The organism is Cytobacillus massiliigabonensis, assembly GCF_900199725.1.
GTDB lineage: Bacteria > Bacillota > Bacilli > Bacillales > Cytobacillaceae > Cytobacillus > Cytobacillus massiliigabonensis.
The window spans coordinates 498,377-556,047 of the sequence record NZ_LT904903.1 but is presented as its reverse complement, the minus strand read 5'-3'; the positions used below and the strand labels follow the sequence as shown (position 1 = coordinate 556,047).

Below are 57,671 nucleotides of genomic sequence, written 5' to 3'. Positions count from 1 at the left end.
GCATGCTGCCACGGAATTCCGCTTCCTAAAATCACCGAGTAGGCAAAAAAGGCATTTAAACCTAAGCCCGGCGCGAGACTGAGCGGGTATCTGGCAACTAAGCCCATGATAATTGAACCAATCGCTGCGGATAATGCTGTTGCAACAAATACCGCACCATAATCCATTCTCAGTGCATCAGGCAAGTCCGGGACATCTTGCAAAGTTAATGTGATCGGGTTTACAACTAGAATATATGCCATTGCTAGAAATGTTGTAAGTCCTCCCATTATCTCGCGTCGATAATTTGTTCCAAGCTCGTCAAACTGGAAATACTTTCTCACTATTACTCCCCCTATTAAGTCTGTTTATTTTCTTTAAAATTACATTCAATAATATATATATTGCAGAACTTAAATGAATAGCCGTTTAATTCACTAAAAATAGAGAATTTTCCAAAAATATTTTGAAGAATAGCTACCTTTCCTATGCTTCAGCAGCCACCAAAAGGAAACAATAAAAAAAACGCTACGGATTTAATGTACCGAAGCGTTGACAAACAAGATTCATGTAAATTGTACAGAATCTGCTTAATTTAAGAAGATCTGCAAAACTTACACTTACCTCGTAGTCAAGCCATTTACGGTAGCTTGGTAGAAACTTTTGGGCCATATTCCCCAGATTATACGACGTAAAACGACAATATTTAATTCTCCTTTATTCTATCAGCAATATATAAGTTCGTCAATAAAAAAAGCGAACATTTTCATGTCCGCTTTAATAATTGTTCGTATTTATGCGGTTATATGCGCTTCCGCTTTTCCTTTTGTCCAGCTACTGCGCCCAACGACTATTGGACTTCCGTTCCCTCCCTATGATAAGTCAACATCGATTCGCTATCGCTCTTCGTGTTTCCTTTATCTCAGTCGGGAGCCGTCCAGTCCATACGTCGTTAAGCAGGGCGCTTCCGCTTTTCTTATTCCCACTCAATTGTTGCTGGTGGCTTGCTCGTAATGTCATAGACTACACGATTAATGTGATTCACTTCATTTACAATCCGTGTTGAAATAATCTCAAGCACATCCCATGGGATTCTTGCCCAGTCAGATGTCATCCCATCAATTGATGTGACTGCACGGATACCGATTGTATAGTCATAAGTTCTAGTATCTCCCATGACACCTACACTTCGGATATCAGGAAGCACAGTAAAGTATTGCCAAACATCTCGGTCAAGACCTGCTTTCTTGATTTCTTCGCGTAAAATATAGTCTGATTCGCGAACGATTTCAAGTTTTTCCTCTGAAATTTCACCTAATACACGAATTCCAAGACCAGGGCCTGGGAATGGCTGTCTCCATACAATTTCGTCTGGAATGCCTAATTCTGTTCCTAGAGCACGTACTTCATCTTTAAACAAAGTGTTTAACGGCTCAATTAACTTGAATTGCATATCTTCAGGAAGCCCGCCAACATTATGATGAGACTTAATTGTCTGCGCAGTTGCCGTCCCACTTTCGATAATATCTGTATAAAGAGTTCCTTGTGCTAAAAATTCAATGCCTTCAAGCTTTGTCGCTTCATCGTCAAACACATATATAAATTCATTTCCAATGATTTTACGTTTCTTTTCCGGATCAGATACCCCTTTAAGCTTGTCCAAGAAACGATCTTGGGCATCCACCTTGATTACATTCATATGGAAACCATCAGCAAATGTCTTCATTACACTATCAGCTTCCCCTTTGCGAAGAAGACCATGATCAACAAAAATACAAGTCAGCTGATCACCGATTGCTTTATGAATAAGAACAGCAACAACGGAAGAATCTACGCCGCCGCTTAATGCACAAAGCACCTTTTTATTTCCAACTGTCTGACGGATTTTTTCCATTTCTACTTCAATAAAGTTTTCCATCGACCAGTCGCCTTTGCAAGCGCAAATGCCAAAAACAAAATTCTTTAATATATCGTTTCCATAAACAGAATGAAGCACCTCTGGATGGAATTGTACCGCATATAAGCCTTTTTCTTCATTACTCATTGCTGCAATTGGACAAGATGGGTTTGTTCCATCAACCGTAAAACCTTGAGGCGCTTCTACTACTAAATCGCCATGGCTCATCCAAACCGTTTGTTCATCAGGCAGATCCGCAAATAGCTTGGATTGATTTTCAAGCTTTAGTAACGCCTTTCCATATTCACGCTGCTTTGCTTTTTCCACCTTGCCGCCAAAGTGCTTTGTCATTAACTGCATGCCGTAGCAAATGCCAAAAATCGGGAGTCCAAGGTCAAATATCTTTTCATCACAATGAAAAGCTCCCTCTTCATATACACTGTTCGGACCGCCGGAAAAGATGATTCCTTTTGGATTTAACTGTTTAATTTCTTCAGCTGTAATCGTATGTGGATGCAGTTCACTATATACACCAAATTCTCTAATTCTGCGTGTAATTAGTTGATTATACTGGCTTCCAAAATCCAATACAATTATCATTTCCTGATTGTTCCATTCTGTTTTCCCCGTCACACGGTTCACCTCATTATATTAATTAAATTCTTTTAAACATATTTTTATTGTTCACTTTTTTGCATAAAAATATCTTAAAAACTAGTTAAATAAACAAAAAACCAGAATTCTCCCTCACATTATGGCGAAGGCAGAATTCTGGTTCCTAAAAAGAAATAGCAAAAAGAATCATCTGCCTTCATAGTCAGATCATTTACGGTGATCTGGTAGAAACTTTCGAACCATATTATCGAGGATATATGAAGGATACATTTAGTTTTTAATTAAACCTATTGTATCAACAGGTCATTTTTCTGGTCAAGCTATTGTCTTTTTAATTAAATTTTCCCATAATTCCTTCGTTTCCTTCCAGCTTCCCTTTTGGAGATTTCCCCGGTAGACTAGCTGTTCATATCGAGCGGTTAACCTGCCCATTTCTCTTGTTGAGAAGAACTGATCGACATAGTCAGCATAATCTCTAAGTGTTTGACCATCTTTTCGATGCAAACCGTATCGGTTTAATTCTCTTAGAAGCAGCAAATAAGCCTTTTGGAAGTTTTCATCTTTTCTTGTCCATTTGAATCTCCAAGTTAAATAATACGGAAGCCACCTGCCACGGATTCGATAAATGACGAAGGCAAGGACAGCTAGAACAAAAATAACCATAGCAGCCCATTTCCAATAAGCCGCAAAGAAGTTTTTTATTGGAACAAACAACGTATCAAAAGAACTTTCAGAAGAAGCCGCTTCTTCCTCGTTATTCTCTTCTAATTCAGGCTTTTCCTTTTCCACTTCTTCTGGCTCCATTGCTGGCTGCTGGTCAAGGCTTTGTGAAGCCGTATCGAAATTATATTGAACACTATTCGTAAAGCCTTGCGTTGGTTCAAACGGCACCCATCCAATTCCCGGAAAGAAGACCTCCACCCAAGAGTGAGCATTGTTATTCGTAATTTCAAACTGCCGGTTTCCTGATTCACTTATTCCTTGGTATTCACCTTCTGTATACCCTTTCACCCATCTTGCTGGAATTCCGATAGACCTTGCCATTACGACCATCGAAGTGGAAAAGTTATCACAATATCCGCGTTTTGTATCAAATAAAAACTGATCCACATAATCTTCATCTTCACTAGGAACAGCCACATCTTGCTGATCATACGTAAACCCTGATCTGCTAAAATAACTTTCTAGCTCCCGCGCCTTCTCAAACCAGGAATCTTTCCCATCTGTAATCTCTTTAGCTAACTCCTGGATCCTTGGTGGCAAATCCTCAGGAAGCTGTGTATATCTGCTGATCAATTCATCATTTCCAGCTATATTCTCATCTGAACTAGCATCCTTTAGTGCCGTTACACTGTACCTGGGAACTGTATAATCGAGTGTATATTGTTTAATTGGAGCAGGACTATCCCCTTCTAAAGAATGAATTTTCTCAGTTACCATTTCTAACTCAAAGGAGTAAAACGGAGCGGCATTAATTTTCCTTAAGCCCAAAGGATAAATAATATGCGAATCATTTGTCATTGCATTTACTGTACTTGATTCCTTAACTATTTCAACACCTTCTCCAATAAGAAAAGACGTTATTGGAATTTTATCAAAATAAAAAGGTTGTCTTACCTCTCTTGAATCAGATGTAATCCATCCTTTCCCTGTATATACATCCTTCGTCTCCACTTTCCAATAATGACGTGACTCAGTCTCCACAGTGAAAACAACTTGATTATCACCTATGAAAGGTCCGCCAAGACTAGAATCATCTAGTCCATACCCGATTCTCTGAACCCCGGTGCCTTCGCCGCTACCTTTCCCATATGACGTTAAATATGGAACAGGATCAGGCCAAATGGGTTCTGCTTTCGGAGCTGCAAGACCAAAACCTACACTTACAACAATCATGGTAACTAGAGGAACCATCCATTTTCGCGAAAGATTTGTCTCCCTTGCCATTCCTTCTTTATCTAGGAGCCTGAAGAAGGTTAGCATCCCTAATACAGCAAACCCTGAAATAACTGTTCGTACAATCGCCAATCCGGCTTCATATGATGTAAAAGTATCTAACACCGTAATATAGACCAACGTCATGAAAAAAAATATAAATAGCTGCTTACGATTTATTAACCAGTATTGAATCAAATATGTCATGAGCCAAAGAAGAATAAAAAACAAAAAGCTTCTGAAAAGATTGCTTAAATTAGACCAATCTCTTGCAATAAGAGACTGAAAGCTCTCAAAAAAATCGGTAAAAAATATGGATACCCATTCAAATTGTAAAAAGGCTTTGTCGATATATAAAAAGTATAAAGCAGCAAAAATAAATATCCATTTTATGAATCCGCCAATTAAAACAGGAGTCCCTGTGAACGAGAGCAAAAGGGAAATGAAAATAAATAAGAGAAATACCCAGATATTCGAAGTATCAGTTAACTGTTCAAGCGGCCTAAGCCATTCCCAAAGCAGTAAAAAGCCAAAAATATACATGATAAGAGTCATAAAGTCCTTCTGTACCTTCCTAGATGTCATTAACGAATCACCTCCGAAAATACAGAGGAAAAATGTCCGTCATGCACCATGACTATACGTAATCCTCTCGCGTTTGCAGCAGCTTTTAAAGAAAGCTCATTCTGCGATAGAAATTCCTTTTCATTCTTCAATAGAAAAATAGTTACAGCTCCATTTTTCGAAGTAAACCTTCCTGCTTTTTCTATCAAACTTCTAGTCAATTGTGCCGTAATAAGCATCATATTATTGCTTTGAAGCAGGAGATTATGTTCCATTTCGAGCACACGATCAAACGCAACAGGACTGCTATCTTTAACCTTAGCTAAATGATAAAATAGCTGCTGCTGCTGATTTTCTCCGCCTCTAACCGGGAAAGCAATACGCTCAGACGCAGATGATAGAAAGCCGATATGGGCCCCTTTTAAGAGGATCGCCTTTATAACTGAGGCTGAAAAGGAAACAATCGCCTCAAAATGACTGTCAGGTGCACAATCCATTAGAATATACACATCATGCGATTGTCTTTGCTCAAATTCCTTTGTCATAATATCATTCCGCTTTGCGGTTGCCTTCCAATTAATCCAAGAAAAGCGATCGCCTGGCTGATATTCTCTAATGCCAATCGCCATCGTTGTATCCCGCTGCACACGTTCTTTCGAGGCAGTCATCCCCTGATCATATTGATTTTCCATAGTTTTATAGATAATTTCCTCATATGAGGGATAAACAAGTATCTTATCTTCTGCTTGAAGTTGTCTTTCCTTTTCAATCAGTCCAAGAAGGTCACCTGTTTTCATACGAATATTCCGAAAAGCATGTTCACCTCTAGGCAGTTTATCCACTTGATATTCCCAAGTGATTTCTTTACGGATCCCTGGGATTAACATTACTTTCGATCGATTGCCCTGCTGCGAAAAGAAGAGAGGGTCGCTAATACAATCTTCCACGACTAGAAAAAACAATGGAAATGCCGATTTTCTCCTCATTGTTATGGTGATCTTTAATGTTTCTCCTGCATTATATTCGCTCTTAAGGAAGGATCTTTCCATCTCAAAATGACCCATCGGATAAAAAGCAAGGACGAGTGCATAAAGAGCAAATGGAAGGAAGCTATAAAATAAAAACCAGCTGACAAACCCGCCCTGAAACATGGCGTAAGAAAAAGTAATCGCTATAAGCAAAAATAAAACAATTAGTTTCCATACTTTTTTAATGACTGAAAAGAACCGTTTCATATTATTTCACTAGCCTTCGCACTGGAACAGGTACTCTAGAAACCACACGATCAACTACTTCCTCCGCGCGAATCCCTTCAAATTTCGCCTCTGATTTTAAAATAATCCGGTGGGCAAAAACAGAAGGAGCTAAATATTGAATGTCATCAGGAAGAACATAATCTCTGCCATACATAAATGCATAGGATTGCGCCGCTTTCATTAAGGCAATGGATCCTCTTGGGCTTACCCCAAGATAAACACTTGCATGTGCCCTCGTCCGACTGGCCAATTCAACGATATAGCGCTTAATCGTATCATCCACATGCACTTCTTTAATTTGTGTCTGCAGCTCTCTTAATTCTTTCAAATCGATAACTGGCTCCAGCTCATCAATAGGTCTTACTTTCTGCACCCGATTTAAAACTTCTATCTCATCAGCCATATCGGGATAGCCCATTTTCATTTTTAATAAAAATCGATCCAGCTGGGCTTCAGGAAGTGGATATGTCCCTTCATACTCAATCGGATTTTGAGTTGCCATAACAAAGAAAGGCTTTTCAAGCTTGTGTGTAACTCCATCAATTGTCACACTGCTTTCTTCCATTCCTTCGAGCAAGGCGGACTGCGTTTTCGGAGATGTACGATTAATTTCATCAGCTAAAATAATATTCCCCATAATAGGTCCTGGTCTAAATTGGAATTCCATTTCCTTTGGATTATAGATGGACACACCTGTAACGTCTGACGGCAGCAAATCGGGTGTAAATTGAATTCTCCTAAAGTTTGCACCAACTGACTTTGCCAGTGCACGCACCATCATTGTTTTCCCGACACCTGGGACATCCTCAAGCAACACATGCCCTTCTGCAAGCAAAGCAATGATACTTAATTCCGCTACACTTCGTTTCCCAATCATTACTTTCTCTATATTTTCCAATATCTTATCTATCATCGGGTGTATATGTTCATGAGTCATAAAGATCCTCCTGTTTTCTGCCCTATTTTTCTACTTTCATCCATCTATTTAATTCGATATTTTTTGCCGAAATCCTGCGGAAATAAAAATTCCCTGAAAGGGAAATCCTTTCAGGGATATTTTATTTGTATACTTTTAATATAGAAACTTCCAAATCGTTTAAATTATCTTCTCTTCAAATTCTTTATTGTTCATTTCCATATTGCTTCTCAAACCAAGGGCTCCTGCAATGATGTAGAGTACACTCGGTACAAACATAAGAAAAATGGATATCGGAAATGATATGACGCCGCATGTAATCATTAAACCGCCATAAAGTTTATTATCCATTCGATTTACCAGACAGCTCATGATTAACGCGCCTATTTGGATAATAAAAAAGACAAAACTAATGATGCCAACCACCCAAGCGGCACCTGGATCATCAGCTACAAACCCTGCAAAGCTAAAAAAGAAACCGACTAATGACAATAGTATGCCTATAATTCCCCCGACTAACCCTAATACAAATTCCGCTGTTCTATTCATATACTCCTCCTGTTACACACAACAATCTACAATAAGATGACTATCTTATAAAAAATAAGCAATTCCCTTTATCCTATTCACTCTCTAACTCTTTATACCACTTATCCTTCCACGCCTGCACCTTTGCATCAATTTCTTCTTGAGCCTTTCTCGCTTCTGTATCTTTTTCCTCTTTTAGCTCTTTAAAGTGATCACTGCGTAATGCACGCATTTCCTCTGCCTTTTCAGATACTTCCGTTCCATCTTCACGACTAATCAGTTTATTATCCTGTAAATAATGAACTGCCTTTTTTATTCTGCTAGCTTCCCGCTCAGATGCTTGATAAAGCGGTCCATAAACATTGAGCAGTCTTTCTTTTTGGTCTACATAATCATGCAGCTCTACCCCTTGTGTCCCAATCAGCTGAAATATACTTGGTTTCCATTTCTTTAAAATAACATCCTCAAACTCTGATTTATCACGAACAGTGGCATAGTTACCGCCACCAGCTTCAGCAACTTGCTTAAGCTGCTTCTGCCCTTCATCATCAACATCAAATCCAATAATATTTACCTTTGCCTCAATATTGCTTTCATTAAGTTTTTTGGCTGCCTCAATTGGGTTTCCATCACATGTTTCAATTCCATCACTTACGATATAAACAATATTTTTATATTCCTCGTTCGGATAACTAGATAGAAGTTCATTTGCTTTCTCAATCGCTCCCGCCAGTGGCGTCCAGCCGCTTGCTTGAAAAGAATCCATGGCTTTATTAAATGCAGCTTCTTCATATAAGCTTAATGGATAGAGAGCATCAATGGACTTACATGACTTTTCTTTGTCAGAATCCTTTCCGGTACCAATATGGCCATAAGCAAAAAGAGAAACATTCACATCCTCTTCCAGCTGATCTGTAAATTGCTTAATCGTCTCCTTGGCTAAATCCATCTTCACTCCACCATTAACACTTGCTTTCATACTTCCACTCGCATCCATTAAGATGACTACATTTGTTTTCTGTTTTTTAGCAATTTCAATTTCAATTTCATCTTCTCCTTCTGGAAGATCAGGCATGACATAGCCATGTTCATAAGTAACTAATTGGTCATAATAGGATTGATATTGACCTGATCCAAGCTGATAAACCAAATAATCATATATTTGATCGCTCGTTAAATCTTTATTTTCTTTAAAGTATTCCTCCAGCTCTTTGTTGACGATTGGCTGAAAGGTCTCATCAATAAAATTTCTATATTGAAAGTAATCCAGCCCATCCAAAACTTCTAATTCAGGATCGATATGCTGTTCTACTAATACACCAGGTTTCTGGGCAATCATAGCCTCTAAATCAGTCGCAGCTGGCGGGGCTTTTTCCTCAGCTTCTTTCGTTTCAGCTATTTCTTCTGAATCTTCCTTTTCAGCCTTTTGAATCGGTTTCTCCACTTCTTCATTCCCAGAGGGCTTTGCTTTGTCTGAGCATCCTGAAAGAAAACATAAACATAGAATCATTATCAGACTGCCTGCTAAAAAATAACTGCGTTTTCTTCGCATTTCCTGTCCTCCTTATTAGTAATCTTATTGTTTATTTTCCGCTCGTAATTGTTCCATCCGTTCAGCCCAATCATTGATTTTCTTATCAATTCGATTGACTTCATCATCAATTTCCTTTAATTTTTGTTCTTTTAATTGATCTGTAAGCTGGTTTAAACTCTTCCCACGCTCCTCAATTTTCCCTATTAACTTCTCTTTTTGTTCCTCTGTAATTAGTCCCTCAGCAAACATGACGTTTGCAGCTCCCATAAACCTTCCTTGCTCCACATTAATTGCCTGTGAAATTTTTAATGCCATTTTGTGTATATCCATATTCATCCATGCAACCGTAAATGTTCCCTTAGGTGTGGACCACTGCTTTCCGATAATATCAATTAGACCCGGCGGTACCCATTTTTGAATAACAGTGCTCTTTAGCTCCTCCGTATTTTTCGCCGAGAAATATGCACCTTGTCCAGCTTCCGCAACAGCTTTTAGTTGATTCTCTTGCTTTTCATCGACATCAAATCCAATAATATTTACTTTACGATTTTCATGCCCTTGTACAAATTGCTTTGCTTCAGTTATAGGATCTCCATCACACGTTTCTGCGCCATCGCTTACTATATAAAGAGTGATCTCCCCTTCGAGCGATTGACTAACTTCATATGCCTTTTTAATTGCACCTGCTAAAGGGGTCCAGCCTTTCGCTTCGACACCATCAACTGCCTGATAGAAACCTTCCTCTTCATATTTTTGCAGCGGATAGACCTCATCTATTGTAGTACACGACAATTCCTTATCCTTATTTTCCTGTGTTCCTGCATGCCCATAAACATAGAGAGAAACCTCGCTAGCCGAACCAATTGTTTTTGCAAAGCTTCGGACAGCGCTTTTAGCGATTTTCATCTTCTGCTCACCATCTACGTTCAGCAGCATACTTGAGCTTGCATCTAACATGATGATTGCTTTTGAGGGAGCTGCCTTCTCTTGAACTATTTCTTCTGAAACTTTCTCAGGTTCAGGCAAATATGGTTCGTCAAATTCAGGCTTAAATGCCAGTAACTCATTTACCACTTGCTGATACGCACTGTTGCCAATGTAATAAATAAGAGATTGATAAAGCTGATTCACATCATCAGTTTCACCTGCTACTGAGCGCAAATGCTCAGTTAACTCACTCTCAATTCCTTCTAACGTATGCAGACTTGGCCAGGACGCTGTTTCTTTTTCATAGGAAAAATCCGCTGTAAGTTTGCCAGGCTGTGAGTTTGCAAAGTCTTCTATCGTTTCTGGGACTTTTACTGTCTCTATTTCTGTTAATATATTGTCTTTTTTTACCTCTTCCTTTTTCTGAGCATTTCCAGATCCCTCTTGTACAGCCTTCTCTGTTTCCGCTTTAGGCTTTTCATTACTTACTTCATTCTTATCCGAACAGCCCGAAAGAAATAGCAATAAAATTGCAATCATTGAAATTGTCCGTTTGAACACTTTTCCACCTCAATTAATGTTTTATAAAATTATATTACAGGATTCCCCAACAACTTTTCTCAAAATATACAAAAACAGGAAATAAGTTATACGGATAAATTCACCACTTCTAGGAAAAAAGATCGATTTACCATTTGTATTTAATAGGTGTAAATAAACAAAACCCTTGAAAGGCATTAAGCTAGTCAAGGGTTTTCATTTTAATATAGTAATATTCACCTAAAATTTAAGATTACCTGCCTTCCATTGTCTAAGAGTATCTTGCAGAAAACATTCATGAGCATCCGCTCACAACCAAGTATGTAAACGTCGGTCTGCCTAATTTCTCTGCGCTGGTTATTACTTCGTACATAAAGGCTTGTTCAATTATTCAGACCGGCCAATGACTTTTCACATAGAAAAAGGCATGACCCCTATTTTCTCTGTTAATTTTCTAGCGTCTGTACTGCCTTGACGCTTTCATTATTGCACAGATACTCCCACTGCAATTCTAGATTCCCTTGAAAAAACTACTTTAAAGGTGATTCAATAAAATAATCTTCTTAATGAGCATTGACTGGCTTCTTGCTGCAACTCGGGAGCATAGTGGCTTAGCTTTTTTATAAAATAACAAGTCTCAGGAAAATGATGTATTAGAAAGCGCAACGTTTCCTTATTTAAAAGCTTGTTTTCTCGATATTTCATTGTCATAGCGTAGATAAATCCGCTCATTTCGAGTGTAGTTTTTCCAACTTCTAAAGCGAAGTCTGTTTGTCTTGCAAAACCCGGCTCTTTAAACCGTAAATACCCTTTAAAATGATGATTTTGTACAATGAATGCCTGATATTTGCCGATATATAAATCTGCTTGTTTGGATACCATAATTTCAATCGGATCTAGTAGATTTTTAAATAAAACCGCATGTCCCAGCTGGTCCTCCAGCCACAAGTCCATTAAATCGATTAGGCTTAGAGGAACTGGCTCTGTTCCTTTTACCAAGAAAGATAAAATTCTTAAATATTCCTGGTTTTCACTTAGTGTTCCATTCAGATAAGTTGGGGACAAATTTAAATTTACTGCATTCTCAATCCGAAGGGCTTGAAGTGTCCCCTCGAAATCAAAATACCCTTTCACAACGGGCCAAGTCCTTCTTGAAAAGTCTATTAATTCAGGGTTGTTATACAAAATTGCAGGTGACAAACGATTCAATTGTTTCAGCAAATCATCAAACAAATGAATATACTGCTCAGCAGTTTGGACATATTCGACCTCACTCACTGATAAATGATCCCGAACAAAATAAGCATGGTCCTGGAGAATCTCTAACCAAAATAAATGTTCTTCCCATATTGAAATCATTTCTCCCTCCCCCTTCCAGCTGTACCTTATAATAAATGTTATTGCTGTGCCTAGAAAAACTGAACTATTAAGTTGGAAAATCATTATTAATATTTATTCACATAAATATGCATGAAAAAGGAAAATATATATGTATATCATTTTTTAAAGGGAGAATATTAGTTGAAAAAGGCAGATAAACTACTGATGATTTTAATGGGTGCTTTACCTTGGCTTACTATTTGGTTTATTGGCAAGGGAACCCTAAAAAGATTTTTGCCGGGTAGTATTTTTATGAGTTTGTATCTTATTGCAGAAGGTAGATTTGCGGAAAAGAAGAAATGGTGGTGGTTCCCCTACTCAGTCAAACCTAATGTTTTAGCAGAATTGCCATTAATATTTGGTCCTTTTTTAGTGGGTTCTCTTTGGATTTTAAAATACACCTATGGAAAATTTAATCTATTTCTTTTGGTAAATATACTTATTGATTCTTTTTTTACGTACTTTGGTTTAAATTGGTTTAAAAAAATAGGGTATGTCTCTTTAGTTCGGTTAAATAAATTTCAATTATCCATTGTATTTTTAATAAAATCGCTTATATTATATGGGTTTCAAATGGTTTACGAAAAGTGCTACCCTTTATCAAAGGATTCGCCTTCGTGAATTTTCACTCCTTTACAAAAAAAGTGAAGGTCATTTCTCCTTCACTTTTTCTAATAAATATTTTTTAATTATCGTTTATTCATACAGCTTCCTTACCTAGGATAATCCTCCTTACTTCTTTTTAAAGGATCTGAATTCCAATTCAGTAATGGCTTCCTGTGCCGCTTCGTGTATTTCTGCATTAGGGTGTTTAAGATATGAGTTTAAGATGGATAAATATTTTTCATTACCTGAAAAACCAAAAAACGATAATACATACAATAGATCTTCTACTTCAAAGGAAGAACAAAAAGGCAATAAAACATCTAGTAATACATCCCCGGCAATATCCTTATAAACAATAGCGTTGTTGACAGTATGGAGTATGCTTTCTTTTAGAGAGGTATTATTTTCAAAAACTACATTTGATAATAAGAGATTTACGCCTTCTATAACCTCACTTTTATCCAAACTATCATCATATTCAAAGAGATCTCCAATTTTTTCAATACTTCTTTCCTTCTCTTCCTCGTTACTTAATAAAAATATATTTGTTATTTCATCTATTATATTCATTTTTTTATTTACTCCTACTAATACTTTGGATTTTTTATAGGGATATGCGTTCGATTTGCTAAATCCTCATTATAATAAGGACTATTTTCATTGGTTATGCCTGGAGGTTGAAACTCTCCTGTAAGTGGGTCCAAATATTTCTTTCCTTGTTGAACCCTGACAATCCAATTATTTTTCGCATTACTTCCATCAGGAGCTGATGCATCAGGTCCATGGATTCTAACCCTCATTGTTTTCCCATCATCGCTCCACTTATACTCAAATCCTTCTGTTACCTTCCCTTCAACAGGAGTTAATTCTCTTCTAGTAGCATTCTTCGGTATCCTAGATAAAACTTCATCAATTGTTGCGCCTTCCAGCTTAGTGAAATCTCCCACTGCACCAGTGCCAAGTTTAGATACATCTTCACCATATTTACCCTTCGTGTCTTCATTCTCCCCATCCGGGTCCTCATCGTTTCCATTAAAATTGTTTTTTAAATCCCCCGTCACTTGATCAATCGATTGATTAATTTCATTCGCCTTTTTATCTTCATTACCCGCTTCAGTGGCAAATGTTTGGACCCCATCATCAACCGCACCGAACAATTCGGCTATCGAGCTTTTTATGCTTTCAAATTTCTTTTTGATCTTTGAACCAGTTTCTTGAAAATCCTCACCGACGGATTCAAACCAGGAGATGATAGAGTCCCACCAATCGCCTCCATCACTAATACTTGCACTAACGGAATGTAATCCCCCGCTTGTAAAATTGAAAAACGGTGTTTTCTCTTGTGCAGATACTTCCGATGAATGGAAGGAAAACAGGATAATAACTAAAAATAATGGGATCAATCTAGATAAATAGTTTTTCCTCATTTCTCTCAATCCTTCTACTAATTATTTCTGAACCTAATAAATGAGCAACTAATGGAAAATGTTTACTTATCTATTTATTATCACCTGTTTATAATCTGGTCAAATTCCCGTATTCATCCGAATTAACATCATACAACAACATTCTTCCTATCAATCTATCGAGTCAGGATTTTTTTATGAAGCAATTTTACTATTAACAGACATAATACCTATGAATAATTATCTAAAAAACACACGATTCCCTAACTGCTTCATCTGCTTCTCTTGAAAAATACTTATTTAGCAGGTCTTAAGTATTGTTCTCTCGACAAAAAACGTAAAGATTATTAATCATCGGTATTAAATAATAAAACTTATTTCTCTACCACTTTATACAGTTACTGCCACCCTCCAAATTTTTCAATATCCTGTATTAGCTCCTGTATGTTTACCACCTTTAGCTTGTTATTGGTTGAATGATAAGTTCACTCTTCACCCTCTCTCCAAAAAAGAAACCTTGAGAGGCAATAAGCCATTCAAGGTTAAAAGTACTAAAATGATAAACTAATTATCGAAAATTTTACTATTTATCCCGCCAAATATCCTCTATCATCATATTTAAATTCTTTGCATATCGATATTTAGCAATTGGATCATCTGCATTTTCATGGTAGAACAATCCCACTACAATATCTTTGCTTGGATTACACACAACAGCACTAACTCTACCTTGTCTCCAAGTCCTAGGCAACATTTGCCCTTTTAAACTAATAAATAGATTTTCGATACTTTGTTTATCACCAAATAAATTCTTCGCTATTGGGGAGTATTCCAACTCACTTATTTCACCTATACTTTCAACTTCATCATTTTCCATATTTGCTACAACCGTATAAATAATATTATTTTGAGTTACTATTTCTATTAACCTTCTTGGAATCATTTTAATCACCTGCCTATTAAAATCCTGGATCGATCCATACATCAGGTTCAATTTCTATTAATCCTTAACTTTTCCAATACTCCGATTTTTTTCATCTAGACTATTTCCGGCTTTCCATACTATTAAATATTGATTGTTTCTTGAATTTCTAGGAGTATCGCTTTATCAATGTCTTGTCTTCGGCTAATAGAATCTTTAATTTTTTGAAATCCGTTCTTTAAACCCAAGTTTACAACAATCGACAAATTCATATCTGCATCATTCTTCTATATTGTTAAGTCATATTCTAACTTTTCCTCATCCCAAACAAGGTCATGATCATCTACATGTACATGCCATTCAGCGCCTTCTATGCCATTTCGAATGTCCGCAAGCAATGATGCCCAATGATCCACCCCATCAAAAATTGCATTTTCACTATTATCTGGTAATTCAGTTGAACCCTCAAAAATCACATCAGGATCTATCAGATTTTTTGGATCATAGATATAAAAGCTTGTCCAATTATGGCCTACTCCACTCTTCAAGTATTCTTCTATTTCCTCATCAACGGAGTACCTTTCCATTAATTGATTAATTGCATCTTGTTCAGCTTGGGTAAGTTTTTGTTTGCGTGTTGCAGTGTAATAAATTGAAGAACTCATCTTGAAACTCCTCTCTACACTAAAAATTTTTTATTAGTTATATAGGTGAATACATTCCTATTAATTCACGTTTAAAATCCTCGTACATTTCAAAGGCAATCTTCATGATTTCTATTAGTTCTTCATAGCTCTGAAAGAATAATGTAGGAATTCCTTCTATATCATTTGATAATAATTGGTATGTCAACACTAAACTAGACAATTTTTTTAAGGTGTCTTTGCTTATAATCAATCGGACTTTCATATCCGAGGGTTCCGTGAATTCTTATGCTATTAAACCAGTGAATATAGTCCTGTAATTCCCTTGATAATTCTTCTAAACTACTAAAATGTCTGCACTTCACAAACTCTGTTTTGATGATTTTAAATGTCGCTTCAGCTACTGCATTATCACTTAAGGACCGTTGTATATTAAAAGTCTTTACAGCATCATCAATCAATTTATTTTTAAATTCATTTCCACGATCCGTATGAAAAAGCTGTATCTTATTAAGATCGACCTTGATAGAAGCTAGCGCACGATAAACGAGTAATGCATCTTTATTGGACCCTGTACTAAAACCGACGATTTCCCGATTAAAGGGATCGACAAAGACACATACGTAGTTCCATTTTTGGTTGACTCTTACGTACGTTAAATCGCTAACGATTGTGGTCATTTCTTGTTCCTGATCAAATGCACGATTCAGTTCATTCGTTTGTTCTGATTCATTACAGGATTTTGCATGTGGTTTAAATTGTGCGATTGTGTATGAAGAAACTAGACCCTGTTCCTGCATGATGCGCCCAATTCTTCGCCTGGAAACAATATGACCGCGCCTTTTTAATTCTACTTTGATTTTACGTGTTCCATAGTTCTGACGGCTTGCGTGAAAAATATCGATTACATCAGAGGTTACGAGATCCTCTGATACTCTTTCTTTTGCTTCATAATAATAAGTACTTCTAGGAATTTGTAGGACTTTGCACATTGCTGATATCGAGTATTTATGTTGATTATTCTTGATTACATTTACTTTCGTCCTAGTATCAGTGCGGCTTGCTTTAAAATGTCATTTTCCATTTCTAGTTGCTTGTTTCTTTTTCGGAGTTCCATCAATTCTTTTTGTTCATCTGTTAAATTGTCTTTCTCTTTAAAAGAACCTGATTTTTGACTCTTGCTCACCCACTTGTCTAAAGAAGAAGGTGTAAGATCATATTCACGAATATTCTCTTTTCTTGGCTTTCCATTTTGGTACAGCTGCACGATCTGTTGCTTAAAATCTTCAGTAAATGTTCGGCGTTCTCTTTTGGCCATGTAGATTCTCCTCAAATGTATTAATCTGTAGTCTACTTGACCTTAAAAATTCTGTCCAACTAAGTGTAGCCTATCCATCTACTTGTTAATTTACCTCTTAGTTCCTTCACTCTATCAATTATATGTGCTTCTGTTATAGAATCAACAGGTCTTGTCGGATACACTTTACCCGTACCCTATGTTGTAATCTTAAAAGCTATAAATAAAAAAGCCAGCCATTTTACCACCCTATTAAACTACTTCTTTTTCGTGCACTATCGGTAATTTATAGGCTGTTTTATGCTTCATCATTCCATAAACAATATTCACAAGCCTTCTCATAATACAAACCAACGCTTGTCCTTTTGTCTTGCCTTCTTTAAGCTTCCGTTGGTAATATGCATAAAAAACTGGATTCCTAGCTAATTTACTTCCTTTTGCTACTTGCACTTGCTGTACTGCCAAATTATAAAATAAACCATGCAGCGCCCGATTTCCCTGTTTGCTTTTTTGTTCCTTACCTTTCCCACCTGATCCAAAGTAAACTGGCGCAATCCCCGCAAATCGTGCTAATTTGTTGGCATTTGGAAAACGTCTAACGTCACCAATCTCCGCAATTAAAGCGGAAGCTGTCACAAGGTCAATGCCTGGCATAGATACGACCGTCTTTAGTAAAAATACAACCCAAAATTTAAATGCTAAGGCAATAAAACAACTCTCTTTCACTTTACCCATTGTTTATCGCCACGAGCTTTGTCATTCTCGTTAGTTTGTTATCCAATCCTTGTCATAACTACCCCTGCTATGTAAAATGTCATTTCACCAAATTCTCACACTTTTCTTCCTAGCCATGTATTAAAATAAAACTCCTTGATGGTACTACCATCATGAGCTCTCGATTCTCAAACGAATCATTTTCTTTTTGTCTCACTCAAATATCAGCTGATTTAGTATAAATTAAAGTAAAAAACCTTGAAAGGCATCTGCGCCAATCAAGGTTCTCATATTTTTCCTTATGAAAGTCCCCAAACACTTAACTCATAAAAATATTCCGTTCGTTCAATACACAAACCAAAATTAAAATCTTCTGCAATTAGGATAAAATCTCCATATCTAACTGAAAACTTTGTTAACTCAATAATTTTATTTAAGTGACTAAAAACTTCATTAACATTAACCAACACTGCTTCTATTTCATTTTCTCTAAAAAACGTAACAGACTATTTAAATTTTTCCAAACTATAATACGGATTAGAGATATTCTCGCCTACTTCATCTATTGTTTCCTGTATTTCATCTAGGATCGATTTATCTATATCCTTATACTGTTCCAGTGATTCTTTTATTTTATTAAAGCAAATTTCTAGACCGAGATTTACTACAATAGAAAGAATAATATCTACTTCATCATAGGAATCTGTATTCCATAATTTAGAGAGAGTTCTATCAATATCATTTCTTATATCACTTCTTAATAACTCGTATGTCATAACTTGCCTGTCTGTTAGTTGACTAAGCATTAATAAAAAACCATTTTTTTCAATTTTATTATTTCTAAATTGATCTAATACATTTTGAAACATTGATATTAGTGTTTCAGTTGGTATTCTATCAGGTAGATTCTTAATTTCATTTATATCCATATTTTATTTCCCTTCTATCGGAATATGAACCTCATTTAAAGATTGATTTTTTGTCCATGTTCCATCTGATTTTAGCTGTTTATTTCCGATTTTTATCTGTGCAGTCCATCTTGAACCTGATGCTGATCCTGGATATTTGCTTGCCGCTACAGGGTCTGGAGAATGCCATCTAATTATAGCCTTTTGTCCATCGGCAAGTGTAAATTCATACTTTGCACCATCAGTAATAGTATCGGTTGGTTTAAATGAATTTGGAATATTCGAAGGAATCATTGATTCCAAATTAGACATACTAACTTCTCCATTTTTCAGTAGATTTTGAGCAATATGTCTGGCCTGATCTCTGGTCTTATTTCCGATATTACCCGTACCCTTAGTGTCTTCATTCTCCCCATCCGGATCCTCATCGTCTCCATTAAAATTATTTTTTAAATCCCCTGTCACTTGATCAATCGATTGATTAATTTCATTCGCCTTTTCATCTTCACTTCTGGATTCAGTGGCAAACGTTTGGACTCCATCATCAACCGCACCGAACAATTCGGCTATCGAGCTTTTTATGCTCTCGAATTTCTTTTTGATCTTTGTACCAGTTTCTTGAAAGTCATCACCGACGGATTCAAACCAGAAGGTGATGGAATCCCACCAATCGTCTCCATCACTAAGGCTTGCAGTAGCGGGATGTATTTCCCGATTGTAAAATTGAAAAGCGGCATTTTCTCTTGTGCAGATACTTCTGATGACTGGAAGGAAAACAGGATAATAACTAAAAATAATGGGATCAATCTAGATAAATAGGTTTTCCTCATTTCTCTCATTCCTTCTACTAATTACTTCTGAGCCTAATAAATGCGCAACTAATGGGAAATGTTTACTTATCTATTTATTATCACCTGTTTACATTATGGTCAAATACCCGTATTCATCCGAATTAACATCATATAACAACATTCTTCCTATCAATCTGTCAAGTCAGGATTCTTTATGAGGCAAATTTACTATTAAAGCACATGATTCCTATGATTAATTATCTAAAAACACACGATTCCCTAACCGCTTCTCCTGCTTCTCTTTAAAAAACCTTTTTGGCAGTTCTAAAGTATTGTTTTCTCGACAAAAATTGATAACATCTATTTGTAATATTCCTGCCAGATGATTAAGCATATTAAGTTTTTATAAGTGAAGTTTTTGAAAAGGTATCATTTTTGACGCCCCTAAAAAAATGGGATAGCATGAAAATGACAATTCTAAATATTTTTGGAGGAAATCATATTGAATACTCAATTTCAGCATCAATGGAATTTAAGTGAGATGGAAGCCATTGAATTACAGCGGAAATTAGCTGAAAAAGTGATTAAAGAAGATAGGCTTGACCCGATTCTTCATGTCGCCGGCATAGATGTTGCTTATAGCAAAAACAATGACACTCTTATTGCAGCAATTGTCATTTTAGAATTAGATTCATTAAAAGTTGTAGAATCTGTTGTCTATGAAGATACAGTTAGGTTCCCATATATCCCAGGTTTATTTTCGTTCCGGGAACTTCCGCCAATCATTAAAGCATTTGAAGAGATTAAGACCGTTCCTCAGTTAATCGTTTGCGATGGACAGGGCATCGCCCACCCTAGAAGGTTTGGATTAGCTTGCCATTTAGGAGTCCTATATGATATACCTACCATTGGGTGTGGAAAAACAAAGTTGGTAGGCAATTTTACAGAACCCGATCCACATAGGGGTGCCCAGTCCCCATTATTCGATAAACGTGAAGTCATAGGAAAGGTGTTAAGAACGCAAAGGAATATTAATCCCATATTTGTTTCCATTGGTCACCGTATATCCATAACAACCGCCTGCGAATTGATCCTCAAATTGTCTCCGAATTTTCGGCTGCCTGAAACGACTCGGCAAGCTGATCAGCTTGTGAAAAAGTCTATGTCGAATCACAACTATTCTAAATAGCGAAAAAAAGATGGACGAAAATCGTCCATCTTAGTCTGTACAGTAGCAGTTACCAGCCCATTCTCTTAACGGAATAGGTATTTTACTAAGTTCATTTACTCCAAAAGACCTTTTTACAATTATTGCTCCAGTTTGTAACGACTTCTATATTCAGGTATTCTGTCACGAACAACACTATAGCTTGGATCTCCCTCACCTATTTCCCATGTCTCTACTATATCACCTGTTTCGTCATAAAATACTGAAAATATATGAACATTTCTAATCACAATACTAAATGATCTTAATTGACCATTCCTATAGAATTCCTTGGCTCTGCCATTAGTCGTATTATGGTCTGTTTCATTTAATTCCTGTAATTCGCCTGTTGGATAGTATACTCTTTCGATACCGGTTTTAAATCCATCTTGTACCTCAAATTCCCAAACAAGTACCCCCTTGTTATAGTCTACTATTACTCCGGTAAAAGGGACTGTTTTATTCTTATCTATATAAAAGATATGTTCACCAGTTTGTAAGTCATCCTCAAGATAGAGATCACTATATGTCACTTTTTTCATCCAATCACATCCTAACTCTTTATATATTTTTATTTATCACTTATAAATGATTAGTTATGACCAACGTTATTGATCCCATCTGTTAAATAACGGCAATGTTCACAACGAATCTTTGTTACAAGATTACCATTTCGATCCGATTTATATAAATCAATATTATGCAAGAATAACTCGGAAATGGTCGAGCGGCCAACAGGAAGCCCTGCCTTTCTTCTTTCTTTAAATACCTGATCCAATGCTCGTATCTCCGAATGGGCAGCCAATCTATTATCAGCAACCTCAGAAAGTTTTATCTCCCCACTCTCGATTTTACTCTCATATTCTTTTACTAATTCCTTAATTATAGGGTCTGCATCATTATCTAACCATTTTATATACTCTTGTCTCATCGTTGCATTATTTTTGAAGTTTTGGCCAAAATAGGTTTTACCTGTTAACGGGTCGTGAATTCCCGATAGACATGGTCCCATTTCTTTTTTAGAAACTCCACTTTCAAATATTTCACGGGCACGATTAGATGTATCTTCAATAAGAGCTTTTTCAATTTCACTCCTATTAGGTTTTTTATTGTTGGGATCGTCTCCATTGAGGTTCTTTAAATCCCCTGTCACCTGATCAATCGATTGATTAATTTCATTCGCCTTTTCATCTTCACTTCCGGCTTCAGTGGCAAACGTATGGACTCCATCATCAACCGCACCGAACAATTCGGCTATCGAGTTTTTTATACTTTCGAATTTCTTTTTGATCTTTGTACCCGTTTCTTGAAAGTCCTCACTAATGGATTCAAACCAGGAGGTAATGGAATCCCACCAATCGCCTCCATCACTAATACTTGCAGTAGCTGGATGTAATCCCCCGCCTGTGATAAGGTGCATTTTCTCTTGTGCAGATACTTCTGATGACTGGAAGGAAAACAGGATAAGAACTAAAAATAAGGGGATCAATCTAGATAAATATTTTTTCCTCATTTCTCTCATTCCTTCAACTAATTATTTTTGAGCCTAATAAATGAGTGCTAATGGAAAATGTTTACTTATCTATTTATTATCACCTGTTTACAATATGGTCAAATACCTGTCTCCATCCGAATTACCATCATATAACTACATTTTACCTATCAATCTATCAAGGCAGGATGTTTTTATGAAGCAAATTTACTATTAACGCATATTATACCTATGATTAATTATCTAAAAACATACAATTCCCTAGCCGCTTTTTCTGCTTCTCTTGAAAAAAGCTTTTTGGTCGTTCTAAAGTATTGTTTTCTCGACAAAAAACGTAATGTTTATAAACACTGGTATTAAATATAAAGCTTGTTTCTCTCTCAATTTATACAGTTATAATAATTTTTCAATTTTAAACTTCCTTTATTGTTATATCCTTAAAAATTGCCTGCGAATTGATCTCAAGCCCTTATCGAATTACAACTATTCTAATAGAATTTGTTAACAATTATTGCTCCAGCTCGTAACGACTTCTATATTCAGGTATTCTGTCACGAACAACATGATAGCTTGGATCTTCCTCACTTATTTCCCATGTCTAAACTATATCTCCTGTTTCGTCATAAATTACTGAATTTAATTGATCACAAAACTATGTGATGTTAATTGACTCCTATAAAACTCCTTGGCTCTGCCATTAGTCGTATTATGGTCTGTCACATTTATCGCCTGTTGGATAGTATACTCTTTCGATACCAGCTTTAAATCCATCTTGTACCTCAAATTCCCAAATAAGTATCCCCTTGTTATAGTCTACTATTACTCCATTAAAAGGGACTGTTTTATTCTTATCTATATAAAAGATGTGTTCACCAGTTTGTAAATCATCCTTAAGATAGAGATCACTATATATCATTTTTTTCATCCAATCACATTCTAACTCTTTATATATTTTTATTTGTTAAGAACTAATAGTTATCTGCTATCCCTCCTAAAGATGCAGCTTTTATACTTGGTACTTTGATCATTTCTAGAATTTGATCCTTCGTCCCATAAACGACTACTCCTAATATTTCTATATCTTCTATTTTTATATCTTTAAAGGTGCTGTATACTTTCTTATGTTCACTGGAAACACTCGTTTTAAGTAATTCGAGAAACCCATCATAATCAAAGTCTAAATCAGCTGTTGAAGTATAAGAACTATTTATGGAAAAACCTAACGCATCATGTTCTCTAATAAATGTTGAAGACCAGTCATGTTCATTTGCTTCTTTTTGAAATGTTTTTATTTCACTATTTGTATACGTATTTATCCAAAACCAAGTCATTTCAGGAAGTTCACTGATAGGTAATTCATTTGGCTTGTATGGCTTATCAAATGAGAGCGCAACCTCATATATTTTATCTCCCTGCATTCTTTGAATTACATCTTCATCACTCTTGTACTTTTTATATTTAACCATTGGATGAAAAAACATCATTTCTCTCCAGCCGTTTTCTTTATAGGAAACTTGCCAATCTTCTCCAGTGATGCCAATGCTTCCACCTGAACCTCTGGAAATCAAAACAGATGGAATAAGACCAAATGGATATTGTTTTTGTTCAATAACTACTGATTTGATTTTCATGTCTTTTGCCACTTTATAATTGCTTATTCCTCCTAAAAACCCTCTCGAATCAACTGTTTCACTAATATACCCATTCGGCGTACTAAGTCTTATAAAGGCATCCCATTGTTTAAATGTTTTTTGGCTATAATAAGCAGAAATAGCAAAGTTTAATATGTTCAAGATAATAAATACAATTAACGAAATGAACCCAATCGTAAATATCGTCTTCATTTTGCCTTTTTTAATCGCCTTTTTTATCTTCCTCTCATCAAAAAAATCATCTGTAAAGTCATTCATGAAGATTCCTCCATTCCTTTTGAAAATCTTTTCTTGCTCGAAATAAATATGTTCTGATGGTTTCTTCCTTCATTCCTAGTAAAAGAGCCATCTCTTTATAACTTAGTTCCATTTCGTATTTTAATAATAGAAGCTGCTTGAAATTTTCCTGTATACGATTTAAAGTAAGTGCTATTTCTTTATTCAATTCAATAGTTAATACATTAGACTCTGTATCATCTTCGTTGGTAAAATTACTCCAGAAGCGATCATCATCTTTTATCGATATCACTTGTTCTTTTCCTTTTTTCTTTAGATTTTTTTTAAACTCATTCATAGCAATAGAAAAAATATACGAAAGAGCTTTATTTGAAGAAACACCACTGCTGTAAGCTATATATTTTGTATAGCTTTCTTGCACAATATCTTCTGCATCTTCATGACTGCATCCGTTCTTTTTCAAATAAAAGTAAATCATTTTTGCTTGTTTTTTATATAACTCCAATAGCAGCTGAGAATCCATAGCTCCTCCTCTCTACTCTCCTCTATAAGTATAGAGTCCTTTTGCCTCAAAAAGTTTACAGTAAAATGAAAATTAAATTTAAAAAATAAAAACCTTGAAAGGCAATAGCCTATCAAGGTTTTTCGTTGAGCTTACTTATTGTTGAGTGTATGTATGGATTAGCTCCGATTTAAATTCTTCATACATAAGCACTGCCTCTTTTACGATCTCTTCTAATTCTTTATAGCTTCGGTAAACAGGTTTTTTTATTCGTTTACACGGATTCATTAAAAACCTTGAATAGACAGTCCGAGGACTCCCCAATCTTACTCCATTATTGCGATAGACACCCCATATAAACTCTGTCATTCCGTATTCCAGAATGATATTAAACCTAATCATATAATCAGTTGAGTTGTCCTCAACGCATAATTTAAAGATTTTCTCTTTTTTATCAAAAGTTGCCTATATCCAAGGCTAGCAAATATCGCCATTACTTTCTCTATATCATAATCTTCTATCCGATCATTTAGATCATTCGGATTGGCTTTAAAACGATCAGATAATTTCTGATACCTATCTATGAAATTAATTTTTTCTAAAGCAGCTTTGATTTCAGACTTTATTTGAAACTCATTGGTATCCCTACCTATTTCATATCCATCTTCTCATTGGAATTACGTTAAATAGTGAGCGAATCTTGTCTTACTGTTTTTTCTTACTCCATTTAGTTAATGTCTTTTTTTGTGAACCCTAATAATCCTTTATGAGCAGTCAAACTCGATAAGCAATCAATGGCCATCTTCTCGTATAGATTTAACGAATGAGAGGCAGACCATAGTTTAACATACGGGTTTTCATAATCTATTAAACGCATTAATGCACTTTTCCCCTCATCTTCTAAAGATAGTAAAGATTGTTTTATTTTATCTATTATTTTATATTGCTTATTAGCGTCCCTTGAATTCCCTTCTTCAGTAGCCTCTCCGTGTTTGATAGCTGCTTCAGCATATTCCTGCACTAGTAAACTTAGATTTTCCATTTACTGAATCTCCCTATTTAAATGCAATTAGCCCCTATTACACCAAGGCATTCGAAATATCAGATCAATATTTTCTTGATCGCACAAGCAAACTACAACAAAAAAACTGCCACATAAATGACAGTTTTTCCAACTTCTTTACTCTCCTACTATTTTTGCATCCTTTAACATTTCTTCTGTAAGTGTGATTCCTTCCTGCTCAGCTGCAGCCTTGTTAATAACAAGCTCTAAGCTTTCTGGAAAACCAACTGGGATCTCACTCGGCTTTTTCCCTTCGAGTATTTCAACAGCCATTTTTCCAGTTGTATATCCTAAATCATGATATTCAAAGCCATATGAAGCAAATGTTCCGCGTTTAACTGAATCACTTTCCCCAACAAAGGTTGGAATATCCTTGTCGTTGGCTACAGTAATAACGGATTCAAGGGCGGAAACAACTGTATTATCCTTCGGAATATAGAAGACATCCACTCTTCCGACTAATGACTCTGCAGCTTGCTTCACTTCAGAGCTTGCTGATATGGTTGTTTCCACAGCCTCTAATCCAAGTTCCTTTAAAGCCCTTTTCGCATTTTCCACATTAACAACAGAGTTAGGTTCCCCAGAGTTGTAAATCATCCCTACTTTCTTAGCATCAGGAAAAAACCTTTTAATTGCATTCATCGTATTTTTTATCGCGTCTGGATGTGTATCAGACGTACCTGTTACATTTCCACCCGGTTTTTCAAAGCTTTCTACTAATTCAGCACCTACCGGATCAGTGATTGCGGTAAACAGGATAGGAATTTCCTTTGTCGATTGAACAACTGCTTGTGCACTTGCTGTTGCAATAGCTAAAATCAAATCATTGTCATCCGCAACTAGATTTTGCGCAATCGACATGTTGTTGTTCATATCGCCTTGCGCATTCTGGTAATTTAGCTTAAGGTTTTTCCCTTCCTCGTAACCAGCATCCTTCAAGGCAGCAATAAACCCTTCGCGTGCCGCATCTAATGATGGATGTTCAACCAGCTGCGTAATTCCTATTTTGACTGTTTCCTTTTCTTCCTTGCTTCCCCCTGCTTCTTTGCTTCCTGATCCACAAGCAGAAAGCAATAAAAGGGAGCTGCAAAGTATTCCTGTTAATATTTTTTTCAAGCACTTTCCCTCCTTCGACTATTTCGTGTATTTTCTAGTTGAAGGCATGAGGATATGTACATAGTTGCACTATTTGAAAGCATCCTTATGACCAATGCCCCATTCGAATTATTCATAATATTTAGATATTATCACATTTAGAAACATGTAAACAATGATAATTTCTGCTTTCAAAGATTTTTCTTTAGAAATATTGATATTGAAAGGTCTAAATGTCGTTATTACGATTCTCCTAAACGATTAAACCATTTTTGATGAAATTGTAATTGTTCTGCAAAACTAACGCAATTTAATTTGTCATCATATTCGAAAATGTGAACGATATCCTCTGTGGCAGCTGGCTTTCCTAAGGTTAATTGGTAAGCTAGCTCTCCTGTACCCATTGACAATTGCATGGGAGAGGGATAAACATTTTCAGCTGCACCCATTGCACAATATCTGAAGCTGCTCGGTCTCTAACTGCTCTCTAAGTAATTGAAGCGCATGAAAAAAGTTTGCTCCCTGATGACTCATTTTGTTGCTTCCTTCTATTATTAATTCGATCAACACAAGTTCCTCATTATCCAGTGATTCCTCCAACAACACTAGTTGTCCATTAATCAGGTTTCCCTCAAAGTTTTTAAGTTTAATATTCTTCTTTTCTCCATTCACGACGGCTTCCTCCTAAACGATTATCCAATGAAAGATCGTAAGATGAATACATTTAATTCAATACTCAATATTATCTTCTAAAGTATTTCACTTAAAAGGTGTAAATAAAATGTTTGGAAATTTATCTAAGTTTTATTTGCATGTATTAAGAACAAGCAGAGTGCAGATAGTAAAAAACGAAGGCAATCAATTGGAAGGCATTGTAAAATATGATTTTTATCCTCATATCGGTCTTTATCATGTAAGTCAGTACCTATTTTATGCCCAAAAAATAAGCATGATTGAACTATATACCACTTCATTATTTGCCGTATTGTTTGCTATACTCACAGATCTTTATTGGTATTTTACAATAGATGTGGTGTGGGGATGGATGATTGTTTTGTTAGGAGGAAAGCCCCTGCAAATATGATTTTTTTGAACTATTTCCCCAGTCAAGCAAAATGGTTCATAAAACTTGTATACATCCTTATACGAACCATCCTTTTGACCTTATTAGAATTAGGAGCAGATAGGGAAAGTCCTTCACTATGGGCATTGGAATACATCTTATTCTCCAATTAAAAATAATATAATTTAAAAAGCAGCATCAAAAATCCTAAAAATATAAAGAAAAGGCTTCTCATAAGTTAATATAACTATGGAGAAGCCTGCTTTTACTTTCTTCCAGGGCTTTATAGGACACCAGATCCCTTATTCTGACATACTGAATGATTCCTCTTAAGTTTGCGGACATAGGTTCCCCTATCTTATTAAAAAGCAGTGATTTCCTAGTGTGTTTTTGTAAATAACGGATTCAGTGTCCACTTACAATGAGATTATTGAGCAACTGCATGATCTATTCTAACCTTATCATTCTTGCCATGCAGCACATAATAAAGACCAGAAGATACCAAGACGACAATACCTAAAATCATATAAAGTGTACTATAGCCCGTAATTGGTACGAAGAATCCTAATAGATAAGGTCCAAATCCTAGTCCTGCATCAAGAAAAATAAAGAATGTTGACGTAGCCAATCCCATACGATGAGGTGGAGTCAGCTTGATGGCAATTGCCTGGGTACATGACTGCATATTTCCGAACCCAAGACCAATTAGAATGCCAGCCGCTAAGAGCGTAATGCTGTTATGAGCAAAACCTAAAAGCAGCATACCGGCTGTAAAGAAAATGAACGCCGAATACATCACATAGTTTGCTCCTTTTACATCCATTAATCGTCCTGTAAATGGACGTGAGATCAGTACCGCTATTGAATAGACAAGAAAGAAGAAGCTTGCTGCACTAACGAGGTCAATTTCAATGGCATAGAAATTAATAAAAGATAGAACGCTAGAGTAACAAAAAGCGACAGCCAGTGTAATCAATGCAATCGGAACGGCCTTTGGCTCAATAAATTGAGAAAGCTTGAATCCTTTTATCTCATTTGTTTTTGCTGATCCTTCCAATACAGGAACATACACAAAGAAGGCTGTGAACAAACTTATGATTCCTAAAACAAGGCAAAGACTAAAAATGATTTGCGTACTCGTATGCTGGCTCATGTACAATCCGACGAACGGTCCAATTGCAGTCGCCAGCGTTGCACTCATACTGTAATAACCGATCCCTTCACCTCTTCGTGATTCCGGGATAATTTGAGCTACGATCGTACCTGTTGCTGTGCTCGCAATCCCTAGCGTAATTCCATGTAATAAGCGAGTAATGAGAAGAAATCCAATACCAAAATGGATAAAATACAATATTGTTGATAAAATATACAAAATTAATCCAATGAACAAGGTTCTTTTACGACCAATTGAATCAATACTGCGTCCAATAAACAGACGCCCAATTAAGGTTCCTACAATAAAAATTCCTGTTACAAGTCCTGCTTGGCTCGCAGTAGCATGATATTCATCTACTGCATAAACACCTATAATAACAATTAGTAAATAAAAGACTAACGTTAACAAAAAATTGATGCTGGACACAATAATAAAATCCTTCGTCCATAATTTAGACTTACTCACTTTTATTACCCTCTCTATTTAATAGATTCTCATGTATTTTAGGAAGAATGTGAAAGGCTGCCTTTTGGTCGTCTTTTGCTATCCCCTCCATCACACTATTTTCTAAACCAGTTATTTTTTCTCTGCATTCCTGGTAAATCTTATCACCTAATTCAGTTAACTGAATCACTTTTTCTCGTCTATCCTTACCAGGAATTTGCTTCACGATTTGCAGTTCTTCCAAACGGTGAACCCTCCTCGTAATGGTCGGCTTTTCCACATTATATTGAGCAGAAATATCTACAAGTGTTGACGGTCCATTGTTTTTAATATAAAAAATAACCTGCCATAATGAATAGGACAGCTCATAATTGCTCAAAAGTTCATTCAATTTAGTAATTAGTAAGCGATAAAGACTTAAATAGCGTTGAAAAAAACCCTCCATTTTTTTCACTTCCTCTCACGAAATATAGTTACCGTGGATAACTATTACCAAAGGTAACTATACGTTTATTTAAAGAGAATGTCAAGTGACTCTCACTATATGGTAAAATATTCAAACCTTTAAACTTAAAGAAAGGACAATCCCAACATAGGAAAGTAACATCGAACCATTGAAAATTACTTCATAGCCCTTACTGCATCTGGTTATACAGTTGTTGATTTACGAAAAGGAACACCTAAGCGTGAGCATTTTTCCAATGAGGAAGAGTTCACTAGAGGACTAAGAATCCCAGTCGTACTTGTCTTATCATGTACCAAATAAGCAGAAAAATTTATGTTCCACAGTATCTTGTGACTATATGATTCCTACAAATAGGCAAAAGCCCCTTTTTTACAGGGGCTTTTGCTATTTAATTAACTATATGCACTCCTCTATATTTAAGCAGCGATCTGCCCACTGCCGATAGAACTTTTCTTCATGCGAGACTAGTAATACACTCCCTTTAAACTGAATTAATGCTTTTTGCAATGCTTCTTTTGTTTCTGCATCTAAATGATTGGTTGGTTCATCTAAAATAAGAAAATTGGAAGCTAAAAGCAGAAGCAGGCATAGCTTCACCTTAGACTGTTCTCCGCCGCTCAGCGTTGCTATTGCTTGAGTCGTATGTGTATTCTTTACACCACATTGTGCCAATCGGCTTCGTATCTCCTTCAAGCCCAATTTGGGATAAAAATGTGAGATGATTTGGAGCGGTGTTTTCATTCCATCTTCCCATGTTAAATCTTGTTCGAAATAGCCAATCTTAACTGATTCTGAAAATCGAAATCCGCCTGCAACAGCCGGAATACGCTGAACAAGGGTTTTTAGCAATGTGGATTTACCGATTCCGTTAAAGCCTGTAATCACCAGCTTTTCCCCGCCTAGAATATTGAAATTTAATTTTGGCAAAAGCGGAATTCCGTAACCAACCTCAAGGGCTTTTACAGAGAGTGCAACCTGTGCGGATAAATCGATTTCTTTAAAGGTAAAGACAGGTTTATTAGTGAAAGCTGGAGGTGCCAATCGTTCCAGCCTTTCAAGCTGCTTCCGGCGCCCTTGTGCCATCTTCGTATTAACTCCAGCAATATTTTTTCTAATAAATTCTTCTGTCTTTTCAATCTTTTTTTGCTGCGCCTCATATTGCCTAATATAATCTTCCCGCAAATGCTCTTTTTGCTTAAGAAAATCCGAATATTTCCCTGTATACTTTTTAATTGTTCCGAACTCAATATCACATATGCAAGAAGATACTTTTTCTAAAAAGTCATAGTCATGGGATACAACAATATAGGCGCCATCGAAAACGGCTAAATAATTGGCAAGCCATTCTACATGTTCTTTATCAAGGAAATTTGTTGGCTCATCTAGCAATAGAACATTAGGTTTTTCCAGCAAAAGCTTCGCCAGAATGACTTTCGCCCTCTGCCCCCCGCTCAGTTCATGAATTAAGCGATCCGTGCCAATTGCATTTATCCCTAACCCGTATACAACTTTATCGATATGACTGCCTATTGAATAAAAATCATTGGCCTCAAGCTTTTCCTGATACATTGCTGCTTGCTCCATTAGATCATAATTACCAGTATCCGCCATCTGCTGGTAGAGATCATTTATTTTTTTTTCTAGATCAAATAGATTTGCAAAAGCCGTGTTTAAATATTCACTAATTGTTTGAGTTCCATTCATTTCGGCATATTGATCAAGATGCCCTATACGAATGGAAGGTTGCCATTTGATCAAACCGTTATCCGGAATCATTTCTCCCATCAATATTTTTATCAGGGTGCTTTTTCCTGCACCATTTTGTCCTACAATCCCCATATGTTCGCCTTTGTATAAATCAAAACTTGCTTTATCATATAGAACTTTATCTATATAACTGTGGGTTAAATTTCTGACCTCTAGTAAACTCATGTTCATTCCTCATTTCCTAAAAATAAAAAAAAGCAAAGAGACGGCGTTTTTAGACGCCAGCTCTTTGCTTTGGGGCTTTGCTGTAATAGATTCAGCAAAAAAACATTTCAATAAAAAAGCTCATTGAAAAATCCAAAACAAAGGGCCATAGACAAAGCATTGTCTATGGCCCTTTAATCTTTATATCATCGGCAAATAGTCATACTCAAATAAGCATAGTACCCTACACTTTTATCAGCAAACTATTAGCCGATGAATAGAGGAAGCAGCGTGCTTCCTGATTAGGCTCCTGACACAATGCTTCATCGTATACATTTGTGCGGAGCAAATCTCTCTAATGAAAACTCTATTCTGATTATTCATTTTATGGAAGCACCTCCTTTCCTCTTTCTATATTACGATTAATTCATTAGGATGTTCTCTAAATATTGCTTATAATGTCAATCCGCCATCCACAAGAACAACCGAACCTGTCATATAGCTTGCGCGATCTGATGCTAAGAAAGAAACCATTTCAGCTAATTCTTTCGGGTCAGCATAACGGCCCATTCTCATATTTGAAATCTCTTCTGGAACATAACCGCCTTTTTCAAATTGAGTGGCTACACTAGCAGTTAAGGCTGTTTGAACACCGCCAGGACATAGGGCATTAATGCGGATTCCCTTATTAGCATATTCTAATGCAGCTCCTTTTGTAAAGCCTATCACTGCATGCTTACTTGCAGAATACACTGCTACACTGTGCTCAGGACGAACTCCAGCAGTAGAAGCTGTGTTAATAATAGAACCACTGCCTTGCTCTTCCATTACTTTTAACACATATTTCATGCCAAGGAAGACCCCTTTTACATTGATCGCCATAATTCGATCAAATTCAGATTCTTCCACTGAAGTGAATGGAGCAAACTTTTGAATAATACCTGCATTATTGAAAAATACATCTATACGTCCATATGTTTCGACTGCTTTATTTACATAATTTTGTACTTCTTCATCTTTTGAAACATCTGCTTGAACGAAGATTCCTTCTCCGCCCTGTTCTTTAACAAGCTTTAATGTTTCTTCCCCTGTTTCTTTATTAAAATCGACTAGAACAACGGTTGCGCCTTCACCAGCAAGTTTCAAACTGCTCGCTCTGCCAATCCCGCTTCCTGCCCCAGTTATGACAGCAATTTTGTTTGTTAATTCCATTTATAGCTCCCCCTTGTTATTAAATAGTTGATACATCAATTATTTTAAAACTTGCGAAGCTATATTTATTGCAATATTTTACGAATAATAGTATTTTTTTATCATCTTTAATACACAAAATAAATTCAACTAAACTTGAATGGAGCTTGTAATTAAAATGGATACACAAAAAGAAGAATTAAAGGCTATTTGTCAGTTAATTTTCGAAGCTCATCAAATCCCCGTGTATTATATCAATCAATTAGGTGAAGTCGAATATGAACGATCAATGAGTGACATGCGGAGAAATCCATATGATGTCCCATTCAAGCAGCAGATAAGTGTATATTCTAATGAAGAGGATCCCAGTGATTTTCCTATCTTCTTTTCGAATTCTAATTTGAACTTCTTTTTTATTAATTTGAAAATTGAGGATCACTTTTTAGGTTCTATTATAGTGGGACCCGTCCTTGAAACGGAAATTTCTGATGCAAATATCACCAAAATAGTTGACGCCTTTAAGGGAAATGTGAATAAAAGAAAGCTTATTGACTACTATCACTCCATTCCGATTATTGATAAACAGCAGCTGCTGGCGATCAGTTTATTAATGTATTTTTTGATTTACCGTAAAAAGTTAGATAAATCATTTGTCATACAAAACAATCATCAGTTGAACCTGGTTAACATTGAATCAGAGAATTTGGATCTTGAGCTTTCAAAAGGAAGAAGGAATTTAATTTTCCATTCAAATCTTTCATATGAACGAGTTTTGCTCGATTATGTTAAACACGGCCAAAAAGATAAATTAAAGGACATTTTCGACTACTCGATTATCGGTGAAGCAGAATTGGGACTATTGTCAAAAAGAAATCGTTTAAGAAGTGAAAAAAATCTGATGATCACAGGAATTGCCCTTGTTTGCAGAGCCGCAATTGAAGGTGGTTTAAATGATGAACTTGCCTTTACTTTAAGTGATTTCTATATTCAGCAACTCGAGGAATTAGGAAGTTTGAAAGCAATTTTGAAGTTAACAGAAGAAGCCATAAGTGATTTTACCAATCGTGTGCACCAATTAAATGAAGCAAAATATTCGGCACCGATAACTGCTTGTCAGAACTATATTTATAACCATTTGTATGGCGACATCTCACTTGATCACCTAGCAGAAATATGTCATTTAAGTCCCAATTATTTATCCTCTCTTTTTAAGAAAGAAGTTGGTATCCCTATAAGCGAATTTATTCAGCAGCTTCGAATAGACGAAGCAAAAAAGCTATTGGATTTAACGAACTATTCGATTGCCGAAATCGGCACTTTTTTAAACTTCAACGATCAAAGCTATTTTATAAAAACCTTTAAAAAACATACCGGATTAACCCCAAAGCAATATAGGAGAGACAGAGGGACAGAATCATTGTCGCAGTAAGGACAAATGATTCTGTCAAACTTCTAATGGAACAGCAAAAACATTTTCCTTGTCTTTAAAACTCAGGATACTGTAAAAGTAATTTTTCATTTGCACTTTCTATTTGCTCATAATACTTCGCATAAGAAGTACTTAATTTTTTCATTGCAGGAATAAATACCTCATAATAACCACTTATACGATTATATTCTTTCAGTATTCTTTGCATATGATAAACTGGTGATTGTTTATATTCCGCCGATTGCTTATATTGTAAGTATTGTTCTATCGTTTCCCTATTTTCAGTTAGAAATTTCTGGGGATCTTCTATCGATCGTTTTGTGTTCTCTATCAGGTCATGAATATCTTCTGTATTGATATGTTTTGTATTTTCAACTAAAAACGATTGTATTTCTTTAGGAAAGTCTATAGGCGGTGCGTTATCCAAAAATGAAATAATTTCTGCATAAGCAGCTTGCTGTTCACCAGTTGTAATTGGTTCATTCAAAAATCGTGCAAAATGTAAGCAGATAAAGCGGCCGTAGTATCCTGGAAATGCGTTCAATAACTTTTCTGTAATCGTTGCACTCTGCTCAATCGTTTTCAGATCCTTATCAATTTCAGCAAAACTATAGCCACAACTAAGTTTATCAAGAATAGCTTTTTTGGCTTTGTCCCTCCGTAAACTTAATTCCTTCTGAACTGATATCTTTTGAAGCCCAGAACTTGTTTCATCCGCAAATATCATCTTAATTTCTTCTATACTAAGCCCAAGCTTTCGTAAAGCCGAAATTTCCTTTAAGCGTTCAACATCCTTGTCACTGAATCCCCGATACCCATTTTCTAAACTATCAGGAAAAATTAGATCTTGTTCTATATAATAGTTAACAGCCTTTTTAGTCACACCTGCTAATTTGCTTGCTTCACTAATCAACACGTTCTTCACCTCAAAATCATCTTAAACCAACACCTAAGGGAATGGTCAATAGTTCTCATAAAATAACGCTATTGTTTTAAAACATCCTCGCCATCCATGACTTTAGCAGCTCCATCAAGGTGTGGCCATATGGTAATGTCAGTATATAACCATAGGAGGTGATAAGAAAATGACAATAGAAGAGCAAATCAAGCAATTGACGAAAGAAGCTTTTGTCGATTTAGTCCATCTTCGCTACGATAAACTGAAAGAAGAGAATAAATTAAATGAGGAAACGGAAAATTTCTTGAAGGAAGTGTTTCAGGAACAAGGAACCCTCTCATTGCCGCCGGATAACGAAGAAATGGTTATAGATGTGTATGAATATAATGATAACAGCGGATTTTGCGCTGAAATAAGATACTTATGGTTCGACGATGAAGAAAGCCCCATCGTACTATTTTGCCAGGCAAAAGCAAATGAGGAGAGAACAAGAGTAATTAAATTTTATATTGAAACACTTGATGCATAGAGAAAACCCCTTTCGAACAAAGATTGCACTCGAAAGGGGTTCTTTATTTTGAAGTGCAAGGGGTGACCCTACAAGTTTAGTTAACTAATGGGAAACCTCCTTTTTATTGCATCTCTCCTGCTTTTTCAGATGACATAGGTTTTTTAACCGGTGTAAGCAATGTGATTACCAGTGCAACAACCGCTAAAATCATCATGAAGTAGTATGATTCACTTGAGGCAAAAATGGATGCCAGTGCTGCAATTCCTTCTGTCTCACCTTGAGCAGCTAAGTCGCCAGCATAGTCTGTTGCTTTTGATGTATAAATGGTTACGACAACCGCTGTCCCAATTGCCCCTGCAATTTGACGAACGGTGTTGTTAACAGCTGTGCCATGTGTAACAAGATCTTTTGGAAGTGCACTTAATCCTGCTGTATTTAGCGGCATTGTAATAAAGCTTAAACCGATACGCAAGAAAATCGTGCGAATCATTAAGAAAGTAAATGTCGTGTTTTGTGATAAGTCGGTTACAACCCACATGGAAGGAATAACGAAAATTAATCCAATAATGAATAATGGCTTTGCACCGAATTGGTCATACCATTTTCCGGTAACAGGTGAAAGAGCAGCATTGACTAAGGCCCCTGGCAATAATAATAGTCCTGCATCAAATGCTGTAAAGCCGCGCCCATCTTGTAAATAGATCGGCAATAAAATCATATCAGCATATAACATCATCGTTACGATAATGTTAATAAGAGACGTCATCGTAAACGTTTTGTTTTGGAACACTCGAACATTTAAGAACGGATCACTTGCGCGTAATTGACGCGTTGTGAATAACACTAACACTAAGATCCCTGCAATAATTGACGCTAACACCAGCACATCGTCCCAGCCGTGGCTGCCTGCATTGCTGAATCCATATAATACTAACCCAAAACCGATAGTAGATAGGATGAAACTTAGCACATCCAATTCTGATTTTGATCCTTCAGATACGTTAATTAAATATTTGAATGCTAATAAAATGACAATTCCTACAAGTGGGATTAAGCCGATAAACAACCAGCGCCATGATACATATTCAATGACAAAGCCGGATAATGTTGGTGCAATTGCTGGTGCAAAAATCATGGCAAGCCCGATTAGACCCATCGCGCTCCCCCGTTTATCAGGCGGGATAATAAACATAACAACACCCATCATAAGCGGCATGATAATGCCTGCACCCGCAGCTTGAATCATACGTCCTATTAATAAAACCGAAAAATTTGTAGCAATCGCACAAAAAATAGAACCAATTAATAATAATAGCATGGAGCTAATAAATAATTGGCGTGTAGAAAATCGCTTCATTAAAAAAGCGGTTACAGGAATTAGTATACCGTTAACGAGCATGAATCCTGTTGCTAACCATTGTACGGTTGTTGCACTCACATCAAACACTTCCATAAATTTGCTTAAAGCAACATTCAAAAGTGTTTGGTTTAAAATCGATAAAAACCCGCCAAGCAGCAGCACAAATAGCAATACTTTTTTATTTATTTGTTGAGCCATAACAACTCATAGACCTCCTCTTTACTTTATCAACACAGTGACGATAAAATGAATTGTAACAACTTTTAAATGAAGAAACCACCAACATATTTTAAAAAAACGTCAACTATACGACATTTTCCTAAATGGTGTTGTAAAGATAGCCGTTTAATAGATAGAGGGGGCATGAAAATGTCTGCAAAAAAAGAAGATCCGCGTGCCATACGCTCCAAGCGTCTATTGAAGGAAGCGGTTCAGTCAATACTAATTGAATCACAAGATTTACAGGAATTAACTGTTAAAAAAGTAACAGCAAAAGCAGAACTAAATCGTGCTACATTCTACTTGCACTTTTTAGATATGCAAGATTTAATGAAGCATGTCGTTTATGACATTTTCGACGATCTGTCTAAGAAGTTATCACCGTTACTACAGCTAGAATCTGTAAATTCGGATGAACAAATGATTACCTTTTTGGATTATTTCTATCAACATCGAAAATACTTATCCGTGTTATTCGAAGAAAAGGCGTTCCAAAAAAAGCTCCATAACTTTATCGTTGATTTCATTCAAGCAAGGCGCGATTTACGACAAATAGTAAAAGAAAATGCTGTATCAAAAGATATTATCGCATCCTCGATTCTAGGTATTTTAATGTGGTGGATTCGTGATGGAAAACATTATAGCTCTGAATATATTGCGGGGCAAATGTCGGTGTGGATGACTAGGAGATAGGTAAAAATGCCACCTAATTTAGCAGGATTGTCCTTGGACAAAATAAAAAGAAGTAACCGCTCCCAAAGAGTATTACTTCTTTTTGTGTTACAAAGCATATGGTATTACTAATTAGTTTCCTCACCTAAATGGTCTGCTTCCAGACGATTTTGACAGAGAGCAAAAAGCTCGCCAATAAATGTTTCTATGTCTGAAGAAGACTTTGGAATTAGAATTTGACGAATCGCAGGACCAAAGTTCTTGGTAAAATAATCTTTTCTATCTTGGTTTTTTCCGTCCCGCTTAGCCGGGTTATACTTCCAAATAATATATGGGTTTCCATCAACCATGTCTATATTTTTTAATTCTGCCAAGGCTTTCTTATTTGGAGAATAGATCACTAAATAATAATTATCCCCTGTATGTATAAAAGCAAAGAGATAACTCACATGATTGTCTCGTTTTGTAATTTCAAAACCAGCAATCGCCTCTTTTCCCTTTTGAAAGCCTGGAAGGAAATTTTTTACGGTCGTATCTAATTTTTTTATGTCAAACAAAGTTAGGTTGGATTGTTCTATCCCATTTGCCAAGAAAACAACTTGTTCTTTTTCCAACATTCATTTCCCCTTTTGGTTGATATGATAATTATACCACCAAAAGGATTACGTGCACGCGATTCAAAGGAACATGTTATTTGCATGCGAACAACATTACCTCTGCTAACAGTCATTCGAAAAACTTCTGATCTTTCTCTAAAAGCCTTTTACGCTGTATTATTTTTATTATTGGAAATGCTATTAGCAATGCTGCAGCTATATTAAAAAAACCAACAATGAATCCGTAGCTTGGTTTATCCCATAAATTACTGATGTTCGCAATCCCCATCCAAGCATTAATGAAAAAGAGTAAAGCAAAAATATTTAACATTCGTTTATAATAGGCAATTTTCGACTTTGTATCCGTGTAAAGTTCAAATGGGCCATCAGCTGCTGTCTTTTTCATGTATACCCAGCCACCCAATTCATTAATAATTGAAATCCCGCTATCTTTCAGAAATTCAAAGTAATCATTCTTTTCGCTTGAGGACATCCCGCTAATAAATTCATTGCGGTAAATAAATTCCCCAGGCTCACCCCTTGTAAATGTAAAACGTGCGAAAAAAAACTTTTGTAAATGCCATCCTTGTGCTCCCATTTCATTAACCCATTTTTCTTCTTTTTCATAATCCACAAAAAAGCGATACAATACTTTCCTCACGTTAAGTCCTCTCCCTTCGCAATCGCTAAGCCATTATTATACAGCTCACTAAGTCTTTTGATTTCATATTCAACCATTAATTTACCAGTATCTGTAATCACATATTCCTTTTTTCGCCCTTCCTCATCCAGCGGAATAATCCATTTTCTATTAACCAATGTTTTAATGGCTCCATAAATAGTTCCCGCTCCAAGTACAACACGGCCATTACTCAGCTCAGAAACAAACTGCATAATCCCGTATCCATGCCTAGGTTCATACAGAGATAAAAGAATATAATATACACCTTCTGTTAACGGAGCTTTTTCCTCCATCATTACACCACCTATCGTAAACCGTTATATCGACTGCTGATACATTAAGTATATCAGCAGTCGATATAACGGTCAATAATTTTTTGGTAAAATCGTGCAACTCGAGTGGAAGGTTGTCAATTTCCTGAACCGCACGATCAGCATCACAAAAAAATATTACATAGTTTAAAACACACCCATACATCACTTCTTGCCGAGACGGGTTTATTACTTGAACAGATCATAGATCACGCTTCGCTATACCGATGACTAAATCACGAAAAATGTGTGCCAAGCTGTCACGCAAGAAATGAAAAAAGAGGATTCACATAAGTTCAATGAACTTATGTGAATCCTCGATTAATATTATCTATGTTAGCAAGATCGAACAGAATAATTTATTTAAAGCACCCTTTTCTTGAATAAGTAAGAAATCAGTCCGTGTCTCTAACTAACAATCTTATAGTATTCTCTTGCTGTTAATGTGTAAACCATAGCATAAAATACAGCAAAGATGAGTATGGTTGCGGCTGTACAAATGACAAAAAGACCAATATTTGTTAAGTTTAGTAAAGCCAATAGTTTCGTGATCACTTTGAATGCGAAGGCTATGTGAATAACGGCTGCAACAAGTGGCAAGAAAAACACAACGAGTACTTGGCTCTTAATCGATTTTTTAATTTCCTCTTTACTCAAGCCTACTTTTTGCATAATTGCAAATCGTTCTTTGTCATCATAGCCTTCAGATATTTGCTTATAATACATAATTAAGACGGTTGCCATAATGAATAATGCGCCAAGAAATAGACCAAGGAAAAATAAACCTCCGTATAAAGAATAGAAAGATTCTTTTGATTCCTCTTGCCCTTCTGCATAGCCATCGATGGAGGCTTCCTTTAGCTTTAGGGATATGGCCTTTGTTAGGGCAATTTCATTTTCAGTGCTTCCCTTAGCATCAAAGCCTGAAAAATATGATAAATCCTTCCATTCTACTTGCTCCAATGCCTCATCAGGATATAGAGATTTAATCGTTTCTTCATCTTTTACGACGACTAAGTATCCATCTGTTAACATACCGGAACTATCGCCGTTGAACGATAGACCCTTTAACTGGTCTTTAATTTGAAATTCCTTTCCTGATATTGTAATAGTATTTTCAACAGGCTTTCCCTTAAACGTGTAAATTAGAACTTCATTGTCCTCCAGTTTAGCAGACTGTTTTTCCAACTGATTAAACTCATCAAGCGAGATTAGTTCAATCATTGAAATATTTGTAAGTGACTGCATTGTTGTACTGTCTGTTGTAAAAGTATTTCCTCCCCTAATTGCTGGAAAATCTGCAGAACGGTAATGAACCGGGTCTATTATTTCAATTTGATGCTTTTCCGCTTCTTCATGTATTATTTTTTCAACTACTTGTGCCTGCTCTTCGGAAATATTATTGGCTGAAATATCAATTTCCTTCGGATAGCGATTTTCTATCGAATCTTCTATTCCAATGTAAAGGGATACCGTGCTTGACAACATGACCAATACCATGGTGGAAAGAATACAAATATTGGCTAGACCTACTGCGTTTTGTTTCATCCGATAAATCATGCCTGATACACTGATAAAATGTTTAGTTTGATAGTAGTATCCTTTGTTTTTTCTCATCAATTTTAATAGGGCTATCGTACCTGCTGTAAACAATGAGTATGTTCCGATAATGACGAGTAGCACGGCTAAGAAAAACTTATTGAGCGCAGCTAATGGAGATTCAGTTACTAGTGCGATATAGTATCCGGATGCGAGTGCTGCCACCCCGATTATAACGAGGACCCATTTTGTTTTTGGTTCCTTTTCACCAACCTGACCGCCTCGCAATAATTCAATCGGTTTTGCCAGGTGAATTTGCCTTAAATTGTTTAGAAGGGTTAGGACAAAAATGCCAAGAAATAGGATCGATGTAATTCCTATTGATTTTATCGAAACAAAATACGTAAGTGGTACTTCAAAGTGTAAAATATTATTTAAGAGCAAAAACATTAACTTGCCTACAATCATTCCGCTTGCTAAACCAATGGCAAGACTAAAGACAGTGACGAAGAAGACCTCCCAAACAATTACTTTGGAAATATGCTTTTTCTCCATACCAAGAATGTTGAATAGACCAAATTCTTTTTTTCGCTGTTTAATTAAAAAGCTATTTGTATAGAACAAGAAAATAACGGAAAAGATCCCGATGACAATGTTGCCTAAATTCAAAATCGTAATCAAGGCATCACCACCGGACATTTCTTTCAGTCCCGGATTTCCCGACATAAAATGCATCATGTAAAACATAGCAATGGTACTGATACATGTAAGAATATAAGGGATATACGTTTTCCGGTGTTTATTAATATTGGTTAGGGCAAGTTTGGTGTAGAAAAATCTACTCATTTCTATCACCGCCCGTTGCAATGATGTTTAATGTATCCGAAATTCTTTGGTACATCGCTTCATTGGATAAGGATCCTTTATAGATTTGATGGAACACGGCTCCATCTTTAATAAACAGAACGCGGCTTGCATGGCTGGCGGCCTTGGTACTATGGGTCACCATAAGAATTGTTTGGCCTTCTTGATTAATCTGTGAGAAAATCTGCAGTAAATCATCAGCGGCACGTGAATCCAACGCACCGGTCGGCTCATCAGCAAGAACGAGCTTGGGATTTGTTATGAGGGCTCTCGCAACCGCTGCCCGCTGTTTTTGACCACCGGAAACTTCATATGGAAATTTTGTTAAAATATCTTTAATCCTTAAGTTTTCGACAAGCGGCCTTAAACGATTACTCATTTCACTGTATGATGTGCCGGATAATACGAGCGGTAAATAGATATTGTCTTGTAATGAAAATGTATCGAGTAAGTTAAAGTCCTGAAAAACAAATCCGAGATTCCTCCGACGAAATGCAGAAATTTCTTTTTCACTTATGGATACAATATCTTTGTCATTCAGTAAAACTTCGCCACTAGTCGGTTTATCAAGAGCAGCTAATATATTTAATAAAGTCGTCTTCCCGGAACCGGATTCGCCCATAATCGCAACATATTCCCCTTCTTCCACTGAAAAACTAACGTCTGAAAGTGCCTGAACATGATTGCCACCGAACCGAGTTGTGTATACTTTTTTTAAATTTTTCACCTCTAGTAATGCCATGAGAAATTCCTCCGTCTCTTCCTTTAACTACATGTTCAGTATAGCAATGGCTTCATTCACTCAGACATAGCTTTTGCTTACAAATAAGGGCTCAAACTTACAAAAATGTAAGACTGAAGTTTTTCGTTATCATTCCACCCCGATTTCCTTCGTTTCCAAATCAATGATAACCTTTGTTCCTATTCCTACCTCTGATTCAATGGTTATATCGTGGGATAGCTTGGTCAATATTTGTTTGCAAAGATACAAACCAATCCCCGTAGATTGTTTAAAGGCACGGCCATTGAATCCAGTAAAGCCCTTTTCAAATACACGCGGTAAATCTTCTGCTTGAATACCTATGCCAGTATCTTCTATAATCAGTTGTTTATTCTTCCTATAAATTGAAATAGAACCTTCCTTTGTATACTTCAGCGCATTGGATAGAATTTGTTCTATGACAAAGATCAGCCATTTTTCATCCGTTAATACGGTCCAGTTAATATCTGAATAGTTCAGACTGATTTTTTTTCGAATAAACATTTTGGCATTTTTGCGGATGGCTTGTTTGATGATATCATCTAATTCATATTTCTTAAAAACAAGATCATTGGACATATTTTCCAAACGAAGATATTGCATAACAAATTCAACATATTGTTCAATTTTAATCAATTCCAATTCCAATTCGGCCGTTTGCTCCTTTTGTTCCGATTGAAGAAGGAGTCTCATCGCCGCAATCGGTGTTTTAATTTGATGGGTCCACTGCGTAAAATAATCAACTAAATCTTTTTGCTTAATATCAGCTTGAACGGTCAATTCGTTCTTATTTTTATATAAAATTTGCAGCAGTTCTTGATATTTCTGTTCAATTGCATTTTTGGGGGCAGGCAATTGATCAATTTGTACCATAATGGTTTTTTCTGCGTTGTTTAGCCTTTTATATTGTTTTATAAATTTTAAAAAATCAACAACAAAAAAGACGAGGACAATATATGAACATAAAAGGATGGAGTAAAGGATGGGGTCGAGTGGGTGATGGCTAAGCGAAAAAACGATAGTAAAGCATAGGACAAAAAGGCAGAATAAGGCTATCGGTTTCCAGTTTTTATATAAATATAGAAGAAATAAATTTTCTTTATGCTTATTCATATTAGTCCACCAAATAGCCGAGTCCTTTCTTGGTTTTAATAAAATCATTGAGTCCAATTGCCTCTAATTTCTTTCGGAGACGGTTGATATTCACCGTTAGTGTATTGTCATCAATAAAACTGTCCGTTTCCCATAGCCGCGTCATTAGAATATCCCTTGAAACAGCCTTCCCCTTATTTTCAAGTAGAACATTCAAAATTTTTTGGTCGTTTTTGGTTAAATCGATTTTCTGGCCATTAAAGGTAATGGTTGCATCACTTATGTTTAGGATAGCCCCACGGTGTTCCAGCAAATTTGTTTGTCCGGTAAAATCGTAGGTTCGTCGAAGTAATGCTTGTACTTTTGAAGTAAGGATCGTCAAGTCGAAAGGTTTGGCAATAAAATCATCCCCGCCCAAATTAATAGCCATCACAATATTCATGTTATCGGAAGCAGAAGAGATAAAAATAATCGGTACCTTGGATACTTTGCGAATCTCTTGACACAAGGTAAACCCGTTCACAAAAGGAAGAGAGATATCCAATAAAACTAATTGTGGATCAAAAGAAACAAATTGTGTCATGACATTCTGAAAATCAGAAACATATTCCACTTCAAATCCCCACGGCTGAAGATGATTTTTTACCGTTCTGGCAATGACCATGTCATCTTCTACAATGAATATTTTGTACATAAACTTAGCTCCAACTTGTCAGTATTTTAATTAAATCCCCTACTAAATCAATCCAATTACAATATAGTTTGATGTAATCTTAAGGGATTTGTCTTCTTTACTATTATTTGATTAAGATATATTTGGGTTATAGCCAAAGATTCATAGAATAAGATACCTCTGTTCTATATAACAATAAAGTCCCCATTCAACTGCGGCTACTTCACCGCTTTAATTATTTTACAACCAATGCCACATTTATTCTACAAAATGGACCTAAAATGGAAAAAGACGCTGTTTCTTGCCTACTTGAAAGCGGCTGATTTCGGAATTTCAAAATAATTATACTTTACCTAAATAGCTTCTTGTATTATTTGGAATACTATTTTTCCTATTTTGCTGTGTTTTCAATTAAATTCGATCATGCAGCAAAAAATGGATTTACTACTTGTCGGCTTTATTTGGGGAATGATAATCAGATCACAAGAAATGAAAAAAGAAACCTCTCAAAAGTTCGCTGAAATCATGAGAAGCCTCCACTAATTTCCTCAACGTTAGTAAAATGTTAGCATTTTTAGTGTTTCATTTAAGACTTAAAAACTATTTCCATTCTTAGTATCAATAGATTTCTTCTGTTCTATATTTTTGTTTTTATTGAAATTAAATTCTCCCTTCCTCCATCCCACAGATTATTCTTGTTTCTTTCGTTTGAAAATTACCACAGAAATGATGAAGCTTATAATCAATAAAGATCCAAACCAAAGAATGCTTAACAAGAAATTGTTTCCAATTGGGACCCCGATAAGAAGTCCACGTAATGTTTCAATCAGTGGAGTCATAGGCTGGTTTTCAGCGAAGGCGTGGAGCCAAGTTGGCATCGTCTCTGTTGGTACAAAAGCACTGCTAACATATGGCAAAAACAGCATCGGAAACGTTGCAGCATTTGAAGTTTCCACACTTTTCATAATTAAACCAATTGCAATAAACAGCCAATTGAGAGAAAACATGAATAGTGATAAAATCACAATCACACCTAGCCATTCCAGTAATTCCGCATTCGGCTGAAACCCAATGAGCAGTGCAACAAGGAAAATTACAGTCGTTGCAATAACATTGCGAATGAACCCTCCTATTACGTGGCCAGCCATTAAAGAAGATGGAAGGAGGGGCATACTTCGAAATCGTTCAAATAACCCGCCAACCATGTCCTTTGTAACACTTAATGCGATTAACGAACTTCCAAAGCCTGCACAGGTGATGATTACTCCTGGAACAACATAATTCACATATTCTGTCCCAGTTTGAATCGCACCTCCAAAAACATAAACGAACATGACCATTATGGCAACTGGTAGCCCAATAGCCATTAATAGGGACTCTGGCTCACGGAAAATATGCTTTAAACTGCGTTGAGACATTACCCAGCCATCTGATAAGGCCCAATATAATTTAGATTTACGCATTGGCAGAGTGCTCCTTTCTTTTACGACTTGTTATATCCATAAAAACATCATCAAGCGTTGGTTTGCGAAAAGTTACAGTGCTAGGCTCAATGCCATGTTCATGTAAAGTATTGAGTAACTGGCGCAAACTTTCTGTTGAACCAGTATGAATCGAAATTCTTCGCTCATTATCATGTACTTGACCTTGTATAAGCTCTTGAGCATTTTGAAATGCATATAAATCATTGAAAGTTAATTCTAGCTTTTCCTCACCTATCATACATTTAAGCTCTTCAGCTGTTCCTTCTTCTACAATCTTTCCATTATCAATAACAGCAATTTTATCTGCAAGCTGATCAGCTTCTTCCAAGTATTGTGTTGTTAAAAAGATGGTTACACCGTCCTTTGCAAGTTGTTGAATCAGATTCCACATATTCTTGCGACTACGGGGATCAAGTCCAGTTGTAGGTTCATCTAAGAAAATCACTTTTGGTGAGGCAAGCAGACTAATAGCAATATCAAGCCTTCTGCGCATCCCGCCAGAATAGGTTTTCACCTGTTTTTTTGCAGCATTCGTTAACTCAAATTGTTCCAGCAGTTCCGCTGTCCGTTTTTTTACTAAATGGCGGCTCAAGTGATTTAGACGCCCCATCATCATGAGATTTTCTTCGCCTGTCAGCAATTCATCTACTGAAGCATACTGACCAGTTAAGCTAATCTTTTGTTTGACAGATTCAGATTCACGATGCGTATCGTATCCAGCAATTGCTGCAATACCACTATCGGCCTGGATTAATGTAGATAGGATGCGTACTGTTGTCGTTTTACCGGCACCATTTTCACCAAGTAATGCAAAGATTGATCCACACTCTACCTCAAAGTTTAATCCATCTAAAACCGTATGCTTTCCGTAGGATTTCTTTAAATCGTGAACAGAAATAATACTTTCTTTCATTTCATCACTCCTTTTTGATTGATTAAGTCAGTCAATTAAAAGTTAAAAACAATGACTGATTTTTGATTGATTAAACCAGTCAATATAAAGGTAAAATATATCCCCTCGTTTTGTCAACAGGAAATTCTGGTGACTAAATCGAGGGGAGGTAAAAACTCGATTAACGTGTTGTAATCATTCTCAAGAAAATGGCAATTTTACGATCCATATTTTCATGCCAAAAATCGGGATCATCTGCCATCACTCCTGAAATAATGGTTAGAAATATTCCAACAAGCTCTTCAGGATCTTCTTGGATCACTTCACCTGCTTCTTGTCCCTCTTTAAAAATTGGAATGAAAAATTCTACAAACATCATTCCTACGTTTTTCGTAAATTCAAGTATATGCCCAGGAACACCTTCCGTATGTTCTAGGTGCTGGATAATGCGAAATATATCACTACTTGTAGACATGCTTGATGAAAGGGCAAACTTAGTAAATTTACGTATTTTTTCTAATGGAGATAATTCCATTCTCGAAAGCTCTGTAAGAAATTTACGCGTTTCATTTAATTCCATTGCCCATTCAAGGCTTTCGTATAACACTTCCTCCTTTGATTTGAAATAATGATAAACTAAGCCATGGCTAATTCCAGCTTCCTTTGCGATTAAAGAAATCTTTGTAAGTTTAAATCCGTTTTCTGCAAACACTTTAATCGCAGCTCGCATAATTTGTATCTTACGTTCATTTCGGATAGTTTCTAATTGATCTTCATTTAAAGGTGCCATGCATTTCAATTCTCCTAAAGTATTGGTAACATGATTCTATCATATTGTATGAAAAAGGCTAAGCAGAAACATAAAAATACCCTATAGAGTAGACTTTTTTAAAGTTTCTACTCTATAGGGTACATTTTATGTTTATTTGAGCTTCAAGAAAGCCTCCGTTAATATCCTCAATGTTAGCATGCCACTTTCACCTTACTAACAAACCCAGTTATATCAAGGGTTTGAGGGCGTTATTACATCATGCCGCCCATTCCACCCATTCCGCCCATATCAGGCATCATTGGTGCTTTTTCTTCTGGCTTATCAGCAACAACGGCTTCAGTTGTTAAGAACATAGCCGCTACAGATGCTGCGTTTTGAAGAGCTGAACGTGTAACCTTAGTTGGGTCAACGATTCCAGCTTCAACCATGTTTACCCACTCGTTTGTAGCAGCGTTGAAACCTGTGCCGATTTCTTCGCGCTTTAAGCGGTCAACAACAACAGATCCTTCAAGGCCTGCATTGTGAGCGATTGTGCGTACTGGCTCTTCCATTGCACGTAATACAATGTTAATACCTGTAGCAACGTCGCCTTCAGCTTGAAGAGCAGCTACTTTTTTGTATACGTTTAGAAGGGCAACTCCACCACCAGAAACGATTCCTTCTTCTACAGCAGCGCGTGTAGAGTTAAGAGCGTCTTCGATGCGAAGCTTGCGTTCTTTTAATTCTGTTTCTGTTGCAGCACCAACTTTAACTACTGCCACACCGCCAGCTAATTTAGCTAAGCGCTCTTGTAATTTTTCACGGTCAAATTCAGAAGTTGTTTCATCCATTTGAACACGGATTTGGTTTACACGACCAGCGATTTGTGCACTATCTCCAGCACCTTCTACGATTGTTGTGTTTTCTTTTGTAACAACCACTTTAGAAGCACGTCCAAGAGAAGCGATTGTAGCAGATTTAAGGTCACGGCCTAATTCTTCTGTGATGACTTCCCCGCCAGTTAAAATCGCGATGTCTTCAAGCATAGCCTTACGGCGGTCACCGAAGCCAGGAGCTTTAACAGCAACAGCGTTAAATGTTCCGCGCAATTTGTTCACTACTAAAGTAGAAAGTGCTTCACCTTCAACATCCTCAGCAACTAATAATAATGGCTTGCCTTGTTGAACAACTTGCTCAAGAACTGGCAATACTTCTTGAATGCTTGAAATTTTCTTATCTGTAATTAAAATGTATGGGTTGTCTAGAACAGCTTCCATTTTTTCTGTGTCTGTTACCATGTATGCAGAAGCATAGCCACGGTCGAATTGCATACCTTCTACTACATCTAACTCAGTAGTGAAGCCTTTTGACTCTTCAATTGTAATAACACCGTCGTTGCCAACGCGTTCCATTGCTTCAGCAATTAATTGGCCTACTTCTTCGTCAGCAGCAGAAATTGCAGCAACTTGTGCGATGGATTCTTTGTTTTCGATTGGTTTAGAAATTGCTTGTAATTCTTCTACTGCAGTTGCAACAGCTTTTTCGATTCCTTTGCGAATACCCATTGGGTTTGCACCAGCAGTTACGTTTTTAAGACCTTCACGAATCATCGCTTGAGCAAGTACAGTTGCAGTTGTTGTACCATCACCAGCAACATCGTTTGTCTTGCTTGCTACTTCAGCAACAAGCTTAGCACCCATGTTTTCGAAAGCATCTTCTAATTCGATTTCTTTCGCAATTGTTACTCCATCATTTGTGATTAATGGAGAACCGAATTTTTTCTCAAGAACCACGTTGCGTCCTTTAGGTCCAAGAGTTACTTTTACTGCATCAGCAAGTGTATCAACGCCGCGCAGCATCGCACGGCGAGCATCTTCACTAAATTTGATCTCTTTTGCCATTTGTAAAAACCTCCTCTAAAATTATGAAAAGTTATCTTTTAGAATCTATTTGCGTATTGTTTATTAACCGATAATAGCAAGAATATCATTTTCACGTAAAATCAAGTATTCTTTTCCTTCGTATTTCACTTCTGTTCCAGCATATTTTGAGAAGATGATACGGTCGCCGTTAGCGACTTCAAGGGCTACGCGTTCACCATTTTCAACGCGTCCAGTACCTACAGCTACAACTTTACCTTCTTGAGGTTTTTCTTTAGCAGTGTCCGGCAAAACGATGCCGCTTGCAGTTTTTTCTTCAGTTTCAACAAGCTCGATAATAATTCGATCACCTAGTGGCTTTAACAAGTGAAACAACCTCCTCAATTTATATGTAATATTTTTATTAGCACTCTATCCATCTGAGTGCTAACACAATTATTATATTAAAGAAAACGAACTCTATTTGCAAGGGTGAAGCTCATTTTTTTACAAAAAATATTTATAGTGAAAATTTGCATCAGTCATTGAAGTTATGACTATCGGACTGTTCTATTTGAAACTACAACCTAATTATGAGTAAAATGAAAGATGGTAAAGAAGCGAGTGAATAATCATCTCGGCCAACCAACCTATTAGAAGGAGACAATACATTGAAAAAAGAATACTGGATCATTCTTATTGCATATATAGCCATGCAATTTTCTGGGATTATAGGCGTTCCACTTCTAATGCTTGCCGGTAACTTTTTGGGCAAAAGTCCTGAAGACATGCAAATGCTTTCCGTTCCCTACTGGATTGTGATTAGCTTTTCAATTACCTTCATTATTGCACTTATGCTATTACGCAAAGAAATGAAAACTGTCCGGGAATTACGGGATGCTTCATCTGTTCCAACTTCTATCGCATGGGCAGTGGGTGGAATCTTCCTAGCTTATTTCGCGCAAATAATGGCGGCAAGTATCGAAAACATGATCGGCATTGAAATGGGGTCAGAAAATACTCAGGACATCCTGATGCTTATCCAAACCTTCCCAGCAGTAATAATTGTCAGTTCCATCATCGGTCCTATATTAGAAGAAATTGTTTTTCGAAAAATTATTTTCGGATCTCTGCATAAGCGATTAAACTTCTTTGTATCTGCATTAATTAGCTCTGTCATTTTTTCCCTTGCACATGCAGAGATTGAACATACGCTCTTATATTCAGCTATGGGATTTACCTTTGCTTTTCTATATGTAAAAACAAAGCGGATTATCGTACCGATCTTCGCTCATGTGACAATGAATACACTTGTTGTCATTCTCCAGCTGAATAAGGAACCTATAGAAAACTGGCTGGAAAAAATAGAAAAAATACAATCTTTTATTGGAGGATTTATATGAGAAGGTCACCTTTATTTTCGGGCATTATCTATATTATTCTCGGTCTCCTCTTTACATACATCGCTATTCAAAATATACAAAGAGAACAAGGCTGGGGAATTTTCACTGTATTTTTAATTATTATTGCAACCTTTGACTTAGGCGGAGGTCTGCGAATGGTCGCTTTTCATTTCAAAATAAAGAATAGCTTAAAAAATAAATGAGTCTCCATTTTGAGAGGCTCATTTATTTTTACCGTTTTATTCTTCTTTTTCATTATCTGTCGGGTAATGCTTTAAAAAATAGATAAGAGACTGTAGCTCTACAGCTAAATCGATATGATGAATTCTTATTGTTGGTGGAACGGATAGTCTTGCTGGTGTAAAATTCAAAATTCCATTTACACTTCCCTGAACGATCCGGTCAGCGATCGATTGAGCAGCAGGTGCAGGAACGGTTAATATCGCCACTTGAATATTGTGTTCTTCAATCACTTTTTCTAAATCATCCATATGGAAAACGGGAACTTCTCCAATTTTAGAACCGACTTTATTTACATCTACATCAAAGGCCACTTCAATTTTTGTATTATTATTTTTCAAAAAGTTATAATTCAAAAATGCAGTACCTAAATTTCCTACTCCAATTAATGCCACCTTTGTCAGTTCATCCTGGTCTAATGTCTTCCGAAAAAAGGTAAGCAAATAATTGACATTATATCCATACCCCTTTTTCCCTAATGCTCCAAAGTAGGAAAAATCCCTGCGGATTGTTGCAGAGTCAACCTTTACTGCCTCACTCAGCTCAGCAGATGATACCCTTTGCTTGCCAGAGGAATGTAAATTCTTCAGAAATCGATAGTACAAAGGGAGCCTTTTTGCAGTTGCTTGCGGAATTTTCACTGATTCATTCGCCATTTTTCATCCACTCTCCCAAAGTTACATTATTATTTAGTGTCTCTTTTAAAGTCTCCATTTTTACCGCCCGTTTTTTCAACTAAATACGTTCTGCCAATAATCATTCCCTTATCAACCGCTTTACACATATCATAAACGGTCAAAGCACAAACAGATGCGGCTGTGAGCGCTTCCATCTCAACGCCGGTGTTTCCTTTTGTTTTAGCTGATGCTGTAATTAATAGTGTATATTCCTCTTGATTAATTTTCCATGAGAAAGAAATATCCACACCAGTTAGCGGAATGGGGTGACACATCGGGATGATTTCCCAGGTTTTCTTGCATGCCATTACTCCAGCTACTTGAGCGACTGCAAGGACATCCCCTTTTTTCATTTTATTAGAAGTAATTTTTTCATATATTTCTTTATTTACAATAATACTTGAGTGAGCAATCGCAGTTCGGACCGTTTCAGGCTTGTCACTTACATCAACCATTTTTGCTCGGCCCTCTTGATTAAAATGAGTAAAATCTGTCATGTACATACACCTCTCTACAAAATGATACACTATTTTTATCCATTTGTATGCAATTTGTACAATCATTCACTTACACAAAAGGCTTCGGTTATTGCCCAACATATATGAATGAGTTACACTAACTCTAGAATATAGAGGTGAAAAAAATGATTTTATTACAAGTAAATCAATTAATTAAAAATTTTGGTGCTGACCCTATTTTATCGAATATAAAGCTTGAAGTACAAACGAGGGATCGAATTGCCCTTGTAGGCCGTAACGGAGCCGGTAAATCTACTCTATTAAAAATTATTGCAGGACAAATGTCTTATGATTCCGGAGAAATTATTAAGCCCAAGGAAGTGAAAATTGGCTATTTGGCTCAAAATACGGGTCTGGAATCCGATCAATCCATTTGGGATGAAATGTTAACGGTATTTGCGCATTTTCAAACCCAAGAAAAAGAATTGCGCAGGCTTGAAGAACGGATGTCAGATCCTGAAGCGATGGGAAATCAGCAAGAATATGAACGGATTTTGTCTGAATATGATAAACGCCAAGTTCAATTCAAAGAGGAAGGCGGCTATCAATATGAATCAGACATCCGTTCCGTCCTCCATGGATTGAATTTCCATTCCTTTAGCTATGATACAAAAATATCAACACTTAGCGGGGGACAGAAAACAAGACTTGCACTTGGAAAGCTATTATTAACAAAACCCGACATTTTAATCCTGGATGAACCTACCAATCATTTAGATATTGATACTTTAACTTGGTTAGAGCAATATTTACAAGGATATGACGGGGCAATATTAATTGTCTCACATGACCGTTATTTTTTAGATAAAGTGGTTTCACAGGTTTACGAACTATCAAGACTTCAGATTCGCAAATATACAGGGAATTACAGTGCTTATCTCGATCAGAAAGCTGCAAACTATGAACGTGAAATGAAAGAATATGAAAAACAGCAGGAGGAAGTAGCGAAACTTCAGGATTTCATTCAACGAAACCTTGCACGTGCCTCTACAACGAAAAGAGCTCAGAGCCGCCGAAAACAGCTTGAAAAAATGGAAATAATGGACAGGCCCTTAGGGGATGAAAAATCAGCCTCTTTTGGCTTCCAAATTGATAGACAATCAGGAAATGAAGTATTGAAGGCTGATTCAATCGCTATCGGCTATCATGGGGAAGAAATTTCAAAAGGGATTTCCTTCCGGATTACAAGAGGGGAAAGCATTGCCCTTGTTGGTCCAAATGGGGTTGGAAAATCTACTCTATTAAAAACAATCATTGATAAACTGTCCCCAATTGCAGGTCATTTCCACCATGGTTCAAATGTTTTCATCGGATACTATGATCAGGAACAAGCTGAACTCTCCTCGAATAAGCGAGTTTTAAATGAGCTATGGGATGAATATCCTCTAAAGCCAGAGAAGGATATCCGGACGGTATTAGGAAATTTCCTCTTCTCTGGTGATGATGTTTTAAAGAATGTATCCACCTTAAGCGGAGGAGAAAAGGCTCGGTTAGCACTAGCTAAGTTAATGATGCAGCGGGCAAATTTTTTGATTCTGGACGAGCCTACTAACCACCTTGATTTAGATAGTAAAGAAATATTAGAAAACGCACTTATCGATTATCCAGGGACCATCCTTTTCGTTTCTCATGACCGCTACTTTATTAACCGAATTACAACAAAAGTAATCGAGCTCAGCAAGGATGGTGCAACTGAGTACCTTGGTGATTATGATTATTATATTGAAAAGAAGCATGAGCAAGAAGAGTTAAAGGCATTAGATTCCATTCAAAAAAATTCTGCACCTCAGCCAAATCAGGAAAAAAACAGCTATCAGCTGGATAAGGAAGCAAAGAAAATTGAAAGACAGCGCCAAAGAAGATTAGAAGAAGTAGAAAAGCAAATCGGTGAGCTAGAGGTTTTAATATCTGAATATGAGCAGCAATTATGTGAGCCGGAAGTTTACCAAAATCATGAAAAAGTTCAAGAGATTACGAATAAAAACAATGAGGCAAAGGTTAAATTAGACGAATTAGTTGAAGAATGGACAGAATTAGCAGATTAAGAAAAGCGAAAGTGCCTTGGTCATCGCCGTACAAACGCAGAAGGATCGCCGACTGAGATAAAGGAGACACAATGAACGATAGTGAATTGATGTCGACTTATCGCAAGGAGGGGGCCTGAAGTTTGATAGGCGATAGAACGCTTGTGCTAGACATTAAGAAAAAGGAACTGGGGATATATACACCCTTTGTTCCTTTTTTATCCACAAAAATATTCACAATCAATCGGTTGAAATGTAAGACTTCCACAGACTTTTCCACATTATCCACAAGAAACGGCATTATTATCCACAATTTCTGCTGTAATTATCTGATTTTTCTATTTATCCACAAGAAAGTCCTCATTTTTCAATGAGGACTTTTTCCTACCTGTTCCTTAATTGTGGATAGTTATATCAAGACCTGGATTTGCATTCAATGCCATAGTTGATTGAACCCCTTTTTCAAATAAAACACTGCCTGCAGCTGCAATCATTGCCGCATTATCTGTGCATAGAGATAACGGAGGAATAACAAGCTCGCAATCAGGCAGTTTATTAAACTCCTCCTGTAAGGCTGATCGCAGCCCCTTATTTGCTGCTACACCACCAGCTAATAGCACCTGCTTCACAGTGTACTCTTTTGCAGCCCTACTTGTTTTTGCCACAAGCACGTCAATTACGCTTTGTTGAAAGCTTGCTGCCAAATCTTCAGGCTTAATGTTCTCTCCTCTTTGTTCAGCATTGTGGACAGTGTTAATAACTGCTGATTTTAATCCACTGAAGCTAAAATCATAGGAGCCTTCCTCCAGCCATGCTCGAGGCAATGATATTGAAGGTTCACCCTCCTGTGCTAATCGATCAATATGAGGTCCCCCTGGATAGGGAAGATTTAATGTTCTTGCTACCTTATCATAAGCTTCTCCAGCAGCATCATCCCTTGTTTCACCAATGACTTCAAAATGACCATGCTCTTTCATATATACAAGTTCTGTATGTCCACCTGAAACAACAAGTGAGAGCAAAGGAAAATCCATTTCTGTTACAAGCCGATTTGCATAAATATGTCCAGCTATATGATGAACACCAACTAATGGGATGCCATGAGCAAAAGCAACTGCCTTTGCTGCATTTACTCCCACTAATAATGCTCCAACTAATCCTGGACCTTCTGTTACTGCAATGGCACTTAAATCTTCGTAACTAATCTTTGCCTGATTTAACGCCTCTTCTAGTACAATTGTCATTTGCTCTACATGATGACGAGATGCAATCTCTGGTACAACACCGCCAAATCTTTTATGGCTTTCAATTTGGGATGCTACCACATTTGCAGCAATTTCTCTTCCATTTTTAATAATTGCAACTGCCGTTTCATCACAGCTTGTTTCTATTCCCATGATTAACTGATCTTTGTTTGTCATAAATTCACCCACATTACTAGAGCATCTTCTTGATTATCCGAATAGTAGTTTTTTCTAATTCCGCCATCTTGAAATCCAAGCTTTCGATAGAGGGATTGGGCAACAGAATTAGAAACTCGCACCTCAAGCGACATCGTCCTCGCTCCTCTCTCTGATGCTATCTCCATTACTTGTCTCATTAATGCCTCACCTAGCTTCCTTCCTCGATACTCCGGCAAAATGGCCACATTTGTGATTTGAGCTTCATCTATAACAATCCAAACACCACAATAGCCAATGACTTTTCTATCTTCTTCTAAGCCAATATACAAAGCATATTGATTCGTCGTTAACTCATTTTGAAATGCCTCTCTACTCCATGGAAGGGTAAAAGATTCATGCTCAATTTTTAGAATGTCATCCACATCATTTATATCCATAAATCGAAAGGTTAAAGACTTATTCATACTGCTACTTCCTTATCTTCTCTTTATTCGCTTTGATCCAATTAGCTTCTGCTTCTGCTAAACGAATGTAATTAGGAACAAAAGAATGTATATCCTCAGCTTCCCTATCCCTGCCCAGTAATGCTAGCTCAGCAGGTCGAGGATTATGCTCTGTTATTTCAGCGAAAACGGCTTGTGTTCCAATTATTTCTTCAAAGGTTTCTTGATGAAGCGGCAAATCATTGCCAAGCAAAAGAACCTTTTCATTTCTTTCTTTCAGTTCTGCAGCCCAATCCTTAGATAGGACCAACTGATCTTTATTCTTTGTGATTAATTTTCCCTCACTGAATTGGTAAAGGCCCGTATAAATTTGACCTCTGCGTGCATCAAATATGGGAGAAACTACACCTTCAAAATAACGACCAGCAGATGCTGCTAATACCTCTAAGCTCGAAACCCCTGTCAATGGAATATTCAATGTCCATGCTAATGTCTTTGCAATAGTCACACCAATTCGAACTCCTGTATACGAACCAGGACCATTAGCAACAACAATCTTTGAAAGATCACTTGGCTTCATATCACAGTCTTTCATTAATGCTTCAATTGCAGGCATTGCACGCACAGAATGATTTTTCTTTATATTTGTAATATATTCACCTATCACTTGGTTCCCATCTAATAAAGCCACACCTAATGCATAATTAGACGTATCGATTGAAAGCAACTTCATTTAAAAAACTCCTTACATAATTCCTCATATCTTTCACCTTTAGGTGTTACAACAATTTTCCTTGCCCCATTCTCACCTAAAAACAAAGATATCAATAATAATTCTTGCGGAAGCTGTTCTTCTATTAAATGTGCCCATTCAACAACTGTAACTCCATTTCCTTCAAAGTATTCATCGAATCCTAAATCTTCAAATGACTCCTCCACTCGATATACATCCATATGATAAAGAGGCATTCTTCCTTGATACTCTTTTATAATTGTGAAAGTAGGGCTGTTCACATTTCTTTTTATATCTAAACCAAGAGCAAGCCCTTTTGTAAAAGTTGTTTTACCTGCACCAAGATCGCCTTCTAATGCAATCACATCACCTGGCTTTAACCAATCTGCAAGACGTTTAGAGAAATCCATTGTTTCTTCGGGCTGATTCGAGATAAACTCAAATTGCTTCATATTAATTACTCACCTTTTTCATTTGGCTGTGTTAAACACATAGCTGTTGATTTTCGCTACAATCAACAAGGATAATTATCGATATACAACTTTAACACAGTCTGTCATTTAAATCTGTTTCCAAAAGGAAAAGCTTTTTTATTTTAAAGTCCAATTCTTCTTATTCTGACAAAAAAACCTTAGGATAGATCCTAAGGAATATCTATTATATGTATAGTCTACATGATTTTTTGTTACTGAGCAAAAAAGCATGAATAAAAATGGACAAAAAAAAAGACGAAACAATGTTTCGCACTTAACTTTTTTGTATAATGGCGGTCCGGACGGGACTCGAACCCGCGACCTCCT

Annotated in this window: 60 protein-coding genes, 2 pseudogenes and 2 riboswitches (1 of these 64 cut by a window edge); of the genes and pseudogenes, 9 read left to right on the top strand and 53 right to left on the bottom strand. The window is 36.6% G+C overall.

The window, feature by feature from the left end; genetic code table 11:
• The 9 genes from C1726_RS08930 to C1726_RS08890 form a co-directional block, all read right to left on the bottom strand.
• On the bottom strand, nucleotides 1-323 hold the start of the coding sequence (locus C1726_RS08930) for an NCS2 family permease (RefSeq protein WP_102272809.1). It extends 1,006 nt beyond the left edge of the window; 323 of the gene's 1,329 nt are visible here — the first part of the coding sequence; it begins with the start codon at nucleotides 321-323; the stop codon falls past the left edge of the window.
• Nucleotides 324-587: 264 nt separating this feature from the next.
• Nucleotides 588-689, bottom strand: a riboswitch (purine riboswitch).
• A 266-nt stretch (nucleotides 690-955) separates the two neighbouring features.
• Nucleotides 956-2,509 carry a glutamine-hydrolyzing GMP synthase gene (guaA, locus tag C1726_RS08925; protein ID WP_102272808.1) on the bottom strand — a complete coding sequence of 518 codons (1,554 nt, stop codon included), beginning with the start codon at nucleotides 2,507-2,509 and terminating at the stop codon, nucleotides 956-958.
• A 161-nt stretch (nucleotides 2,510-2,670) separates the two neighbouring features.
• Nucleotides 2,671-2,772: riboswitch (purine riboswitch) on the bottom strand.
• Between the two features lie 34 nt (nucleotides 2,773-2,806).
• On the bottom strand, nucleotides 2,807-5,011 hold the full coding sequence (locus C1726_RS08920; RefSeq protein WP_102272807.1) for a transglutaminase TgpA family protein: 2,205 nt from the start codon (nucleotides 5,009-5,011) through the stop codon (nucleotides 2,807-2,809).
• Entirely contained in the window at nucleotides 5,011-6,225 is a 1,215-nt protein-coding gene (locus C1726_RS08915; protein ID WP_102272806.1) for a DUF58 domain-containing protein, read from the bottom strand. The genes C1726_RS08920 and C1726_RS08915 overlap by 1 nt, the downstream gene beginning before the upstream one ends.
• Before the next feature lies 1 nt (nucleotide 6,226).
• The gene (locus C1726_RS08910; RefSeq protein WP_102272805.1) at nucleotides 6,227-7,183 is read right to left on the bottom strand and encodes an AAA family ATPase; all 957 of its coding nucleotides are present in this window, start codon (nucleotides 7,181-7,183) and stop codon (nucleotides 6,227-6,229) included.
• A 159-nt stretch (nucleotides 7,184-7,342) separates the two neighbouring features.
• Nucleotides 7,343-7,711 carry a DUF4064 domain-containing protein gene (locus C1726_RS08905; protein ID WP_102272804.1) on the bottom strand — a complete coding sequence of 123 codons (369 nt, stop codon included), beginning with the start codon at nucleotides 7,709-7,711 and terminating at the stop codon, nucleotides 7,343-7,345.
• Nucleotides 7,712-7,784: 73 nt separating this feature from the next.
• A complete protein-coding gene (locus tag C1726_RS08900; protein WP_180968146.1) occupies nucleotides 7,785-9,242 on the bottom strand; it encodes a vWA domain-containing protein in 1,458 nt (485 codons plus the stop codon).
• Between the two features lie 24 nt (nucleotides 9,243-9,266).
• The gene (locus C1726_RS08895; protein WP_102272803.1) at nucleotides 9,267-10,712 is read right to left on the bottom strand and encodes a vWA domain-containing protein; all 1,446 of its coding nucleotides are present in this window, start codon (nucleotides 10,710-10,712) and stop codon (nucleotides 9,267-9,269) included.
• 525 nt (nucleotides 10,713-11,237) lie between these two features.
• Nucleotides 11,238-12,050: a DUF2935 domain-containing protein gene (locus C1726_RS08890; protein WP_102272802.1), complete on the bottom strand. Its 813-nt coding sequence runs from the start codon at nucleotides 12,048-12,050 to the stop codon at nucleotides 11,238-11,240.
• A 162-nt stretch (nucleotides 12,051-12,212) separates the two neighbouring features.
• Between C1726_RS08890 and C1726_RS08885 the strand changes: the two genes are divergently transcribed.
• Nucleotides 12,213-12,692 carry a hypothetical protein gene (locus C1726_RS08885; protein ID WP_102272801.1) on the top strand — a complete coding sequence of 160 codons (480 nt, stop codon included), beginning with the start codon at nucleotides 12,213-12,215 and terminating at the stop codon, nucleotides 12,690-12,692.
• A gap of 111 nt (nucleotides 12,693-12,803) precedes the next feature.
• Here the strand turns inward: C1726_RS08885 and C1726_RS08880 are convergent, their stop codons facing one another.
• From C1726_RS08880 to C1726_RS08830, 10 genes and pseudogenes are all read right to left on the bottom strand, one after another.
• Nucleotides 12,804-13,247 (bottom strand): hypothetical protein, encoded by a 444-nt coding sequence (locus tag C1726_RS08880; protein ID WP_102272800.1) that lies wholly within the window; start codon nucleotides 13,245-13,247, stop codon nucleotides 12,804-12,806.
• A 17-nt stretch (nucleotides 13,248-13,264) separates the two neighbouring features.
• The gene (locus C1726_RS08875; protein WP_102272799.1) at nucleotides 13,265-14,104 is read right to left on the bottom strand and encodes a polymorphic toxin type 30 domain-containing protein; all 840 of its coding nucleotides are present in this window, start codon (nucleotides 14,102-14,104) and stop codon (nucleotides 13,265-13,267) included.
• A 562-nt stretch (nucleotides 14,105-14,666) separates the two neighbouring features.
• A complete protein-coding gene (locus C1726_RS08870) occupies nucleotides 14,667-15,077 on the bottom strand; it encodes a hypothetical protein (protein ID WP_102272798.1) in 411 nt (136 codons plus the stop codon).
• A gap of 215 nt (nucleotides 15,078-15,292) precedes the next feature.
• A complete protein-coding gene (locus C1726_RS08865) occupies nucleotides 15,293-15,670 on the bottom strand; it encodes a hypothetical protein (protein ID WP_102272797.1) in 378 nt (125 codons plus the stop codon).
• A 194-nt stretch (nucleotides 15,671-15,864) separates the two neighbouring features.
• A protein-coding gene (locus C1726_RS08855) for an IS3 family transposase (RefSeq protein ID WP_142385069.1) occupies nucleotides 15,865-16,967 on the bottom strand; the annotation gives its coding sequence in 2 pieces (ribosomal slippage) (nucleotides 15,865-16,718 and nucleotides 16,718-16,967; 1,104 coding nt in all).
• Between the two features lie 231 nt (nucleotides 16,968-17,198).
• Nucleotides 17,199-17,603 (bottom strand): annotated as a pseudogene (locus C1726_RS08850) (transposase); the annotation flags it as partial.
• Between the two features lie 356 nt (nucleotides 17,604-17,959).
• A pseudogene (locus C1726_RS27030) lies at nucleotides 17,960-18,151 on the bottom strand (YxiF family protein); the annotation flags it as partial.
• A 15-nt stretch (nucleotides 18,152-18,166) separates the two neighbouring features.
• Nucleotides 18,167-18,589 (bottom strand): hypothetical protein, encoded by a 423-nt coding sequence (locus C1726_RS08840; protein ID WP_102272795.1) that lies wholly within the window; start codon nucleotides 18,587-18,589, stop codon nucleotides 18,167-18,169.
• 3 nt (nucleotides 18,590-18,592) lie between these two features.
• Nucleotides 18,593-19,129 carry a hypothetical protein gene (locus tag C1726_RS26580; protein WP_235822735.1) on the bottom strand — a complete coding sequence of 179 codons (537 nt, stop codon included), beginning with the start codon at nucleotides 19,127-19,129 and terminating at the stop codon, nucleotides 18,593-18,595.
• A gap of 17 nt (nucleotides 19,130-19,146) precedes the next feature.
• Nucleotides 19,147-19,398 (bottom strand): hypothetical protein, encoded by a 252-nt coding sequence (locus tag C1726_RS08830; RefSeq protein ID WP_102272794.1) that lies wholly within the window; start codon nucleotides 19,396-19,398, stop codon nucleotides 19,147-19,149.
• A 502-nt stretch (nucleotides 19,399-19,900) separates the two neighbouring features.
• Between C1726_RS08830 and nfi the strand changes: the two genes are divergently transcribed.
• Nucleotides 19,901-20,548 carry a deoxyribonuclease V gene (gene nfi, locus C1726_RS08825; protein WP_216629064.1) on the top strand — a complete coding sequence of 216 codons (648 nt, stop codon included), beginning with the start codon at nucleotides 19,901-19,903 and terminating at the stop codon, nucleotides 20,546-20,548.
• 119 nt (nucleotides 20,549-20,667) lie between these two features.
• Here nfi and C1726_RS08820 read toward each other — a convergent pair whose 3' ends face one another.
• The 10 genes from C1726_RS08820 to C1726_RS08775 all read right to left on the bottom strand — a co-directional run bounded on the left by C1726_RS08820 (nucleotide 20,668) and on the right by C1726_RS08775 (nucleotide 27,279).
• The gene (locus C1726_RS08820; RefSeq protein WP_102272792.1) at nucleotides 20,668-21,108 is read right to left on the bottom strand and encodes a toxin-antitoxin system YwqK family antitoxin; all 441 of its coding nucleotides are present in this window, start codon (nucleotides 21,106-21,108) and stop codon (nucleotides 20,668-20,670) included.
• A 50-nt stretch (nucleotides 21,109-21,158) separates the two neighbouring features.
• Nucleotides 21,159-22,079, bottom strand: coding sequence for a hypothetical protein (locus tag C1726_RS08815; protein ID WP_102272791.1), 921 nt, complete (start codon nucleotides 22,077-22,079; stop codon nucleotides 21,159-21,161).
• Nucleotides 22,080-22,764: 685 nt separating this feature from the next.
• Nucleotides 22,765-22,983 (bottom strand): hypothetical protein, encoded by a 219-nt coding sequence (locus C1726_RS08810; protein ID WP_142385068.1) that lies wholly within the window; start codon nucleotides 22,981-22,983, stop codon nucleotides 22,765-22,767.
• 43 nt (nucleotides 22,984-23,026) lie between these two features.
• Nucleotides 23,027-23,968, bottom strand: coding sequence for an anti sigma factor C-terminal domain-containing protein (locus tag C1726_RS08805; RefSeq protein WP_102272789.1), 942 nt, complete (start codon nucleotides 23,966-23,968; stop codon nucleotides 23,027-23,029).
• Nucleotides 23,961-24,470 (bottom strand): RNA polymerase sigma factor, encoded by a 510-nt coding sequence (locus tag C1726_RS08800; protein ID WP_102272788.1) that lies wholly within the window; start codon nucleotides 24,468-24,470, stop codon nucleotides 23,961-23,963. The genes C1726_RS08805 and C1726_RS08800 overlap by 8 nt, the downstream gene beginning before the upstream one ends.
• Nucleotides 24,471-24,605: 135 nt before the next feature.
• A complete protein-coding gene (locus C1726_RS26575) occupies nucleotides 24,606-24,818 on the bottom strand; it encodes a hypothetical protein (RefSeq protein WP_235822734.1) in 213 nt (70 codons plus the stop codon).
• A 358-nt stretch (nucleotides 24,819-25,176) separates the two neighbouring features.
• Entirely contained in the window at nucleotides 25,177-25,491 is a 315-nt protein-coding gene (locus tag C1726_RS08790) for a DUF2019 domain-containing protein (RefSeq protein WP_102272787.1), read from the bottom strand.
• Nucleotides 25,492-25,629: 138 nt separating this feature from the next.
• The gene (locus C1726_RS08785; protein WP_102272786.1) at nucleotides 25,630-26,628 is read right to left on the bottom strand and encodes an ABC transporter substrate-binding protein; all 999 of its coding nucleotides are present in this window, start codon (nucleotides 26,626-26,628) and stop codon (nucleotides 25,630-25,632) included.
• A gap of 221 nt (nucleotides 26,629-26,849) precedes the next feature.
• Nucleotides 26,850-27,056 (bottom strand): hypothetical protein, encoded by a 207-nt coding sequence (locus C1726_RS08780; RefSeq protein WP_102272785.1) that lies wholly within the window; start codon nucleotides 27,054-27,056, stop codon nucleotides 26,850-26,852.
• Nucleotides 27,043-27,279 carry a hypothetical protein gene (locus C1726_RS08775; RefSeq protein ID WP_102272784.1) on the bottom strand — a complete coding sequence of 79 codons (237 nt, stop codon included), beginning with the start codon at nucleotides 27,277-27,279 and terminating at the stop codon, nucleotides 27,043-27,045. Before C1726_RS08775 ends, C1726_RS08780 begins: the two co-directional genes overlap by 14 nt.
• A gap of 109 nt (nucleotides 27,280-27,388) precedes the next feature.
• Between C1726_RS08775 and C1726_RS08770 the strand changes: the two genes are divergently transcribed.
• Nucleotides 27,389-27,691 (top strand): hypothetical protein, encoded by a 303-nt coding sequence (locus C1726_RS08770; RefSeq protein ID WP_102272783.1) that lies wholly within the window; start codon nucleotides 27,389-27,391, stop codon nucleotides 27,689-27,691.
• Between the two features lie 406 nt (nucleotides 27,692-28,097).
• On the opposite strand, the gene C1726_RS08765 is transcribed toward C1726_RS08770, so the two are convergent.
• The 4 genes from C1726_RS08765 to C1726_RS08745 form a co-directional block, all read right to left on the bottom strand.
• Nucleotides 28,098-29,297: an MFS transporter gene (locus tag C1726_RS08765; RefSeq protein WP_102272782.1), complete on the bottom strand. Its 1,200-nt coding sequence runs from the start codon at nucleotides 29,295-29,297 to the stop codon at nucleotides 28,098-28,100.
• Nucleotides 29,284-29,715, bottom strand: coding sequence for a MarR family winged helix-turn-helix transcriptional regulator (locus tag C1726_RS08760; protein ID WP_102272781.1), 432 nt, complete (start codon nucleotides 29,713-29,715; stop codon nucleotides 29,284-29,286). The genes C1726_RS08765 and C1726_RS08760 overlap by 14 nt, the downstream gene beginning before the upstream one ends.
• Nucleotides 29,716-30,132: 417 nt before the next feature.
• The gene (locus tag C1726_RS08750) at nucleotides 30,133-31,668 is read right to left on the bottom strand and encodes an ABC-F family ATP-binding cassette domain-containing protein (RefSeq protein ID WP_102272780.1); all 1,536 of its coding nucleotides are present in this window, start codon (nucleotides 31,666-31,668) and stop codon (nucleotides 30,133-30,135) included.
• Between the two features lie 432 nt (nucleotides 31,669-32,100).
• Nucleotides 32,101-32,859 (bottom strand): SDR family NAD(P)-dependent oxidoreductase, encoded by a 759-nt coding sequence (locus C1726_RS08745; protein ID WP_057767878.1) that lies wholly within the window; start codon nucleotides 32,857-32,859, stop codon nucleotides 32,101-32,103.
• A 157-nt stretch (nucleotides 32,860-33,016) separates the two neighbouring features.
• Between C1726_RS08745 and C1726_RS08740 the strand changes: the two genes are divergently transcribed.
• Nucleotides 33,017-34,267, top strand: a complete 1,251-nt coding sequence (locus C1726_RS08740) for a helix-turn-helix domain-containing protein (protein WP_235822733.1) — start codon at nucleotides 33,017-33,019, stop codon at nucleotides 34,265-34,267.
• Nucleotides 34,268-34,322: 55 nt separating this feature from the next.
• Here the strand turns inward: C1726_RS08740 and C1726_RS08735 are convergent, their stop codons facing one another.
• On the bottom strand, nucleotides 34,323-35,180 hold the full coding sequence (locus tag C1726_RS08735; RefSeq protein ID WP_216629063.1) for a MerR family transcriptional regulator: 858 nt from the start codon (nucleotides 35,178-35,180) through the stop codon (nucleotides 34,323-34,325).
• A gap of 172 nt (nucleotides 35,181-35,352) precedes the next feature.
• On the opposite strand from C1726_RS08735, the gene C1726_RS08730 reads away from it, so the two are divergent.
• Nucleotides 35,353-35,694 carry a DUF7668 domain-containing protein gene (locus tag C1726_RS08730; RefSeq protein ID WP_102272777.1) on the top strand — a complete coding sequence of 114 codons (342 nt, stop codon included), beginning with the start codon at nucleotides 35,353-35,355 and terminating at the stop codon, nucleotides 35,692-35,694.
• Between the two features lie 103 nt (nucleotides 35,695-35,797).
• Here C1726_RS08730 and C1726_RS08725 read toward each other — a convergent pair whose 3' ends face one another.
• Complete coding sequence (locus tag C1726_RS08725; protein WP_102272776.1) at nucleotides 35,798-37,234, bottom strand: DHA2 family efflux MFS transporter permease subunit; 1,437 nt, start codon at nucleotides 37,232-37,234, stop codon at nucleotides 35,798-35,800.
• A 171-nt stretch (nucleotides 37,235-37,405) separates the two neighbouring features.
• Between C1726_RS08725 and C1726_RS08720 the strand changes: the two genes are divergently transcribed.
• Nucleotides 37,406-37,948 (top strand): TetR/AcrR family transcriptional regulator, encoded by a 543-nt coding sequence (locus C1726_RS08720; RefSeq protein WP_102272775.1) that lies wholly within the window; start codon nucleotides 37,406-37,408, stop codon nucleotides 37,946-37,948.
• Between the two features lie 107 nt (nucleotides 37,949-38,055).
• Here the strand turns inward: C1726_RS08720 and C1726_RS08715 are convergent, their stop codons facing one another.
• From C1726_RS08715 to groES, 12 genes are all read right to left on the bottom strand, one after another.
• Nucleotides 38,056-38,541: a hypothetical protein gene (locus C1726_RS08715; protein WP_142385067.1), complete on the bottom strand. Its 486-nt coding sequence runs from the start codon at nucleotides 38,539-38,541 to the stop codon at nucleotides 38,056-38,058.
• Between the two features lie 112 nt (nucleotides 38,542-38,653).
• Entirely contained in the window at nucleotides 38,654-39,184 is a 531-nt protein-coding gene (locus tag C1726_RS08710; RefSeq protein ID WP_102272773.1) for a DUF2812 domain-containing protein, read from the bottom strand.
• Entirely contained in the window at nucleotides 39,181-39,501 is a 321-nt protein-coding gene (locus C1726_RS08705) for a PadR family transcriptional regulator (protein ID WP_102272772.1), read from the bottom strand. Before C1726_RS08705 ends, C1726_RS08710 begins: the two co-directional genes overlap by 4 nt.
• A gap of 423 nt (nucleotides 39,502-39,924) precedes the next feature.
• Nucleotides 39,925-41,901 carry an ABC transporter permease gene (locus C1726_RS08695; RefSeq protein WP_102272771.1) on the bottom strand — a complete coding sequence of 659 codons (1,977 nt, stop codon included), beginning with the start codon at nucleotides 41,899-41,901 and terminating at the stop codon, nucleotides 39,925-39,927.
• The gene (locus C1726_RS08690) at nucleotides 41,894-42,661 is read right to left on the bottom strand and encodes an ABC transporter ATP-binding protein (RefSeq protein ID WP_102272770.1); all 768 of its coding nucleotides are present in this window, start codon (nucleotides 42,659-42,661) and stop codon (nucleotides 41,894-41,896) included. The genes C1726_RS08695 and C1726_RS08690 overlap by 8 nt, the downstream gene beginning before the upstream one ends.
• A gap of 129 nt (nucleotides 42,662-42,790) precedes the next feature.
• Entirely contained in the window at nucleotides 42,791-43,792 is a 1,002-nt protein-coding gene (locus tag C1726_RS08685) for a sensor histidine kinase (protein WP_180968145.1), read from the bottom strand.
• A 1-nt stretch (nucleotide 43,793) separates the two neighbouring features.
• On the bottom strand, nucleotides 43,794-44,465 hold the full coding sequence (locus C1726_RS08680; RefSeq protein ID WP_102272769.1) for a response regulator transcription factor: 672 nt from the start codon (nucleotides 44,463-44,465) through the stop codon (nucleotides 43,794-43,796).
• Between the two features lie 668 nt (nucleotides 44,466-45,133).
• Complete coding sequence (locus C1726_RS08675; RefSeq protein WP_102272768.1) at nucleotides 45,134-45,907, bottom strand: ABC transporter permease; 774 nt, start codon at nucleotides 45,905-45,907, stop codon at nucleotides 45,134-45,136.
• On the bottom strand, nucleotides 45,900-46,841 hold the full coding sequence (locus tag C1726_RS08670; RefSeq protein ID WP_102272767.1) for an ATP-binding cassette domain-containing protein: 942 nt from the start codon (nucleotides 46,839-46,841) through the stop codon (nucleotides 45,900-45,902). The genes C1726_RS08675 and C1726_RS08670 overlap by 8 nt, the downstream gene beginning before the upstream one ends.
• 160 nt (nucleotides 46,842-47,001) lie before the next feature.
• The gene (locus C1726_RS08665; RefSeq protein WP_102272766.1) at nucleotides 47,002-47,610 is read right to left on the bottom strand and encodes a TetR/AcrR family transcriptional regulator; all 609 of its coding nucleotides are present in this window, start codon (nucleotides 47,608-47,610) and stop codon (nucleotides 47,002-47,004) included.
• A 233-nt stretch (nucleotides 47,611-47,843) separates the two neighbouring features.
• Nucleotides 47,844-49,472 (bottom strand): chaperonin GroEL, encoded by a 1,629-nt coding sequence (gene groL / locus C1726_RS08660; protein ID WP_102272765.1) that lies wholly within the window; start codon nucleotides 49,470-49,472, stop codon nucleotides 47,844-47,846.
• Between the two features lie 63 nt (nucleotides 49,473-49,535).
• Complete coding sequence (groES, locus tag C1726_RS08655) at nucleotides 49,536-49,817, bottom strand: co-chaperone GroES (protein WP_102272764.1); 282 nt, start codon at nucleotides 49,815-49,817, stop codon at nucleotides 49,536-49,538.
• A gap of 284 nt (nucleotides 49,818-50,101) precedes the next feature.
• Here groES and C1726_RS08650 point away from each other — a divergent pair, with 284 nt between their 5' ends.
• Complete coding sequence (locus C1726_RS08650) at nucleotides 50,102-50,833, top strand: CPBP family intramembrane glutamic endopeptidase (protein ID WP_102272763.1); 732 nt, start codon at nucleotides 50,102-50,104, stop codon at nucleotides 50,831-50,833.
• On the top strand, nucleotides 50,830-51,036 hold the full coding sequence (locus tag C1726_RS08645; protein WP_102272762.1) for a YdiK family protein: 207 nt from the start codon (nucleotides 50,830-50,832) through the stop codon (nucleotides 51,034-51,036). Before C1726_RS08650 ends, C1726_RS08645 begins: the two co-directional genes overlap by 4 nt.
• Nucleotides 51,037-51,072: 36 nt before the next feature.
• On the opposite strand, the gene C1726_RS08640 is transcribed toward C1726_RS08645, so the two are convergent.
• Together C1726_RS08640 and moaC are read right to left on the bottom strand one after the other, a co-directional pair.
• Nucleotides 51,073-51,729, bottom strand: a complete 657-nt coding sequence (locus tag C1726_RS08640; RefSeq protein WP_102272761.1) for a redox-sensing transcriptional repressor Rex — start codon at nucleotides 51,727-51,729, stop codon at nucleotides 51,073-51,075.
• Nucleotides 51,730-51,758: 29 nt separating this feature from the next.
• Complete coding sequence (moaC, locus tag C1726_RS08635; RefSeq protein ID WP_102272760.1) at nucleotides 51,759-52,247, bottom strand: cyclic pyranopterin monophosphate synthase MoaC; 489 nt, start codon at nucleotides 52,245-52,247, stop codon at nucleotides 51,759-51,761.
• Nucleotides 52,248-52,393: 146 nt separating this feature from the next.
• On the opposite strand from moaC, the gene C1726_RS08630 reads away from it, so the two are divergent.
• Complete coding sequence (locus tag C1726_RS08630; RefSeq protein ID WP_102272759.1) at nucleotides 52,394-54,313, top strand: ABC-F family ATP-binding cassette domain-containing protein; 1,920 nt, start codon at nucleotides 52,394-52,396, stop codon at nucleotides 54,311-54,313.
• A 374-nt stretch (nucleotides 54,314-54,687) separates the two neighbouring features.
• On the opposite strand, the gene tsaD is transcribed toward C1726_RS08630, so the two are convergent.
• Genes tsaD through tsaE form a run of 4 tightly spaced genes read right to left on the bottom strand, consistent with a single transcriptional unit; the run spans nucleotide 54,688 to nucleotide 57,323 of the window.
• Nucleotides 54,688-55,713, bottom strand: a complete 1,026-nt coding sequence (tsaD, locus tag C1726_RS08625) for a tRNA (adenosine(37)-N6)-threonylcarbamoyltransferase complex transferase subunit TsaD (protein ID WP_102272758.1) — start codon at nucleotides 55,711-55,713, stop codon at nucleotides 54,688-54,690.
• Nucleotides 55,710-56,159 (bottom strand): ribosomal protein S18-alanine N-acetyltransferase, encoded by a 450-nt coding sequence (gene rimI, locus C1726_RS08620; RefSeq protein WP_102272757.1) that lies wholly within the window; start codon nucleotides 56,157-56,159, stop codon nucleotides 55,710-55,712. Before rimI ends, tsaD begins: the two co-directional genes overlap by 4 nt.
• A 4-nt stretch (nucleotides 56,160-56,163) precedes the next feature.
• Nucleotides 56,164-56,871 carry a tRNA (adenosine(37)-N6)-threonylcarbamoyltransferase complex dimerization subunit type 1 TsaB gene (gene tsaB, locus C1726_RS08615; RefSeq protein WP_102272756.1) on the bottom strand — a complete coding sequence of 236 codons (708 nt, stop codon included), beginning with the start codon at nucleotides 56,869-56,871 and terminating at the stop codon, nucleotides 56,164-56,166.
• Nucleotides 56,868-57,323, bottom strand: a complete 456-nt coding sequence (gene tsaE, locus C1726_RS08610; RefSeq protein WP_102272755.1) for a tRNA (adenosine(37)-N6)-threonylcarbamoyltransferase complex ATPase subunit type 1 TsaE — start codon at nucleotides 57,321-57,323, stop codon at nucleotides 56,868-56,870. Before tsaE ends, tsaB begins: the two co-directional genes overlap by 4 nt.
• Nucleotides 57,324-57,671: the final 348 nt, after the last annotated feature.

Bases quoted from the DNA above. Each gene is read 5' to 3' on its own strand.
- C1726_RS08920 (WP_102272807.1), bottom strand. From the start codon at position 5,011: ATGACATCTAGGAAGGTACAGAAGGACTTTATGACTCTTATCATGTAT.
- C1726_RS08915 (WP_102272806.1), bottom strand. From the start codon at position 6,225: ATGAAACGGTTCTTTTCAGTCATTAAAAAAGTATGGAAACTAATTGTT.
- C1726_RS08910 (WP_102272805.1), bottom strand. From the start codon at position 7,183: ATGACTCATGAACATATACACCCGATGATAGATAAGATATTGGAAAAT.
- C1726_RS08905 (WP_102272804.1), bottom strand. From the start codon at position 7,711: ATGAATAGAACAGCGGAATTTGTATTAGGGTTAGTCGGGGGAATTATA.
- C1726_RS08900 (WP_180968146.1), bottom strand. From the start codon at position 9,242: ATGCGAAGAAAACGCAGTTATTTTTTAGCAGGCAGTCTGATAATGATT.
- C1726_RS08890 (WP_102272802.1), bottom strand. From the start codon at position 12,050: ATGATTTCAATATGGGAAGAACATTTATTTTGGTTAGAGATTCTCCAG.
- C1726_RS08880 (WP_102272800.1), bottom strand. From the start codon at position 13,247: ATGAATATAATAGATGAAATAACAAATATATTTTTATTAAGTAACGAG.
- C1726_RS08875 (WP_102272799.1), bottom strand. From the start codon at position 14,104: ATGAGGAAAAACTATTTATCTAGATTGATCCCATTATTTTTAGTTATT.
- C1726_RS08865 (WP_102272797.1), bottom strand. From the start codon at position 15,670: ATGAGTTCTTCAATTTATTACACTGCAACACGCAAACAAAAACTTACC.
- C1726_RS08840 (WP_102272795.1), bottom strand. From the start codon at position 18,589: ATGGATATAAATGAAATTAAGAATCTACCTGATAGAATACCAACTGAA.
- C1726_RS08830 (WP_102272794.1), bottom strand. From the start codon at position 19,398: ATGAGGAAAACCTATTTATCTAGATTGATCCCATTATTTTTAGTTATT.
- nfi (WP_216629064.1), top strand. From the start codon at position 19,901: ATGGAAGCCATTGAATTACAGCGGAAATTAGCTGAAAAAGTGATTAAA.
- C1726_RS08820 (WP_102272792.1), bottom strand. From the start codon at position 21,108: ATGAAAAAAGTGACATATAGTGATCTCTATCTTGAGGATGACTTACAA.
- C1726_RS08815 (WP_102272791.1), bottom strand. From the start codon at position 22,079: ATGAGGAAAAAATATTTATCTAGATTGATCCCCTTATTTTTAGTTCTT.
- C1726_RS08810 (WP_142385068.1), bottom strand. From the start codon at position 22,983: ATGAAAAAAATGATATATAGTGATCTCTATCTTAAGGATGATTTACAA.
- C1726_RS08805 (WP_102272789.1), bottom strand. From the start codon at position 23,968: ATGAATGACTTTACAGATGATTTTTTTGATGAGAGGAAGATAAAAAAG.
- C1726_RS08800 (WP_102272788.1), bottom strand. From the start codon at position 24,470: ATGGATTCTCAGCTGCTATTGGAGTTATATAAAAAACAAGCAAAAATG.
- C1726_RS26575 (WP_235822734.1), bottom strand. From the start codon at position 24,818: ATGACAGAGTTTATATGGGGTGTCTATCGCAATAATGGAGTAAGATTG.
- C1726_RS08790 (WP_102272787.1), bottom strand. From the start codon at position 25,491: ATGGAAAATCTAAGTTTACTAGTGCAGGAATATGCTGAAGCAGCTATC.
- C1726_RS08780 (WP_102272785.1), bottom strand. From the start codon at position 27,056: ATGGGTGCAGCTGAAAATGTTTATCCCTCTCCCATGCAATTGTCAATG.
- C1726_RS08770 (WP_102272783.1), top strand. From the start codon at position 27,389: ATGTTTGGAAATTTATCTAAGTTTTATTTGCATGTATTAAGAACAAGC.
- C1726_RS08760 (WP_102272781.1), bottom strand. From the start codon at position 29,715: ATGGAGGGTTTTTTTCAACGCTATTTAAGTCTTTATCGCTTACTAATT.
- C1726_RS08750 (WP_102272780.1), bottom strand. From the start codon at position 31,668: ATGAGTTTACTAGAGGTCAGAAATTTAACCCACAGTTATATAGATAAA.
- C1726_RS08745 (WP_057767878.1), bottom strand. From the start codon at position 32,859: ATGGAATTAACAAACAAAATTGCTGTCATAACTGGGGCAGGAAGCGGG.
- C1726_RS08740 (WP_235822733.1), top strand. From the start codon at position 33,017: ATGGATACACAAAAAGAAGAATTAAAGGCTATTTGTCAGTTAATTTTC.
- C1726_RS08730 (WP_102272777.1), top strand. From the start codon at position 35,353: ATGACAATAGAAGAGCAAATCAAGCAATTGACGAAAGAAGCTTTTGTC.
- C1726_RS08725 (WP_102272776.1), bottom strand. From the start codon at position 37,234: ATGGCTCAACAAATAAATAAAAAAGTATTGCTATTTGTGCTGCTGCTT.
- C1726_RS08720 (WP_102272775.1), top strand. From the start codon at position 37,406: ATGTCTGCAAAAAAAGAAGATCCGCGTGCCATACGCTCCAAGCGTCTA.
- C1726_RS08705 (WP_102272772.1), bottom strand. From the start codon at position 39,501: ATGATGGAGGAAAAAGCTCCGTTAACAGAAGGTGTATATTATATTCTT.
- C1726_RS08695 (WP_102272771.1), bottom strand. From the start codon at position 41,901: ATGAGTAGATTTTTCTACACCAAACTTGCCCTAACCAATATTAATAAA.
- C1726_RS08690 (WP_102272770.1), bottom strand. From the start codon at position 42,661: ATGGCATTACTAGAGGTGAAAAATTTAAAAAAAGTATACACAACTCGG.
- C1726_RS08685 (WP_180968145.1), bottom strand. From the start codon at position 43,792: ATGAATAAGCATAAAGAAAATTTATTTCTTCTATATTTATATAAAAAC.
- C1726_RS08680 (WP_102272769.1), bottom strand. From the start codon at position 44,465: ATGTACAAAATATTCATTGTAGAAGATGACATGGTCATTGCCAGAACG.
- C1726_RS08675 (WP_102272768.1), bottom strand. From the start codon at position 45,907: ATGCGTAAATCTAAATTATATTGGGCCTTATCAGATGGCTGGGTAATG.
- C1726_RS08670 (WP_102272767.1), bottom strand. From the start codon at position 46,841: ATGAAAGAAAGTATTATTTCTGTTCACGATTTAAAGAAATCCTACGGA.
- C1726_RS08665 (WP_102272766.1), bottom strand. From the start codon at position 47,610: ATGGCACCTTTAAATGAAGATCAATTAGAAACTATCCGAAATGAACGT.
- groL (WP_102272765.1), bottom strand. From the start codon at position 49,472: ATGGCAAAAGAGATCAAATTTAGTGAAGATGCTCGCCGTGCGATGCTG.
- C1726_RS08645 (WP_102272762.1), top strand. From the start codon at position 50,830: ATGAGAAGGTCACCTTTATTTTCGGGCATTATCTATATTATTCTCGGT.
- C1726_RS08640 (WP_102272761.1), bottom strand. From the start codon at position 51,729: ATGGCGAATGAATCAGTGAAAATTCCGCAAGCAACTGCAAAAAGGCTC.
- moaC (WP_102272760.1), bottom strand. From the start codon at position 52,247: ATGACAGATTTTACTCATTTTAATCAAGAGGGCCGAGCAAAAATGGTT.
- C1726_RS08630 (WP_102272759.1), top strand. From the start codon at position 52,394: ATGATTTTATTACAAGTAAATCAATTAATTAAAAATTTTGGTGCTGAC.
- tsaD (WP_102272758.1), bottom strand. From the start codon at position 55,713: ATGACAAACAAAGATCAGTTAATCATGGGAATAGAAACAAGCTGTGAT.
- rimI (WP_102272757.1), bottom strand. From the start codon at position 56,159: ATGAATAAGTCTTTAACCTTTCGATTTATGGATATAAATGATGTGGAT.
- tsaB (WP_102272756.1), bottom strand. From the start codon at position 56,871: ATGAAGTTGCTTTCAATCGATACGTCTAATTATGCATTAGGTGTGGCT.
- tsaE (WP_102272755.1), bottom strand. From the start codon at position 57,323: ATGAAGCAATTTGAGTTTATCTCGAATCAGCCCGAAGAAACAATGGAT.